Source organism: Pseudomonas sp. P5_109, from assembly GCF_034009455.1.
GTDB lineage: Bacteria > Pseudomonadota > Gammaproteobacteria > Pseudomonadales > Pseudomonadaceae > Aquipseudomonas.
Genome location: NZ_CP125380.1, coordinates 348,187 through 405,857, shown reverse-complemented (window position 1 = coordinate 405,857; position 57,671 = coordinate 348,187). Strand labels below are relative to the sequence as shown.

Genomic DNA, 57,671 nt, shown 5'->3' with positions numbered 1-57,671 from the left:
TGGAGCGAACGCTGGATCATCTGGATGAGCCCGAGATGGCGGCGATTTTCGCCAAGCAACAAAATCGAGTCAGCTGATTCGTCAGGCATAAAAAAATGGGCACCCAACCTCGTTGGCGTGCCCATTTTTATTCCGCCCACCCGCTACGCGGGAAGTCGGTGCGTGTTACGGACAGCTCATGCGCGGCGTTTGTCCGTCGGATTCAAGCGCTGCACTTCGGCAAAGATCTCGGTAATCGGTCGGCGAGGTTGGCGTTGATGCAGGGCGCGGACCTGTGCGCTCAGGCGCAGCAGTTCTTCACTCGGTTTCGCCCATTGTTCCTTTGGCAACGGCTCAGACCATTGGCGCATCGTTTCGGGCAAGGCCTGCGGGGCCATTTTCTGGAGGCGGCGGACTTCCCATTCGGTCAGGTGATTGGGAATCGTCCACAGCGTCATCACGTGGTACAGGTACCAGAAGAAGCCGGACACTCGACCACGTTGGCCGTCGCGGATTTGCTGGTGCATACGGGCGCGGGCGTTGTGGAAGGTGTGCAGGCCTTCGTGGGGCGGGTCGTCAGGGCCTTGCAAGTCTTGCAGGTACTGAATGGATTTGAGGTCGTTGACTTCGTATTCCATGTAGCCGCGAATCGCTTCCCAATGGCTGATGGCCAGGGAGAGGCCGAAGCAGGGGAATTCGACGCTGGTGAGTGTCTCGCCGTGCTGGAAGCCGATGCCCATGCCGTATTGGCGGTGGATGCCGTATTGGGTGGCGCCTTGGGCTTCGATGACCCAGGCGGAGAGGGATTCCCAAGGGACGAAGACGGGTTCGGTGGCGTCTTCGGGCATGAAGCAGACTTCGCGGCGTTGGCGGTTGAAGCGGGTGGGGATGATGTGGAGGCGTTTTTTGTGGTTGTGGTGCCAGACGCCGAGGCCGATTGCCAGCATGGAAAATCCAGTAACTAAGGCATATCCATAGATGGCGAAGAATAAATCAATGACAAATTCCCATGTGTATGCGAAGTCATATCCGAACATAAGGCCCATGCAACCAATTGCTGGCGGTATTAGGAACGTGATCATGAAGGCAACACCGAATGGTCCCCCTAATGTCATCTGCCACATAAAGACTTGCGGTGACCCCAACCCGAAATCCATGTACACCTCATTTAGCTCCCCGATATGCGGACCGTGCGGCGGCAGCGCTGTCGGTAATGGCAACGGCGCGAGATAGGTGATTCTCCCACTGGGAAACGGTTCTATATCTCCGGCTTCTCGAGGTTGCTCTAGGTGCGGAGCATTCATGGGGATATCAATCTTGGTGGGCATGGTCGGCCAGCTCCAGCAGATGGGTTTCAACCAGCAGCATGGGCGGATGCTCGGTAACGGAGTTAGAAGGTAGTGCAGGGAAATGGCCTTCGGCCCGAGGGTTCAGGCGAATAATCCGAATGCGCGAATCCCACACCCCCTTGGCGTTCAAGGTCTGTATGCAGACCGCCAGCTCCAACGTTTCTGACACCGGGGTAAATTCAGCATCAAGGTCCAGCGGGTATTGCAGGCATAACACCAGCCGGTCGGGTCCTGTTTGCACGATGCGCAGGCTGTTCACCACTTCTTCGCTGATGACGTCCTTACGCTCTCGGGGTACACCACGATTGTGGAGGGGAACGGAAAGACGGTGGGCGCCGATCCCAAGACGATGAGCCGGCTGACCGCTAAGGGGCGGCTGAAAATCATTGAGCCTGAGCCCTGGCAGCACCAGATGGATGTCTTTGGGCTTGGCCTTTAACAGTAGGTCTTTCAGCCAGGTGTCATGCTTGTTCGGCCCCAGTTGGACATATGGAGTATGAAGCAAATAGGCCAGATAGCTTTGGTACTCATCCAGGGTATGGTCACCGCGTTCATCCGCATCCAGGCTCCAGGGCGTGGTTTTCAGCCATTTATCATGGGCACTGATGTTGTAGCGGTTGTACAGCCAGGTTCCGCCCAATTCCAAAATGGTGAACAGGGCGCCGGCTAGATTGAACCGGAAGAATACGGTGGATAGCCTTGTCCCCGCAGCAGCCCAAGCAGTCGTTCTTGCTGCAGCGTTTTTGGCAATCGCTACGGTATAGCCCGCGTGTAAGGTATGACCTAAGCCATAGGCATTGACGGTCGTCATGCCGGCCGCGCCCGATGTCGCGAGCGCTGCACTACTCTGCGCTGCAGCATTCCCGCTACGCGTCGCCTGTTGCCAATTCTGGTGGTGGTTGATGAGGCTGACCATTGAAGACGCAAAACCAAAACCGTAGGTGAAGATGCCCAGTCCAACATGCATCTTGCCCATCTGCACATGCACATTCTGCAAGGCTTGGTGTTGAAGACCCGCGACGAGTGCAGCGCTGCGTGCCTTCAACGCCGTATCAGCCAGACTTTGCGCCGCAGTGAATCCCGCCGCCCCAGTCGCAAAACTCGCACCAATCAGCGGCCCCAACTCACGCTGATCCCGCGATTGGCCAAACGTCTCCCCTATAACCGAAACCAAATTCACCCCCTGCACAAAAAACACCAACAACCCCATCCCTTCGCTCCGAATCAACTTCGCATTCGGCACGCCTTGAACCCCAAACCGAATGTCCTTCAACAAACTGCGCACCTCCAACTGCTGCGCCGGCGGAAACACCACTGTCACGCCTGCCCGAGCCGGCGTCGCGCCATACAGCCGAACCGACTGATCCGGCAGCTCCGCAATCGGACTCAACGCCCCCGCCAGTCGGCCTTCAAGTTGCGTCAACTGCCCGCGCACCCGCACGATCTCGCCCTGCAAATCCACCGCCCGCTGGGTCCTGTGTCCCGCCCGGTTTTTGTTGTGGGTGAGCTGGTTGCGTTCACGGGTCAGGGTTTTCAGGTAGTCGCGCTCCCTGAGCAATTCCTTGAGGTTGGTTTGCAGCGCCGCGTGTTCCGCCGGGCTGGCGACGGTGAAGGTCACGCCGGTGGTTTTCGCCGCATCGAGTAGCCGTGCGTGCAGCGCTTTGGGCAGGCGCCGGAACAGTTCGTCGAGGTCGGGCATTTTCCCTCCCGCCAGATCGAACCCTTCCAGCGCCCGGCTCAAGCCCAGGTTCAGCGCGGGGCTGAGACTGTGCTGAGCCGCATCCGCGACGGCGCGGGTGTGTTCGGGTAAATCATCGAGGGCCGGCAGGTGCGGCTGTTCGATTTTCTTTAACTCGCCCAACCAGTGCGGCAGGTTGTTGAACACGCCCATGCCGGCGTTGAACAACGTGGCGTATTGCGCGGCCCGTTCTGGCTGAAGACGCAGGGGCAAGGTGTAGAACAGCGGCCGGGTCAGTTCCGGGTGCTTCTCCAGATAACCGAGGAGAATTTCGCTGGCGTGGTCACTGCGACAGATGTCCTTGAGGCAGGCGTATTCGGCGGTGAAGGCCTGGTGGAGTTGCTGTTGCTCCTGCGCGTCGTAATACCAGGCCGAACGATGGAAGCGCCCGGCGCCCACCAGCATGGTGCGGTCAGCGGTGATGCGCTCGAGCAAGCGGTTCCAACGGCCAAGGTCGTCGCGATGCTGAAACAACGCAGCGTCCATGGCCGGTCGGTCGATGAAGTCGTTGACCCCGCGTTTGCCACTGAAGCTGGAGCCTTCGAGCACATCGACGATGCGTTTGTTTTGCTCTTGGCCGAGTTTTATCAAGGTATCGAGGTGACGCTCGACGAATTCGCCGGGCGCGACCTTGAAATGTTGGCGCGTGTAGTAACGGCGGTCGGCATCGTCACTGGCGCGGCTATGGGCGGTGAAGTCGGGTGTGGCGCCCTGGTACTTGGCGAATTTGAACGCTTCGGCGTGGGCTTCCTTGCGCAGCTGCACCAGCTCCGGGGGGGCTGGTACGTCGACAGCCTCGACCTTGCCGCCCTTGTTCAGGTAATCCAGCAAGGCTTTGCGGGTGTGTTCACGATCCGGTTCGGGCAACTGTTCCAGATCGACAAGTTGGCTCGGGGACGCGATGTGGCCGCGGACATTGGAAAAACAACTCATGCGCGACGTTTGTCGGTCGGATTTAAACGCTGTACCTCGGCAAAAATCTCGGTGATCGGGCGTCGCGGCTGGCGTTTGTGCAGGGCGCGGACCTGTGCGCTCAGGCGCAGCAGTTCTTCACTCGGTTTCGCCCATTGTTCCTTTGGCAACGGCTCAGACCATTGGCGCATCGTTTCGGGCAAGGCCTGCGGGGCCATTTTCTGGAGGCGGCGGACTTCCCATTCGGTCAGGTGATTGGGAATCGTCCACAGCGTCATCACGTGGTACAGGTACCAGAAGAAACCGGACACTCGACCACGTTGGCCGTCACGGATTTGTTGGTGCATGCGGGCGCGGGCGTTGTGGAAGGTGTGCAGGCCTTCGTGGGGCGGGTCGTTCGGGCCTTGCAGGTCTAGCGGGTCCTGGATGGATTTGAGGTCGTTGACTTCGAACTCCATGTAGCCACGGATGGCTTCCCAATGGCTGATGGCGATGGGCAGGCCGGTGCAGGGAAATTCGACGCTAGTGAGTGTCTCGCCGTGCTGGAAACCGATGCCCATGCCGTATTGGCGGTGGATGCCGTATTGGGTGGCGCCTTGGGCTTCGATAACCCAGGCGGATAAGGATTCCCAGGGGACGAAGACGGGGTCGGTGGCGTCTTCGGGTATGAAGCAGACTTCGCGGCGTTGGCGGTTGAAGCGGGTGGGGATGATGTGGAGGCGTTTTTTGTGGTTGTGGTGCCAGACGCCTAGGCCAATGAGTAGGGTCCAAAAGCCAGTTTGCATGGCTAACGGGTACGATGCATGGAAGATCCCTTGTATGGAGTCGGAGATATCTTCCCAGTCATATCCAAGTACGAGTCCAAGGAAGCCACCAATTAGTGGGAACAGAAATGCAATCATAAACGCGCCACTGAATGGCCCGCCCAATGTTATCTGCCACATAAACACTTGAGGCGATCCCAGCCCAAAGTCCATGTACACCTCATTTAGCTCCCCGATATGCGGACCATGCGGCGGTAGCGCTGTCGGCAGGGGCAACGGCGCGAGATAAGTGATTCTCCCTCTGGGAAACGGTTCCACATCGCCGGCTTTGCGAGATTGCTCAAGGTGCGGGGAAGGCAGCGGCATATCAATCTTGGTGGGCATGGTCGGCCAGTTCCAACAGATGGGTTTCAACCAGCAACAACGGTGGATGCTCGGTAACGGATTGACGGGGTAACGCAGGAAAATGATCCTTGCCGCGCGGGTTGAGGTGAATAACGTCAGTCAGCGATTCCCACACCCCCTTGGTGTTCAAGGTCTGGATGCAGACGGCCAGCTCCAAAGTTTCGGACGCAGGGGTAAATTCAGAGTCAGGATCCAGCGGGTATTGCAGGCACAGCACCAGCCGGTCGGGTCCTGTTTGTACGATGCGCAGGCTGTTGGCGACTTCCTCACTGATGACGTCCTTGCGTTCTCGCGGCGTGCCACGGCTGTGGAGAGGAATGGCAATGCGGTGGGCGCCGATCCCCAGGCGATGAGCCGGTTGTCCACTCAACGGTGGCTGGAAATCACTGAGCTTGAGCCTTGGCAGCACCAAGTGAATGTCGCTGGGCTTGGCTTTTAGCAGCAGGTTTTTCAGCCACGAGTCATGCTCATTCGGACCCAGTTGCGCATACGGGGCGTTCAGCAAATAAGCCAGATAGCGCTGATATTCATCCAGGGTATGGTTGCCGCGTGTCTCGGATTCCAGGCTCCAGGGTGTGGTTTTCAGCCATTTATCATGGGCACTGAGGTTGTAACGGTTGTACAGCCAGGTTCCGCCCAATTCCAAAATGGTGAACAGGGCACCGGCCAGATTGAAGCGGAAAAACACGGTGGATAGACGTGTACCTGCAGCGGCCCAAGCAGCTGTTCTTGCAGCAGCGTTTCTGGCAATCGCTACGGTATAGCCCGCGTGCAAAGTGTGACCCAAGCCATAGGCATTAGCAGCCGTCATGCCGCCTGCACCCAGTGTGGCAAGCGCCGCACTAGCTTGTGCCGAGCGATCTCCAGTACGCGTCGCCTGCTGCCATTTCTGTTGTTGGGAGTTGAAGCTGGAAAGTGATGATGCAAAACCAAAAAGGTAGGTAAAGAAACCCAAGCCAACATGCAGCTTACCCATCTGCACATGCACATGCTGCAAGGCTTGGTGTTGAAGACCCGCGACGAGTGCAGTGCTACGTGCCTTCAAGGCGGTATCAGCCAGACTCTGTGCCGCAATGAATCCCGCAGCTCCGGTAGCCGCCAGCGCATTGGCCAAGGGAGCCCATGTTCGCTTGTTACCGGTTTGGTTCTGCATCTCTCGATACACCGAAACCAAATTCACCCCCTGCACCAAAAACACCAACAACCCCATCCCTTCGCTTCTAATCAACTTCGCATTCGGCACGCCTTGAACCCCCAACCGAATGTCCTTCAACAAACTCCTCACCTCCAACTGCTGCGCCGGTGGAAACACCACCGTCACCCCCGCCCGAGCCGGCGTCGCGCCATACAGCCGAACCGACTGATCCGGCAACTCCGCAATCGGACTCAACGCCCCCGCCAGTCGGCCTTCAAGTTGCGTCAACTGCCCGCGCACCCGCACGATCTCGCCCTGCAAATCCACCGCCCGCTGGGTCCTGTGTCCCGCCCGGTTTTTGTTGTGGGTGAGCTGGTTGCGTTCACGGGTCAGGGTTTTCAGGTAGTCGCGCTCCCTGAGCAATTCCTTGAGGTTGGTTTGCAGCGCCGCGTGTTCCGCCGGGCTGGCGACGGTGAAGGTCACGCCGGTGGTTTTCGCCGCATCGAGTAGCCGTGCGTGCAGCGCTTTGGGCAGGCGCCGGAACAGTTCGTCGAGGTCGGGCATTTTCCCTCCCGCCAGATCGAACCCTTCCAGCGCCCGGCTCAAGCCCAGGTTCAGCGCGGGGCTGAGACTGTGCTGAGCCGCATCCGCGACGGCGCGGGTGTGTTCGGGTAAATCATCGAGGGCCGGCAGGTGCGGCTGTTCGATTTTCTTTAACTCGCCCAACCAGTGCGGCAGGTTGTTGAACACGCCCATGCCGGCGTTGAACAACGTGGCGTATTGCGCGGCCCGTTCTGGCTGAAGACGCAGGGGCAAGGTGTAGAACAGCGGCCGGGTCAGTTCCGGGTGCTTCTCCAGATAACCGAGGAGAATTTCGCTGGCGTGGTCACTGCGACAGATGTCCTTGAGGCAGGCGTATTCGGCGGTGAAGGCCTGGTGGAGTTGCTGTTGCTCCTGCGCGTCGTAATACCAGGCCGAACGATGGAAGCGCCCGGCGCCCACCAGCATGGTGCGGTCAGCGGTGATGCGCTCGAGCAAGCGGTTCCAACGGCCAAGGTCGTCGCGATGCTGAAACAACGCAGCGTCCATGGCCGGTCGGTCGATGAAGTCGTTGACCCCGCGTTTGCCACTGAAGCTGGAGCCTTCGAGCACATCGACGATGCGTTTGTTTTGCTCTTGGCCGAGTTTTATCAAGGTATCGAGGTGACGCTCGACGAATTCGCCGGGCGCGACCTTGAAATGTTGGCGCGTGTAGTAACGGCGGTCGGCATCGTCACTGGCGCGGCTATGGGCGGTGAAGTCGGGTGTGGCGCCCTGGTACTTGGCGAATTTGAACGCTTCGGCGTGGGCTTCCTTGCGCAGCTGCACCAGCTCCGGGGGGGCTGGTACGTCGACAGCCTCGACCTTGCCGCCCTTGTTCAGGTAATCCAGCAAGGCTTTGCGGGTGTGTTCCCGATCCGGTTCGGGCAACTCTTCCATATCGCCAAAAAGCGTCTGGACTCGCGGTTCGTTGCTGGCGTCGGCCAGGTTGCCGACATCCGCAGGGCTGAGCTGGCTCAAGGATTCGATGTAACAGGCCAGCAGGTAATCGCGTTCGTTGTGGTCGGCATTGCTCCAGTCGTCGACCCAGCCGACCACGGTGTCCTGATATTCGGCCAGATCACGCAATACGCCGAGGTCGTCCTGCACCACAAGGAACAGCGTGTCGTCCTGATAAGCCGGGCGCACCCGCCCGAGAAACTCGCCGATATGCGCCTCGCGAAAGCACCGCGGCTGCTCCCACAAATAGGGTTCACGTTCGTGCTCGGGGGCATCGCTGACGTGCACCGTCGGCAATAGAACGGCGTCCGACGGTGACTCGGCTTCCTGTTCCGCACGGTCCTGTGCGGCTTGCGCCTGCCGGGCCGGATCGGTCGCAATCTCCGCCAGCCACTGTTTGCCTTGCGCGACCGTCAGCAGGTGTTCACCACCAGTTTGGCAATGCACCGGACCAAGATCGACGGCCTGCATGAAGTGTTCGCGTTCCTCGCGGCTGTCGAGCACTTGCGTGCATTTGGCCGCCGTCCACTGCATTTCGGCGAAGGTCACATGCAGGGTGCTGCGCCTTGAAAACACCAGTGCAGGACGCTCTTCGATGGGCGTGCGCTGATCGTCGGCAACCTTGGCGCCCTTGTGCAGCAAGGCGCTGACCAGTCCGTTGAGGACCTGATATTCGTGCAGGTGGCCGGTCACGCTGTCGATGACGTACAACCAGCCATCGCGTAGTAAACGGATGCCCAGCGGGCGGGTCGTCAGGGCATAGGGCAGCTTCAGTTCGGCACTTGGGTCGAGGGGCTTTTCCACCAGTCCATAACGCAAGGGCAGCAGCTGCACGTGGGATTGGCGCAAGGGGCAGGCACCGGGGGAGCCGATGGCGGTTTTCGAAGCGGCGGCCGCAGCAAGGTTCGCAGGGTGAGTCATGGGCGTCCTCCTTGGCTGGACCAGCGCTGAGCCAGACCAGCGGCCAGCGCCACGCGCTCGCCAGGGGGTTGCAGTGAGGGTGCGTGGAGCAAATGGGCGATAGATGGATGTTGTTCGAGCGCTGTGCCGTCCAGCCAGGCCATGACGTTGGCGTAGTGGAAAAGTTCGGATTGGCTACTCAAGCCCAAGGCGCCAGCCTCGGACTCCAGCTGTTCGAGCATGGGCCAACGCTGGGCCACGGTTTCGCCGCCATGGCGATCGGGAAAGTATTTGAGCAAATGGGCGTCGAGCTCGAGCAACGCGCGGCGCCGATCAACCCGGTCCAACGCTGCATCCAGTTCAGGGCTCAGGCGATAGGGCGTGGTCAGTTCCGGGCAGTCGGGCAGTCGCGGTTGATGACGCTGCCAATCGGCGCTAACACTGTCGGCCATCACCACGCAGACAATGGGACCGAACAAACGTTGATCGCCACTGCCGAACAATGCCTGCGCCACTGCCGCATCGGCCAAACGCAGGATCACCGGCAGACCTTCGGGCAATTCAACGGTCAACAGTTTGCGCAAGTGTTGCGCAACGTCATGCGCAGGCGCGGTGCTGAACAACAGCACGCTCGATTCCTCGTGTGCGTGCTCCAGATAAAACTGAACGAGTGGCTCGTCAGGTTGTTGAACGGCCACCAACAGCGGTGAGATATCCCGCAGCGCAGTAAACGACGGGCAGTCATACAGCGCGACGGTGGTGGTGCCGGGACTGAGTTTTTTCAAGCGTTCCGGCAAATCGCTCAAGGTCGTACCGTCCAGCAACAGGAAAGCTTGTTGCTCGCTCCAGGGCAGGTCTTCAGGCAGTGAGGTGAAAAGCTTCATGCTTGAGCGGCCTCGCAAATCACGCAGCGTGAGGCGCGGCTTGAAATCAACGCATGTCGTTGCTGGACCGCATCGAACGTCACTTTCAGCAGGGGCAAGGCGCCCGGCATCAGGGGCTCGGCGGGTCGACCCACGGCCGGGGCGCCGCCCTGTAGAATCGGCACGCTGCTGAAAATGCCTTCCGGCCCCAGCGTCAGCCAGTGACCGCCAGCCTGGAGCGACAGGCGCACAACGCCATCGATGACGACTTGCTGCCCGGCGCTCAGGTGAATGTGCTGGGTGGCATTGAGCAGGTGATTGGTGGTTCGGACGTGGCGGTCGCCGTGAACCAACAGATGATCGTCCTGCTTGAGTTCCGTCAGGCGGTTGCCGTGGGTGAGGTGATGTTCTTCACCGCGCAGGTCGTGGCTGGCGGTGCCACCGATGATCACGGTGCGCTGGTTGTCGACTTGAATGCGTTCGTCGTTGAGCACGTGCTGGACGAAATCGCGCTGGGCACGCAGGGCAATTTCCTCGCCGCCTTTCCGGTCCTCGATGCGCAACTCGTTGTAACCGCCACCGCCGGGGCTGCTTTGGCTACGGAAAATGCTGCGGGTGTGCTCTGCCGGCAGATCCAGTGGCACGGGGGTTGAGGCGTTGGGCATACAGCCAAGGACGAAGGGTTTGTCGGGGTCGCCATCGGTGAATCCCACCAGCACTTCCATGCCAACCCGCGGGATCAGCACGCTGCCATAGCGGTCATGGGCCCAACCGGTAGCGACCCGCAGCCAGCAGCTCGATTGTTCGTTGTGCTGACCCTCTCGGTCCCACGGCAGTTGAACCTTTACCCGGCCGTATTTGTCGCAGTAGATCTCTTCGCCGGGCGGGCCTGTGACGATGGCATGCTGGTTACCCGTTATTCGCGGTTTGGCGTGTTCAAGAGCCGGTCTGAACGGGATGTCCCAAGGTGTCGCAACGAAGTGGTTACGGTAGCCCTGGCTGAAACCGTCCTGCGGACTGGTATCGGTGATCGACTCCTCAAGCACTTGGGGTTGCAGGCCAACATGCTCGACTTCAGTCAGAAGCCACAGGCCATTCCAGTCAGCGCGGGGGTGTTCGGATATGTCGACGAAATGGCCACAGCGCATGGCGCTCTGATCACCGCGCCCGTTGGCTTGCCGGTAATCGGCGCGGTGGCGTTCCAGTGCCCGATTGGACAGATGTTTACCGCGCTCACGATGGGTGAACTGCCCTGGGAAACCATAATCCTCAAGGTGCGGCAGCAGCGGGGCTTTGGCCTCGCTGTCGAGCTCCAGACGCGGTTTCTCGAAGTCGTAATCACGCCGGCTGACGTGGGTCGGGCGGGTTTCCAGTCGCAGCTTGAAACGATCGATCACCGGCGCTTCGGCGACCATGCCACTGCCTGGCCTGTACGCGGTTGACTGGGAGGGTTTCGAGAAGCTGGTTTGATCGTCACCGAACACCAGCACATGTCCGTCGGGACTATGCTCGAAATGAAAGTGCAGACCTTCTTCCTCGCACAACCGTAGAAGGAAATGCAGGTCGGTTTCGTATTGCACGCAATACAGCCGGGGTCGGTACTCGGCGCTCAACTGGAAGCGCCAGGTATCGGGCTGCATTCCTTGGTCTTTAAGCACGCTGGCGATGATCTGCGGCACACTCAGGTTTTGAAAAATACGCTGGTTATGACAGTGGGTGAGGTAGGTGAGCCGGGGCACCAGAGTCATCTGATAACGGGTCAGGCGCTTGCCTGAATCGCCTTGAGCCACGCCATGGATCTGCCCATGAAGGCCGGAGTTGTCAGGACCTAAGCGCAGATAAGCCAAACGATGTAGCAGAGAGTCGAGGTCCAGGTCGGGGCGTTCGCTGACCAGTTCGAGCTTGACTTCGTAGGGCCGGTTCAGCGCTTCCTTGGCGCGGAATTCGAGTACCTGAAGGTCGTGGGGAAAACCTTCAATGTCGAGTTTGAAAACGACCTGCTTGGCATCGCTTAGCATCCACATGTCCCTGTGTCTATTTGTAAGCACGGGACTGTGCATGGATCTACCCAATGGCGCAGCCAGACGAATCGATATTTAGCGTAGGACGCTTCCGTTAAGCCGAATGGTTGTCGAATATCGTTTCAAATAGCCGAGCAACGTTTCATAGAGTGCATCGACCTCGGGCACCTGCCCCCGAGCCCGCAAACAGCCGTGAACCAGGCCCTCGCCAACATATAGCGTGGCAGCCACGCCCGCAGCCCTCAGTCGCTCGGCGTACAGCACGCCGTCATCGCGCAACGGATCGAATTGCGCCACGGCGATCAATGCCGGTGGCAGTCCGCTGAAATCCGTGGCCAGCAATGGCATGGCGTAGGCGTTCGGATGGCGGGTACCGCGCAGGTAGAGCGCGTGATAGCACTCGACGTCACTGCTGCTGAGTAACGGGGCGTCGATGCACTCACTGCGCGATGGCAAGCGCTGATCGCCGCCCAACCCCGGATAGATCAGCACCTGCGCGCACGGTACCGGCTCGCCGGCATCGCGCAGCGCCAGGCATAACGCCGCCGCGAGGTTGCCGCCGGCACTGTCGCCAGCCACCAGCGTGCGCGCCGGGTCGAGTTGAAACGGCCCGGTGCGCAATGCTCGCCAGACCTTGAGACAATCATCGAACGCAGCGGGAAACGGATGCTCCGGTGCCCGGCGATAATCCACGGCGATCACCAGCACACCCAGCGTCGATGCCAACTCGGCGCAGATGAAATCGTGGGAATCCAGGTCCCCCACCACCCAGCCACCGCCATGCAGGTAAACGATGCAGGACGCACCGCTGGCCGGTGGTTGATAGGAACGAACCGCCACGCCGGCCAGTTCGAAATCGACGACATACAACCCGACGGGGCGTGCCGGGGTAAACGCCCGGCACATCTCGCTGTAGGCCTGGCGCAACCCGGTGATACTGCTGTCGGTGCTGTTGAAGCTCAGGGTTTTGTCGACGAACGCCGTCATTTGTTCAGAAAGCGGGTAAGGAGCCATGAGCCTGGTGCCCGTAAAGGTAAATGTATGGCCCCTGTAGGAGCGAGCTTGCTCGCGATGGTCGTCAACGATGACGCGGGAAGCCTGATACCCCCACGACGTTCTCGGGTTTATCGCGAGCAAGCTCGCTCCTACAGGGTTTTGGTGTCAGTTTTTCAGACTGGCCTGAACCGTGGCCACGCCGTCCTTACCATCAAAGCTGCTGACACCGGCCAGCCAGCGCTGAAGATCTTCCGGATGCTCGCGCAGCCATTTTTTGGCGACATCCTGAGCCGTCTGGCGCTCCATGATCGGCACCATCAACTGGCTTTCCTGGGCAGCGGTGAACGTCAGGTTTTCCAGCAGGCGATTGACGTTCGGGCAGCGCTCGGCGTAATCCGGGGCAGTCACGGTGGAGACGGTCGCGGCGCCTTCATTCGGACCGTAGACATCTTCACTGCCGGTCAGGTAGGTGATCTTCATGTTGATGTTCATCGGGTGCGGGGTCCAGCCGACGAACACCACGAACTCCTTGCGATTCACCGCTCGCTGCACGGCCGCCAGCATGCCGGCCTCGCCTGATTCGATCAGTTTGAAGTCCTTCAGACCGAAGTGATTGGTCTCGATCATGGTCTTGATCGTGGTGTTGGCGCCGCTGCCTGGCTCGATGCCGTAGATCTTGCCGCCGAGCTGGTCTTTGAATCTGGCGATGTCGGCGAAGGTTTTCAGACCGGCCGCTGCCACATAGTCCGGGACCGCGAGTGTGGCCTGGGCATCGGCCAGGCTCGGTTTGTCCATGACCTTGACCTGATTGGCCGCCACGAACGGTGCGATGTTTTTATCCATCGCCGGTTTCCAGTAACCAAGGAAGATGTCCAGGCGCTTGTCGCGGATGCCGGCGAAGATGATTTGCTGCACGGCGCTGGTTTGCTTGCTTTCGTAGCCGAGACCGTTGAGAAGCACATCGGCCATGCCGCTGGTGGCGATCACGTCAGTCCAGTTGACCACGCCCATGCGCACGGTTTTGCAGGACGCGTCCTCCGCGGCCATGGCGCCGGCGCTCAACAGTACAGTGCCGCAGAGAATAGAGAGACAGCGGGGAAACAGTCTTTTCATCGGAATGAGTCTCGTGCGGCAGCGGATTATTGTCGGGTCGGTGTCTATGTGCACCGTGGCCAGAACATTACGCAGCAGACGAGCGGTAGAAGCGAACTGTGGCGACCGTGTTTTGCACGGTGGCGACTCATGATCCGTATCAGGTCGAACACATACCCTGTGGGAGCGGGCTTGCTCGCGAAGAGGGTGTGTCAGACGCCATCAATGCTGGCTGATCCACCGCTTTCGCGAGCAAGCCCGCTCCCACAGGGTTATGCGTCAGGATTTAGCGCTTGTAGTGTTTTTGACCCCAGGCCAACAAGCCTTGCAGCAATTCCTTCAACACCACCCGCGTCGGCTCCGCCAGATCCGGGCGATAACGGAACGGCTCGAACTCTTCCATGTACGTGCACTGCCCCAGCTCCAGTTGCACGGCGTGGATGTTCTCGCCCGGGTTGCCGTAATGGCGAGTGATGTGGCCGCCCTTGAAGCGTCCGTTCAGCACGTGGGTGTAGTTGTCGTGACGCGCGCAGATCGCTTCGAGTTGCGTCGCCAAGTGAGGATCGCAACTGGCGCCATTGAAGGTGCCGAGGTTGAAGTCCGGCAGCTTGCCGTCGAACAGGTGCGGGATCAGCGAGCGGATCGAGTGCGCATCGAACAGCAGCGCGTAGCCGAACTCGGCCTTCAGTCGCGCCAGTTCCTGCTGCAAGGTGCTGTGGTATGGCGTCCAGATCTGCTCCAGATAGCTCGCGCGCTCATCGGCAGAAGGCTCCAGCCCTTCGCGGAACAACGGCACGCCGTCGAACAACGTGGCCGGGTACAAGCCAGTGGTCGCGCCGACGTACAACGGCTTGTCGTCGGATGGGCGGTTAAGGTCGATGACGAACCGCGAGTACTCGGCGGCCAGGGTGCTGGCGCCCAGTTCAGCGGCGAAGTCATAAAGTTGCGGGATGTGCCAGTCGGTGTCCGGCAGGCTTTTGGCCTGTGGGATCAACCCGGCTTCGACCGCAGGCGTCAGGCGCACACCGGCATGGGGCATGCTGATCAGCAGCGGTACACGGCCTTGTTTGAAATTCAGAACCTTATCCACAACAGATCTCCTACAGACTTGATTCGACGCCGTGGCGCACGACGCGTTTTTCCAGGTCACCGCCCAGCCAGTAACAGAGGTCGGCGGGACGATCGATTTGCCAGGCGACGAAATCCGCGACCTTGCCCGCCTCCAGCGAACCATGGGTTTGAGCCATGCCCAAGGCGGTGGCGGCATGAATCGTCGCGCCCGCCAGGGCTTCTTCCGGGGTCATGCGGAAACAGGTGCAAGCCATGTTCAGCATCAGGCGCAACGACAGTGCCGGCGAGGTGCCCGGATTGAGGTCGCTGGCGATGGCGATTTTCACGCCGTGCTTGCGCAGGGCTTCCATCGGCGGCAATTGGGTTTCGCGCAGGAAGTAAAAGGCGCCGGGCAACAGCACGGCGACCGTACCGGACTTGGCCATGGCGATGGCGTCGTCTTCGGTCATGAACTCCAAGTGATCGGCGGACAACGCGTGGTAACGCGCCGCCAGGCTCGAGCCGTGCAGCGACGATAACTGCTCGGCGTGCAGCTTCACTGGCAAGCCCAGTTCCTGGGCGGCAATGAACACCCGCTCGACCTGCGCCGGGGAGAACGCCAGGTACTCGCAGAACGCGTCCACGGCGTCGACCAGCCCTTCGGCGGCCAGGGCCGGGAGCATGTCGGTGCAGATGTGATCGATGTAGTCATCAGCGCGATCGGCGTATTCCGGCGGCAAGGCGTGAGCCGCCAGGCAGGTGCTGCGCACGCTGACCGGAAGTTCGGCGCCGAGGCGACGGGCCACGCGCAGCATCTTGCGCTCGTTGGCCAGGTCCAGGCCGTAGCCGGACTTGATTTCGATGCTGGTGACGCCATCGCGCATCAGGCTTTTCAGGCGCCTGGCGGCACTGGCGAACAGTTCGTCTTCGCTGGCTGCGCGGGTGGCGCGCACGGTGCTGGCGATGCCGCCACCGCTGGCGGCGATTTCCGCGTAGCTGACGCCTTGCAGGCGCTTTTCGAACTCACCGCTGCGGTTACCGCCGAACACCGTGTGAGTGTGGCAGTCAATGAGGCCCGGTGTGACCCAGGCCCCGTTCAAATCATTGATGGCCTGGTACTCGCCCGCCGGCAACTCACCGCGCGGGCCGATCCACTCAATGTGCGCTCCTGACGTCACGATGGCCGCGTCTTCGATGATCGAGTAGACGCCTTGTGCCATGGTTGCGACGTGACAGTGTTGCCAGAGAGTTTTCATCCTTGGCCTCCATTAGGTTATCGATGAGAAAAAGTAGGGTCCTGCGTCACCAGGGCTGCCTGGCCCGCCGCCGGTTTCACCCACGTCAGGTAAGCCAGCACCAGCAACACGATCCAGACCACGCCGACAATCAGCGCTGCCTGGGTGTCCGGGAAATAGCCCAGCACGCCGAAAATGAACAGCATGAAGGCAATTGCCGCCGCCGGCGCGTAGGGCCAGAGCGGTACCGGGAATTTCAGTTGTGCAACCTGCTCGGCGCTCATGGACCGGCGCATGGCCACTTGGGTCACCAGAATCATCAGCCAGACCCACACCGTGGCAAAGGTCGCGATGGAAGCGATCAACAGGAACACGTTTTCCGGGATCAGGTAGTTCAGCAGCACGCCCAGCAACAGCGCGGCACTCATCACCACGACCGTCATCCATGGCACGCCATTGCGCGACAGGCGGGCGAAGCCCTTGGGTGCATGGCCTTGCTGGGCCAGGCCGAACATCATGCGGCCAGCGCCGAAGATGTCACTGTTGATCGCCGAAATCGCCGCCGTGATCACCACGATATTGAGGATGGTGGCCGCCGAGCTGATCCCCAGCTTGTCGAAAATCTGCACGAACGGGCTGCCCTGGCTGCCGATCTGCTGCCATGGAAAGATCGACATCAGCACCAGCATCGTCAGCACGTAGAACAGCAGGATCCGCAACGGTACGGCATTGATCGCCCGAGGCAGCACGTGCTGTGGGTCCTTGGCTTCACCTGCCGTTACGCCGATGATTTCAATACCGCCAAACGCAAACATCACCACCGCGAACGAAGCGATCAGACCGCCCATGCCATTGGGCATGAAGCCGCCCTGGGTCCAGAGGTTGCTGATGTCGGTCGCTTGCCCTGGGGCCGAGCTGATGCCGAACCACATGATGCCGAAACCACCCAGGATCATCGCGACGATGGCCGCGACCTTGAGCAGCGACAGCCAGAACTCCATTTCACCGAAGACTTTGACGTTGCACAGGTTCAAGCCGCCGACGATGGAAACGACACCCAGCACCCAGATCCAGCGGGAAACCTCCGGGAACCAGAAGCCCATGTAGATACCGAACGCGGTAACGTCGGCCATGCCGACGATGACCATTTCGAATGCGTAGGTCCAACCGAGGATGAAGCCCGCCATCGGACCCAGGTAGGTGCTGGCGTACTGGCCAAAAGAACCGGCAACAGGGTTGTGCACCGCCATCTCACCGAGGGCGCGCATGACCATGAACACTGCCGCGCCACCGATCAGGTACGCGAGCAGCACCGCAGGCCCGGCCATTTGAATGGCCGAGGCAGAACCGTAAAACAGCCCGGTGCCGATTGCCGACCCCAGCGCCATGAAGCGAATATGTCGGGCAGAGAGCCCGCGTTTCAAACCTTTTTCTGGCTGTTGCATTTCTCGTCCCTAATTATTGTTATTCGACGTTAAATCGAATCGCCGGCAAGCCGGCTCCTACAGGTTTATGCGACCCCCTGTAGGAGCTGGCTTGCCAGCGAGGGGGCCTTACAGGCTAGGCAGCAACTTCGCCGTCACCAGCTCGTTCAGGCAACGCGAAGCCAACAACTCAGTCGCCGCATTGATGTCCGGCGCAAAGAAGCGGTCCTTCTCATAGAACGGCACGTCGTTACGCAGGATGGCACGAGCCTTTTCCAGCTTCGGCGAGGTTTTCAGGCCGTTGCGCAGGTCCAGGCCCTGTACCGCCGCCAGCCATTCCACAGCGAGAATCCCACGGGTGTTCTCGGCCATTTCCCACAGACGCTTGCCAGCCGCTGGAGCCATCGACACGTGGTCTTCCTGGTTGGCGGAGGTCGGCAGGCTATCCACCGAATGGGGATGGGACAAGGCCTTGTTTTCGCTGGCCAGTGCCGCAGCGGTCACCTGGGCGATCATGAAGCCGGAGTTCACGCCACCGTTGGCCACCAGGAACGGCGGCAGTTGCGACATGTGCTTGTCCATCATCAACGAGATGCGGCGTTCGCTCAGGGAACCGATTTCAGCGATGGCCAGGGCCATGTTGTCGGCGGCCATGGCCACTGGCTCGGCGTGGAAGTTACCACCGGAAATCACGTCGCCTTCAGCGGCGAACACCAGCGGGTTGTCCGAGACGGCGTTGGCTTCGATGGCCAGCACTTCGGCGGCCTGGCGGAACTGGGTCAGGCAGGCGCCCATGACTTGCGGCTGGCAGCGCAGGGAGTACGGGTCCTGGACCTTCTCGCAGTTTTCGTGGGAGTCGGAGACTTCGCTGCGCTCGCCGAGCAGATCGCGATACGCGGCGGCGGCATCGATCTGGCCTTTCTGGCCACGGGCAGCGTGGATGCGTGCGTCGAACGGCGAACGCGAACCCAGTACCGCTTCAACGGTCAGGCCGCCGAGGGCCAGGGCACCGGCGAACAGGTCTTCACCTTCGAACAGGCCACGCAGGGCGAACGCGGTGGACACCTGGGTGCCGTTGAGCAGCGCCAGGCCTTCTTTTGCAGCCAGGGTCAGTGGGGTCAGACCGGCAACTTTCAGCGCTTCGGTGGCTTCCATCCACTCGCCTTTGTAGCGCGCCTTGCCCTCGCCCAGCAGCACCAGCGACATGTGCGCCAAAGGCGCCAAGTCACCGGAAGCACCGACCGAACCTTTCAACGGAATGTGCGGGTACACCTCGGCGTTGATCAGGGCGATCAGCGCATCGATTACCACACGGCGGATACCGGAGAAACCACGGCTCAGGCTGTTGACCTTGAGCACCATGATCAAACGCACCAACTCATCGCTGATCGGCTGGCCGACACCGGCGGCGTGGGACAGCACCAGCGAGCGCTGCAGGTTTTCCAGGTCTTCGCTGGCGATACGGGTCGACGCCAGCAGGCCGAAACCGGTGTTGATGCCGTAGGCGGTACGGTTCTCGGCGAGGATCTGTTCCACGCAGGCGACGCTGGCTTCGATCTGGGCCGAGGCGCTGTGGTCGAGGGTCAGTTTCACCGGTTGCTGATAGACGTCGCGCAGTTGGGCGAGGGTCAGTTGGCCGGGAATCAGGTTTAGCGAAGTCATTTTGTGCTCCTTTTGAGAGTTAGCTATTAACTAACCAGACGCTCCGGAGATATCCGTTGTCCGTCGCATCCCCCTTTTTGAGGGGGTGGCGCCTTGGCACGCTGGTTTTGTAGGGAAATCAGTGCAAATTCGGTAAAGCTTTCTGCAGCAAAACAGGGTCTTTCAGAACGCTGGCAGCGGCGGCAATGTCGGGTGCCAGCCAACGGTCCTGGTCGTAGGCAGGCACTCGCTCACGCAGCAGACGCCAAGCGGTGTCGGTGCCCGCACCGAAGCGTTGTTCTTTCAGGAACTCAAACGCCTGGGCCGCGAGCAAATACTCGATGGCGAGGATCTGCGTGCAGTTTTCCAAGGCACGATGCAGCTTCAGCGCAGCGTTGGTGCCCAGGCTCAGGTGATCTTCCTGAAGGCCGGAAGTGACGTAGTTGTCGAGCACCGCCGGTTGCGCCAGTTGACGGTTCTCCGCGCACAGCGACGCGGCCACGTATTGCACGATCATCATCCCGGAGTTCACGCCCGGGTTGGCCACCAGGAACGCCGGCAGGCCGCTGACGTGCGGATTGATCAAACGGTCCAGGCGACGCTCGGCGATGGAGCCGATTTCCGCCATGGCGATCGCCAGCAGGTCCGCCGCCATTGCCACGGACTGGCCATGAGGGTTGGCCTGGGACACCACGCGGTAATTGTCCGCGGTGCCCAGCACCAGCGGGTTGTCGGTGGCGCCGTTGAGTTCGGTTTCGATCTGCTTGATTGCGTGTGCCAATTGGTCGCGAGCGGCGCCGTGCACCTGCGGGATCGAGCGAATGCTCAGGGCATCCTGAGTGCGAATGCCCTTGCTCTGGGCGATCACTTCGCTGCCGTCGAGCAAGGCCCGCAGGTTGATCCCGACCTGTTGCATGCCCGGGTGTGGCTTGAGCGCGATGATCTCGGCGTCGAATGCATCGATCTGCCCACGCTGGGCTTCGAAGCTCATGGCGCCGATCACGTCGGCCCATTCCAGCAGGCGCGTGGCATCGGCAATCGCCAGGCAGCTCAGGCCGCTCATGCACGGCGTGCCGTTGACCAGGCACAAACCGTCCTTGGCACCCAGCTTGACGGGTTGCAGGCCTTCTTCGGCCAGCGCTTGCTGTGCGGAAACGATCTGCCCGCGATAGCTGACATTGCCCACGCCCAACAGCGCGATGCCGATGTGGGCCATGTGGGTCAGGTAACCCACGGAGCCCTGGGACGGCACTTGCGGGGTGATGCCGCGGTTGAGCAACGCCAGCAGCGCTTCGACGACCTGACGGTGCAGGCCGGATTTGCCGTGACTGTAGTTGACGACGGCGGCGCACATGATCGAGCGGGTCTGCTCATTGGTCAGTGGCGCGCCAACGCCACAGGCGTGGCTGAGCAGGGTGTTGCGCGACAACTGGCTGAGTTGTTCGTCCTGCAGCGAGACGTTGCACAGCGCGCCCAGGCCGGTGTTGATGCCGTAGGCACGTTCGCCGCTGGTGACGATGCGCTGGACGATGGCCTGCGCGTTTTCGATGCGCGCCCAGATCGGCGCCGACAGCTCAAGCTGCGCGCCATCACGGGCGACAGCGACCACGTCCTGCCAAGTTACCTGCGCTTCGGTAATAACGATTTTTTCAGCCTGGGACATCTGGAGCCTCATACCAATTCTGTTGACCAATGACACCCTGTGGCGAGGGGGCTTGCCCCCGTTGGGCTGCGAAGCAGCCCTGTTCTGGCTTTCTGGTGTGTCAGATTTATCCGGTTAACTGATTGTGCGAGCGCTGCGCACTCGAACGGGGGCAAGCCCCCTCGCCACAAAAAGCGGTACGCCTTAAACCACCGCCGCCCGACGCTGCACAAAGCGGTCGACATACTCATCCGCCGGCGAGTGCAGGATCTCTCGCGGCGTGCCGACCTGGATCAGGCGGCCGTCCTTGAGTATCGCGATGCGGTTGCCGATGCGCACGGCCTCGTCGAGGTCGTGGGTGATGAAGACGATGGTCTTGTGCAGGGTCTTTTGCAGCTCCAGCAACTGGTCCTGCATCTCCGCGCGGATCAGCGGGTCGAGGGCACTGAACGCTTCGTCCATCAGGATGATGTCGGTGTCCGCCGCCAAGGCACGGGCCAGGCCCACACGCTGACGCATGCCGCCGGAAAGCTGATGCGGGTATTTGTTTTCGTAGCCCTTGAGGCCCACGGTGTTGATCCAGTGCAGCGCACGCTCGGCGCACATGGCTTTGCTTTCGCCACGGATTTTCAGGCCGTAGGCGACGTTGTCCAGCACGCTCTTGTGCGGCAGCAGGCCGAAGCTCTGGAACACCATGCTGATCTTGCGCCGGCGAAATTCGCGCAGGGCTTCCATGTCGTATTGCAGGATGTCCACGCCGTCCACCAGGATCGCGCCGCTGGTCGGGTCGATCAGGCGGTTGAAGTGGCGGACCAGGGTCGACTTGCCGGAACCCGACAGGCCCATGATCACGAAGATCTCGCCGCTGCCGATGCTCAGCGACAGGTCGTTCACGCCGACCACGCAGCCGGTTTCGGCCAGCACCTGATCCTTGGTCTTGCCCTGGCCAACCATGGCCAGCGCTTCCTTGGCACGGTTGCCGAAAATCTTGAAGACGTTCTTGACTTCGATCTTGCTCACGGTTGCGTTGTTCATTTGCTCACCTCATGCCGTGCGCGACCGTACGCCTGTGTAATGCGGTCGATCACCACAGCCAGAATCACGATCGCCAGACCGGCTTCAAGGCCGCGTCCAACGTTGAGGGTCTGAATCCCCACCAGCACGTCTTCACCCAGGCCACGGGCACCGATCATCGAGGCGATTACCACCATCGACAGGGCCATCATGGTGGTCTGGTTGATCCCGGCCATGATGCTCGGCAGGGCCAGCGGCAGTTGCACGCCGAACAGTTGCTGCCAGCGATTGGCACCGAAGGCGTTGATCGCTTCCATCACTTCACCGTCGACCTGGCGAATGCCCAGGTCGGTCAGGCGGATCAGCGGCGGCGCGGCGTAGATCACCGTGGCGAAAATCGCCGGGACCTTGCCCAGGCCAAACAGCATCAGCACCGGGATCAGGTACACGAAGCTCGGCATGGTCTGCATGATGTCCAGCAACGGCATCAGTATCGAACGCAGGCGGTTGCTGCGGGCCGAGAGAATGCCCAGCGGAATGCCGATCAACACCGAGATGATCGTCGCCACCATCATCAGCGCCAGGGTCTGCATCAGCTTGTCCCAGAGGCCGACCGCTCCCACCAGGAACAGCAGGCCGACGATCACTGCCGTGGTCACGACTTTACGAGTCGCGTGCCAGGCCACGCCCGCCACGATCGCCAGCATCAGCCACCAGGGTGCCGCACGCAGCAGGCTTTCAAGATTGACGATGGCCCACAACAGGGTGTCGGAGATGTGCCGGAACACGTCGCCGTAGTTGGTGACCAGCGAATCGACCCAACCGTTGACCCAGTCGGCGATGGAAAAAGTAAAGCTTTCGGGAAACATAAGAGACTCTCAATCAAGGGGTTGCGATCAAGCATCCGACTGCCGTTGCCGACAGCCGGAGAAGCCCAACCTACAAGGCCGCGTCGATTTTCTTGGCTGCGTCTTCGCTCACCCACGCGTGCCAGACTTCAGGATGTTCCTTCAAGAAGATCTTGGCCAGTTTTGGCGACTCGATCCGCTCTTTGGTCATGCGCCCCAGGTTCTGGTTCAGCAAGTCGATTGGCACGTTGACCTTTTCCAGAACGGCTACCAGTTCTGGCGCTTCGTCGTGGAAAGTCTTGGACAGGCCGACCTTGATATTCACGGTCTTGTTCACGCCTGGCTTCTCTTCGAGTTTCACTACATCGACCTGACCCATCAGCGGCGTTGGCGACCAGTAGTAGAACAGGATCGGCTCGCCACGCTTGTAGCTCGACAGCACGGCGGCATCCAGCGCCGGGCCGGTGCCTGGGCGGAAGTTGGTGTAGGTGCTTTCCAGACCGTAGCTTTTCAGCATTTCGCTGTTGTCCAGCTCACAGGTCCAGCCGGCCGGGCAGTTGTAGAAACGGCCCTTGGAGGGTTCTTCAGCGTCCTTGAAGATCGCCGAGTATTTGCCCAGGTCAGCAATGTTCTTCAGGTCCGGAGCCTTGGCTTCCAGCTTGCGCTTGGCGTCGCCTTCGATCACGTAGCGCGGGACGTACCAGCCTTCGATTGCGCCAACAACCGGCGCGCCGACACCGATGACCTTGCCGGCCTTCTCGGCCTTGTTCCAGACTTCGCTACGGCCGACCCATTCTTCGGCAAACACTTGAATATCGTTGCTGCCCAAGGCGTTTTCCATGGTGATGGAGTTGCCCGGCAGGCTGTCAGTCTTGCAGTCGTAGCCTTTCTCCAGCACGACTTGCATCACGTCGGTCAGGAGCATCGCGCTTTCCCAGTTCAGGCCGGCGAATTTCACCGGTTTACCCGATTCGCACCAGCCCGCCGCCTGAGTGGCGCCGGCGCTGGCCAGCAGGCCCATGGAAAGCAATGTGGTCAGCAGGGTCTTGTTCGATTTCATTGTTGTGACGCTCCTAATCATGAATTGGCTTACGGCAGTCAAGAGGCATCCAGCCCTGTCCACGTCCAATCAGGCCTGCGCCGCAGCGCGACCCACATTCTGCTTTTGTTCGGTGACCGCGCCCTGCTCGACCGGCAGGATCAAACGATCAGGCACTGTGCCGTGCCATTTTTTTGCGCATACGTAATACAGGGCGGCGGGTAGCACCAGGCCGATGACCCAGGAAATATCCACATCACCCAGGGCCGCCACCAACGGACCGGTATAGAACTTGGTGGAGATGAACGGCAGTTGTACCAGCACACCGAACACATAGACGCTGATACCGAGAAGGTTCCAACGACCGTAGCGACCATTCGGATCGGCCAGAGCCGGTACGTCATAGCGCTCGCGAGTGATGCAGTAGTAGTCCACCAGGTTGATCGCGCTCCAGGGAGTAAAGAACGCCAGCAGGAACAGGATGAAAGATTTGAACGCACCGAGGAACGAGTGCTGACCGAGCAACGCCATCAGGGTCGCAGCACCGACGATGACCAGCACGAAGACCAGGCGCTGCAAGCGCGTTACCTTCAGGTCACCACGGAAACCGCTGATGATGGTCGCAATGCACATGAAGCTGCCGTAGGAGTTCAGCGTGGAGATGGTGACCTTGCCGAACGCGATGCTGAAGTACAGCAGCGCAGCGGTGGCACCGGTACCACCCAGACCCACGATGTAGGCCACTTCGTGGCCGGCGTATTGCCCGTTGGCCGAAGCGGCCGCGAACACGCCGAGGACCATCGCCACCTGCGCACCAATGACCGAACCTGCGCCTGCGGCAAAAAACGTTTTCACCGCGGACGTCTTGCTCGGCAGGTAGCGAGAATAGTCAGCCACATAAGGGCCGAAGGCGATCTGCCAGGATGCCGCGAGCGACACCGCGAGCAGGAAACTGCTCCAGCTGAAGTGGCGGATTTGCAACAGTGCGCCAACGTCGACCTGGTTCATCAGACGGCTGAACAGATAAACAAAGGCAATCACGCCAATGACACTGGCAACACGGCCGATCCAATGGATCACCCGATAGCCGAGCACCGTGACCAGCACGATGACACTGGCGAAAAGGAGGATACCGACGGTGTCGCTGACGCCAAACAACTGCCCCAGCGCCTGGCCGGACAACACGGTTCCCGTTGCGGTGAAGCCCAGGTACATCAAGCAGACCAGCACGATCGGGATGGCCGCGCCGTATACGCCGAACTGTACCCGGCTGGAAATCATCTGCGGCAGGCCAAGCTTGGGACCTTGCGCCGCATGCAGCGCCATTACGCCGCCGCCCAGCAATTGACCGATCAACAGACCGATCAATGACCAGAACACATCACCGCCAAGCACCACCGCCAAGGCACCGGTGACAATCGCGGTGATTTGCAGGTTGGCACCCATCCACAGGGTGAACTGGCTTAACAGACGACCGTGTCTTTCCGCTTCCGGGATGTAGTCGATCGAACGCTTCTCGATCAACGGCTTGTTGCTTGCACGATCGCTGTTAACAGCCATGGTTCAACCTCTATGGATTGTTATTCTGGGTTGGACAAACTCTTTGTAGGAGCCGGCTTGCTGGCGATTCAGACACCATGGTGTGTCAGGCGAACCGCCATCGCCAGCAAGCCGGCTCCTACAGGGTTCTGCGTTATTTGCCGGTAATCATCGGCAGGTTCAGCCCTTGTTCCTTGGCGCAGTCGATGGCGATCTGGTAACCGGCATCGGCGTGACGCATGACGCCGGTCGCCGGGTCGTTGTGCAGCACGCGAGCGATACGCTCGGCCGCTTCGTCAGTACCGTCGCAGACAATCACCATGCCCGAGTGCTGGGAGAAGCCCATGCCGACGCCGCCGCCGTGGTGCAGGGAAACCCAGGTCGCGCCGCTCGCGGTGTTGAGCAGAGCGTTGAGCAGTGGCCAGTCGGAAACAGCGTCGGAACCGTCCTGCATCGATTCGGTTTCGCGGTTCGGGCTCGATACCGAACCGGAGTCCAGGTGGTCGCGACCGATCACGATTGGCGCGGACAGTTCGCCGCTGCGCACCATTTCGTTGAACGCCAGGCCCAGCTTGGCGCGCAGGCCCAGGCCGACCCAGCAGATACGTGCCGGCAGACCCTGGAAGCTGATGCGCTCGCGAGCCATGTCCAGCCAGTTGTGCAGGTGAGCGTCGTCCGGGATCAGCTCTTTTACCTTGGCGTCGGTCTTGTAGATGTCTTCAGCGTTGCCCGACAGTGCAGCCCAACGGAACGGACCGATACCGCGGCAGAACAGCGGACGGATGTAGGCCGGTACGAAGCCAGGGAAGTCGAATGCGTTTTCCACGCCTTCTTCTTGTGCCATCTGACGGATGTTGTTGCCGTAGTCGAAGGTCGGTACGCCCATTTTCTGGAAGTCGAGCATTGCTTTGACGTGCACGGCCATCGATTGCTTGGCGGCTTTGATCACAGCGGCCGGTTCAGTCTTGGCGCGTTCGCGGTACTGGTCCCAGGTCCAGCCGGCCGGCAGGTAGCCGTTGAGCGGATCGTGGGCGCTGGTCTGGTCGGTGACCATGTCCGGGCGTACGCCGCGCTTGACCAGTTCCGGCAGGATTTCTGCCGCGTTGCCCAGCAGGGCGATGGAGATCGCCTTGCCTTCGGCGGTGTATTTGGCGATGCGGGCCAGCGCGTCGTCGAGGTCAGTAGCCTGTTCGTCGACATAGCGGCTTTTCAGACGGAAATCGATGCTGACTTGTTGGCATTCGATGTTCAGCGAGCAAGCACCGGCCAGGGTTGCAGCCAGAGGCTGTGCGCCGCCCATGCCGCCCAGGCCAGCGGTCAGTACCCACTTGCCTGTCAGGTTGTCGTTGTAGTGCTGGCGACCGGCTTCAACGAAGGTTTCGTAGGTGCCCTGGACGATGCCCTGGCTGCCGATGTAGATCCAGCTGCCGGCGGTCATCTGGCCGTACATGGCCAGGCCTTTGGCGTCGAGCTCGTTGAAGTGCTCCCAGCTCGCCCAGTGCGGAACCAGGTTGGAGTTGGCGATCAGTACGCGCGGGGCGTTGCTGTGGGTCTTGAACACGCCGACCGGCTTGCCGGATTGCACCAGCAGGGTCTCGTCGTCGTTCAGGTTGGTCAGGCTTTCGACGATCTTGTCGTAGCATTCCCAGTTACGTGCAGCGCGACCGATACCACCGTAGACCACCAGTTCTTTAGGGTTCTCGGCGACTTCAGGGTCGAGGTTGTTCATCAGCATGCGCAGCGGCGCTTCGGTCAGCCAGCTCTTGGCGGTCAGCTTGTTACCGCGGGCAGCGCGGATTTCAACGTCACGAAATTTAGTCACGAAAAGAACTCCTCAGCAATCAATCCAAAACCAACCCAGGCAGTGGGCGAGCAAGCCAATGGGCATCAGTGCACACCGGCGAATCAGTGGACGATGGTTGAGTCCTCGCGACTCATACGCATACGTCTTTACTTGTACATACAAGCATATGCAATCAAGCGGCCAACTTGTTGGATGAGCATTCAAGAAAAATCCTGAAACGGCTGGAGAGCGCCTGGAATAAGGGTTCTGGCGAAGATGAAATTTTTCAGGAGGATTTTTTGTAGCGATGGGTTTTGTTACTTGAGCGCGGTTTTGCGCCACGCTGGGGCGTTCGGTAACACCTGGTGCCCAATTGAGCGCATTCCAGAAACACCCTACAACATCATCAGAAACATCCGACTCCACCTCTATCAATCCTCGCCGACTTCACGAGCAAGCCCCCTGAAGTCACTCCTGTGAGGAAACGCGCAATGAAACAGTGGAAAGTCAAAACCCACCTCCTGCTGCTGGCCGGCATCCTGCTGGGCAGCCTGACCGGCATCGGCGCACTCGGCCTGTACGGTATGCGCACTACGGTGCAGGGACTGGAGACGGTTTACCTGGACCGGGTCATCCCGCAACAGGACCTGAAGAAAATCTCCGAGCTGTATTCAGTCCAGATCGTCGACGCTATCCACAAGGCCCGCGACGGCATCCTCAGTAGCGTCGACGCGGCGCAACAGATACGGCAAGCGATGCTTGAAATCCAACCGCTTTGGCGCACCTACCTGTCGACCCGCCTGGTTGATGAAGAGGTGCGACTGATCAACGAAATCACACCACTGATGCAGGCGACCGAAGTACCGCTTCAGCGTTTGCAGGCGGTCTTGAACCGCAACAAAGCCGCCAGTCAGAGCCTGGAGCATTTCGCCGTCCACCAGCTGTACCCCTTGATTGACCCGCTGACTTCACTGTTTTCGCAACTGACCGATGTCCAACTTAAAGAGGCACGCCGACAGTTCGAGCATAGCCAGGCACTCTATGTGGTCAATTTGAGGCAGATGGCCGTGGTCCTGGCCCTGGCACTGTTGTTTGGCAGTCTTTATGCCCTGCTGTTCAGCGCCAGGCTGGCGCGATACCTGGGCGCCGAGCCTCACGAGCTGGCCAGTATCAGCACCAGGATTGCCCAAGGCAGGCTCGGCGATCCAGTGATAGTTAACACGACGTCAACGGGTGTCATGCAATCGGTCGAGGCCATGCGACGCAGCCTGGCCAGCATGATCGGCAAGGTGCGCGAGGCCTCGCAGCATATCGAGTCCTCGACCCTGAACCTGAGCATCTCGTCTGAACAAGGCCTGAAACAGGCTGCCGAGCAAAATGGCGCGGCCTCTTCCATTGCCGCCGCTGCGGAACAGATGTCAGCCAACATCACGCACATTGCCGAGAACGCCGCGCAGGCACACGACACCACACAAAAGGCCGAACAGATCACCGCTTGCGGAATTGCCACCATGGCGCGCTCTATCATCGAGATGCAGCAGATCGCCCAGCTGGTGACCCAGACGTCAGATGAAATCGACCAATTGACCCTGCACTCCAACGCCATCGGGAAAATTGTCGGCATGATCCACAGCATTGCCGAACAGACCAATCTGCTCGCACTCAATGCCACCATCGAGGCGGCGCGGGCCGGCGATCAAGGGCGCGGGTTTGCCGTGGTGGCTGACGAAGTGCGGGAGCTGGCAACCCGCACGACCCGCTCTACCGCTGAGATTGTGGTGCTGGTGAGCACCATTCAAAGCGGCATGCGAAAAGCCAACAGCAGCATGAGCACTGGCCGCGAGCGCGTGCTTCAGGGCCAGCAGTTGATCGACAGCGCCGGTGCGTCGATGAATGACGTCAAGACCGCGCTCAACGCGTCACTCAATGCAGTCAGCCAGATCTCCAATGCCTTGCAGGAACAGCGTGAAGCCAGCGAAGACGTGGCGCGCAATGTGGAGAACGTGGCGCAGCGGGTCGAGGAAAATGTCGCGGCGCAGCAGGAGGCGGTGAAAACCATCCAGGCACTGAAACAGATGTCGAGTGAGCTGGAGGCGACCGTTCGAGGTTTTACCCTCGAACGGGAATGACCGGGATCAGTCGCGCGACGTCAGTTCGATCACGCAGCACAGCCCTTTGATGGCGACGTCCAGCAATCCGGCATCAGCCTCCAATTGCAGGCAATCATGACGGCCCAATTGCTGGGCGTTGTTATCGACCGACACCTCAGCCTGCTCACTCATGCTGAACACCAACACCGTGCCCGCCGAACTGAAGAACCGCTGCTCGCCCGACAACCACTGCAACCGCGCGCTATAACGCTGCGGCGCGTAGATCAGGTTGAAATCGCGAATCGGACCACCGAGCAATGTACAGGAGACCTTGCTTTCACCGCTGAAGGCAAACGGGTCCAGCGGTAACAGTGGCCGTGTGTCCTGGCCATCCACCGTCAGGGTCATGCCCTCGCCCTGCAAAACGGTGATCACTCGCTCGTAACCGGCGAAGGTAGAAAACCCGCCCGACTCACCGATATCGGCAATCGACAGGCGCCAGCCAAAGCCATCCAGGCCGGTGCCGGCATCACGAGTGATTTCTTCGGTGCTGCCGCCGCCGTTTTTCCACGGCATGCGTGGGTAATCTTTGGCGCGTAAAACCTTTGCGTTACTCATTTATGGCTCTCTACTTATGAAACCGACCTTCCAGACGATGACGGGAACCGGGGTGAATCAAACGAGCAGCAGTCACCGGCTGACGACCGGACCAGGTGCGGCGACGGATCAGCAGGCACGGCTCGCCTTTTTCAATCTGTAGCAATTTGCATTCGGACGACTCCGCCAGGATCGCCTCGACCACGTGCTCGCCCTCGGTCAACGGCGCGACCTGGTTCAGGTAGGCGTAGGGCGTTTGCAGGGTGAAGTCCTGCTTGAGGTAGTCCGGCGCCACCAGCGCATTGACGAAACGGTCTTCGATTTGCACCGGAATATCGTTTTCGAAATGCACGATCAGCGAGTGAAACACCCTCTGCCCTTCGCGCATGTCCAGGGCCAGGGCACGCTCGGAGCCGGCGGCCTCTTCTTCAAGGGTGATGACCTTGCAGGTGTGGCGATGACCGCGAGAGGCGATTTCGTCGGCGATGTTGTGCACTTCGAACAGGGCGGACTGGCTTTTCGGCTCGGCGACGAACGTACCGACGCCTTGCATGCGCACCAACAGACCGTCGGCAGTCATCTCGCGCAGGGCGCGGTTGATGGTCATGCGACTGAAGCCCAGCTGGCTGACCAGCTCGCTTTCCGACGGAACGCGGTAGTGCGGCGGCCAGTTTCCGCTGTCGATTTGCTGGGTGATCATTTGTTTGACGCGGGCGTACAAGGGCGCCGGACTGTCGCCCATGTTCGCGGCCAACGGAGAAACTGGAGGCGGAGTCGGCACGGTTAATCCTTGGTCATTTGATTGATGTCGCTAGCTTGCCGGAGTTTACCGGGCAGGCAAACGTCTGTATATGTATATACAAATAACACACGATGGGGTGCTTAACCATGTCCGCCTTCTTTGCCGAACGCGCGCTGCTGCCTAGTGGATGGGCCAACAATGTACGTCTTGAGGTCAGCGCCGACGGCGTATTGACCCATATCCAGGCCGATTCCCATGCAGATGGCGCCGAGCGGTTAAGCGGTCCGCTGCTGCCTGGCATGCCGAACCTGCACTCACACGCCTTCCAGCGGGCCATGGCCGGGCTGGCGGAAGTGGCGGGCAATCCGAACGACAGTTTCTGGACCTGGCGCGACCTGATGTATCGCCTTGTCGGAAAAATCAGCCCGGAGCAACTCGGCGTCATCGCTCGTCAGCTGTACATCGAAATGCTCAAGGCCGGTTACACCTCGGTGGCGGAATTTCACTACGTGCACCATGACACTGGCGGCCAACCTTATGCCGACCCGGCCGAACTGGCCCTGCGTATCAGCCAGGCTGCTACCTCCGCCGGTATCGGTCTGACCCTGTTGCCGGTGCTGTACAGCCACTCCGGTTTCGGTGGCCAGGCGCCGAACGACGGTCAGCGCCGTTTTATCAACAGCACCGAAAACTACCTCAAGCTGCAATCGCGCTTGCAGCCGATCCTCGCGCAACAGAAGGCACAGTCGCTCGGCTTGTGTTTCCACTCGTTGCGCGCGGTCACCCCGCAGCAGATCAGCGAAGTGTTGGCGGCCAGCGACAAGCAGTGCCCGGTGCACATCCATATCGCCGAACAGCAGAAGGAAGTCGACGACTGCCTGACTTGGAGCGGTCGCCGTCCGCTGCAATGGCTGTACGAAAACATCGACGTCGACCAGCGCTGGTGCCTGGTCCACGCGACCCACGCCAACCCGGAAGAAGTCACGTCGATGGCCAAGAGTCGTGCCATCGCCGGTCTGTGCCTGACCACTGAAGCCAACCTGGGCGACGGGATTTTCCCGGCGGTGGACTTCCTGGCCCAGGGCGGGCGCATGGGTATCGGTTCCGACAGCCATGTGTCGCTAAGCGTGGTGGAAGAATTGCGTTGGCTGGAATACGGCCAGCGTCTACGCGACCAGCGGCGTAATCGTTTGTATGGCGCGGATCAGCCGATGGTCGGCCGTACGCTGTTCGATGCCGCGCTGGATGGCGGCGCCCAGGCGCTGGGCCAGCCGATTGGCGCACTGGAAGTCGGCAAACGTGCCGACTGGCTGGTGCTCGACGGCAACGACCCGTATCTGGCAACGGCCAGTGGCGACGGCATTCTCAACCGCTGGCTGTTTGCCGGTGGCGATCGCCAAGTGCGCGATGTGCTGGTGAACGGGCAGTGGGTTGTGCGCGATGGACGGCATGCCGGCGAAGAAGAAAGCAGCCGCGCCTTCACCCAGGTCCTGCGCGAACTCCTGGGCTGACACCAAACAAAATGTGGGAGCGGGCTTGCTCGCGAAGAGGGCGTGTCAGTCGACGGATTTGTTGACTGACACACCACTTTCGCGAGCAAGCCCGCTCCCACATTTGATCGGTGCTGACTGTTAGTTCGACGTCTTGGCCATCTGCTGTTCCGACGCCCGCCAGATCAGCCGCGTGGTGTCATAACCCTGCTGACGCGCCTTGCTCAGCAGCTCTTCACGCACCACACCATTGACGGTCGGCGTGCGCGACAACAGCCACAAGTACTTGCGGCTTGGATCACCGACAATGGCGGTCTTGTAGTCATCGCTGACGTACAGCACCCAATATTCGCCCTTCGCCGTACCCGGGATCAGCCTGGAGAACCAGGTATCGAACTCGACCCACAGCTTGTCGCTCTTGCCGGGCACCTGTGGATAAGCCGTGCCCTTGACCTCTTCCCATTGCCACTGCGCCGTCAGGCAGCGGTTCAATACCGCGACGTTGCCGTCGGGCTTGAGCGTGTAATGAGCTTCGGATTGCGCGCAGTCACGCTGGAAGTACATCGGCAGGCGAGCCAGCTCGTACCAGGTGCCCTGGTAGCGCTTGAGGTTGACGCTTTTGACAGTCTTGGGTGCCAAGGTGTCCTGGCCAGATGTGGCACAGCCGGCCAACACCAGGCCGGCAAAAAGGATGATCAACAACCGCTTCATTATTTTTCTCCCGTGGGCAATCGCCCCGGTTTACTTCAGGCCTTGGCCGGAAAACATCAGCACTTTGTCACCGGCGAACTGCACGCTGATAAAGCTGTTCTTGTCGCCCCAGGTGCAGCTGGACATGCCCAGCGCGCCTGAACAATCGGCGGGTTTGCCCAACAGGGTCTCCACGTCGGCCTTGGCCATGCCAGCCGAGAGCTTCGAGTAGTTTTCCTGATTGACCTTGCTGCAGGCAGCCAGCAACACGCAGAACGAAAGCAGGGCGATGGAACGCAGCGACATGGTGAAACTCCGGGGGGCGTAGGGGGTTGGCATGGCTGCCAAGCTGAAGCTTAGAAGTGAAAACCCCTGTCAGGTTCCCTGCCCGACAGGCTATTTATCGGGCCACTCGTCTACCTTTTACCGAAAATCCTCCACTTTCCTTGTTTACCGGGTATTTCGTCGAGTTTCGGTAAATCCGCCTAATCTTTGGCGCCGATCAGTCGACATACATGCAACGCAATGCCACATCGGTGGCATTTGCTCCCCCCCTTTTGTTGACCAGACCCTCTGCGTAGCTCATCCATGACCAGAAACATGAAGTTCAGCCACAAGATCTTGCTGGCTGCCGCCCTCGTGGTGGCCGTCGCATTCGCTTGTTTCATCCTGTTCAACGACTATCGCCAGCGCGAAACCTTGCGCAACAGTACCGAAGCCTCGATGCAGGAGCTCGGCAGCCTGACCACCAGCAACATTCAGACCTGGCTGGAAAGCCGCATGCAATTGCTGCAATCGCTGGCCCAACAGGTCAGCGCCGATGGCAATGCGCCCGCCAGCCTGAAACGGATCATCGACCTGCCCGCCTACACCGGCAATTTCCAGCTGAGTTACTTCGGTGGCGCCGACGGCGTGATGTTCTCGGTCCCGGCAGGCAACCGTGCAGCGGACTACGACCCACGCACCCGTGGCTGGTACAAGGCGGCCAATGGCGCACAACAGACCATCGTCACCGAACCGTACATTGCCGCGTCGTCCGGCAAACTGGTGATCACCGTGGCCACCCCGGTGCAGCATCAGGGCCAGATGATTGGCGTGGCCGGCGCCGACATCGACCTGTCCAGCGTCAGCGCGATCATCAATTCGCTGAACTTCGGCGGCCACGGCCATGCGTTCATCGTCAGCGCCGACGGCAAGATCCTGATTCACCCGGACAGCAAGCTGGTGCTCAAGAGCCTGGCCGAGGCCTATCCGAGCGACACGCCGAAAGTCAGCCCGGGCATGAAAGAAGTCGAAATCGACGGCAAGCGCCAGTTCATCTCCTTCACCCATGTCAACGGCGTGCCATCGGCGAACTGGTACGTGGCACTGGTGCTCGACCAGGACACCGCGTTCTCGATGCTCAGCGAATTCCGTACCTCGGCGATCATCGCCATGGTGATTGCCGTGGTGATCATCATCGCCCTGCTGGGCATGCTGATCAGCCTGCTGATGCAGCCGCTGCTGACCATGGGTCGCGCCATGCACGACATCGCCGAAGGCGAAGGTGACCTGACCAAACGCCTGACCATCCACGGCCACGACGAATTCGGCGCGCTGGGGCTGTCGTTCAACCGCTTCGTCGAGCGCATTCACACCTCGATCATCGAAGTGTCCTCGGCCACCGGCCAGGTCAACGAAGTGGCGTTGCGTGTAGTCGCCGCGTCGAACTCGTCGATGTTCAACTCCGACCAGCAAGCCTCGCGAACCAGCAGCGTGGCCGCGGCGATCAACCAGCTCGGTGCCGCCGCCCAGGAAATCGCCCAAAACGCCGCCCTCGCCTCGCAACATTCCAGCGATGCCCGCAGCCTGGCCGAAGATGGCCAACAGGTTGTGGATAAAACCATCGCGGCGATGCAGCAGTTGTCGGCAAAGATCAGCGACTCGTGCGGCAACATCGAGACACTCAACAGCAACACGGTCAACATCGGGCAGATCCTGGAAGTGATTACCAGCATCTCCCAGCAGACCAACTTGCTGGCGCTCAACGCCGCCATTGAAGCCGCCCGCGCCGGTGAAGCCGGACGTGGCTTCGCCGTGGTCGCCGATGAGGTGCGCAACCTCGCTCACCGCACCCAGGATTCGGCGCAGCAAGTGCAGACGATGATCGAAGAGCTGCAAGTCGGCGCCCGGGCAGCGGTGGGCATCATGACCGACAGCCAGCGCCAGAGCGAAACCAGCGTCGGCATCGCCAACCAGGCGGGCGAACGCCTGGGCAGCGTGACCCAGCGCATCGGTGAAATCGACGGCATGAACCAGTCGGTCGCCACCGCCACCGAAGAGCAAACGGCTGTGGTCGAGTCGATCAACGTCGACATCACCGAGATCAACACGCTGAATCAGGAAGGTGTGGAGAACCTGCAGTCGACCTTGCGTGCGTGTGCTGATCTTGAGCAGCAGGCGGCGCGGTTGAAGCAGTTGGTGGGTAGTTTCAGGATCTGAGGCGCGCTTGCGGGCCCCATCGCTGGCAAGCCAGCTCCTACAGTAGATCTCCAGTGCGACAAAGATCCCTGTAGGAGCTGGCTTGCCAGCGATGGCGGCATCAGCAACAACGAAAAATCAGAACCGTGAGCCCGGCTTCGACAGAAACTCGAGTTCCTCAACCGTAGACTCCCGCCCCAACACCGCATTGCGATGGGGAAACCGCCCAAACTGCGCGATTACCTTCTGATGCCTCTCGGCGTAGTCCAGGTAATCAGCAAACAGCGCACGATCAACCTCCAGCTGCTGCGCCACCAGTTCGATGTAACGCGAGACGCCTTCGTTCTGCACCGCGAGGTCCTCGCTGTGCTCGAACACCAGGTAGATGAACACCCGCTGGATCGGCTGCAACTGCCGGTCGAAATCCGCGGCAATGCCTTGGGCTACCAGCTTCTGTGCCCGGAGATCGCCTGCAAAGGCTTTGGGAGTGTCGCGAAAGATCATTCGCGGGATTTGATCGAGCAGCAGCACCAATGCCAGCCAACCTTCGGGACGTTGCATCCACTCGGTCAATCCGCCGGCCAGTGCCTGCTCGGTCCAGTCCCCGAAACGCTCACGCGCTTCGAGGTCCTGGCTGTCGCGCTTGCCGAACCACAACTTGCCCTTCTGCGCCGCCACTTCGCTCGCTGATTCGGAACTCCCGAACCACCAATCAAGCAACGGCTGCCAGGGCGCGTTCATGGTTTATTCCTTGTGGTAAGCCGTGACGCGGGCAACTTCTTCTTTCGAACCGAGGAACACCGCAACACGCTGGTGCAGGCCTTCCGGTTGAATGTCGAGGATGCGCTGGTGACCGTCGGTGGACGCGCCGCCCGCCTGTTCCACCAGGAACGACATCGGGTTGGCTTCGTACATCAGGCGCAGTTTGCCCGGTTTGGACGGCTCGCGGCTGTCGCGTGGGTACATGAACAGACCGCCACGGGTCAGGATGCGGTGCACGTCGGCGACCATCGCGGCAACCCAGCGCATGTTGTAGTTCTTTTTCAGCGGACCTTCATCGCCTGCCAGCAATTCGCTGACGTAGCGCTGTACCGGGGCTTCCCAGTGACGCTGGTTGGAGGCGTTGATGGCGAATTCCTGGGTGGCTTCAGGAATGGTGATGTTTTCGTGGGTCAGGACGAAGCTGCCCATTTCACGGTCCAGGGTGAAGCCCTTCACGCCGTCGCCCAGGGTCAGGATCAGCATGGTCTGTGGACCGTAGATCGCGTAACCGGCGGCCACTTGCTGGGTGCCTGGCTGCAGGAAGGCCTTTTCATTCAAAGGCTCGTTCTGGCTCAGGTACTCGTTCGGGCAACGCAGTACCGAGAAGATGGTGCCGACCGGGGCGTTGATGTCGATGTTCGACGAACCGTCCAGCGGGTCGAATACCAGCAGGTACGCGCCTTTCGGGTATTTGCCCGGGATCTGGTAGGCGTTGTCCATTTCTTCGGACGCCATGCCGGCCAGGTGACCGCCCCATTCGTTGGCTTCAAGCAGGATCTCGTTGGAGATCACGTCGAGCTTCTTCTGCACTTCGCCCTGGACGTTTTCAGTGCCCATGCTGCCCAGAACGCCGCCGAGGGCGCCTTTGGACACGGCGTGGTTGATCTCCTTGCAGGCACGCGCCACCACTTCGATCAGGAAGCGCAGATCGGCAGGAGTGTTGTTGCTGCGGGTCTGCTCAATCAAATAGCGACTCAAGGTAACGCGGGACATGGAAGGCTCCGGTGGAATGGGGGGCTAAAAACCCGCGCAGTTTAACGCGAGTCGGGGCGCATTTCCTCCTATCAGACGTGATCGGCCGAAGAGAGTTCATGCGCGGGGTTGAGCGTAGATGGAAATGGGCCGCGCGTGGAGCTCGGATGGATGGCAAATTTCGATATCTTCGGTGATCGGCAGACCGTATTCGCGAGCAAGCCCGCTCCCACACTGGATCTGCTTCGTGGCACAAATGGTGTGTGCACAGTTGGTCCAATGTGGGAGCCTTCTTCAGGGTTTGGCAGGGGGCTTGCGCAGCAAACTGAACGCCATCGCCGCCAGGAACACCACGCAGAGCAACAACACCGCCCACAAGCCGAATTTCTTCCAGTTGGTGTCGATCGGCGCAGACGTGGCGCCTTTCGACGGTTGAATAGCCACCGCCCCGACATCCACCATGGCTCGCCCCAAAGTCGCGAGTTTCGCCGGGCTGTAATCCGGAATCAGCGTCGACAGCGGCAAGTTCGCCGCCTTCGCCGTCGCATTTCCCACGACCAGCGTGTAGGGCCCCGGCCCGCGCGCCAGGAACACCAGTTGCGTGGCGCGCACGGCAAACTTCAGCGTCGGTACCTGATCACCCAGGCCGCCGCCACGTTCGTCCACGGTCAGTTTCAATTGCTGGACGATTTGCCCTGACAGCGGCAATTCGTTTTGCACCACGTCCTGATCGTTCTGGGACAGGCGATAGAGCAAACCGCTGCCCAACGACTGCCATGGCAGGCTGCTGTCGCGCCGACCGGCCAGGCTCACCGGCGCCAGGCTGTTGGGCTGGCTCAACTCGACCCGCACCCGCTCGACATTCAGCCCCATCGGTAACTGCCAGGTGTATTCACCCGCCTTCACGCTGCCGCCGGCCAACGCCTGGGACCAGACCAACGGTAGCGGCAGGCTGCGGCTGCTGGCGCTCTGCAGTTGCGCCGAAGTCAGTGTCGGTGCCGAATGTGGTGTGATCCACAGCAACCGCAAGTAGCGCGCCGACTGGCCTGGCAGGTCGACTTCATGCTGCTCGACCCGCTCGTCGGAAAAAGTCAGGCGCGCCACCTGTCCTTCACCCCAGGACTGCCAATGCTGCAAATCGTCGCTGGCTTCGACGGTGAAGCGCTGGAAGCCGTCGCGCTCGCTGGTCCAGTCGAGAATCAACTGCTGCAACGGCGCCTTGATCGCAGAAGCATCGAGCAGCCAACCGCGCAGCTCCTCCTCCCCCGCCTCCAGCTGACTGGAGGGCTGCACCTCGACCAAGGTGCCGTTGGCGCTCGATTGCACCCGCACGCTCGGCACGGTTTCAGTGGCGTCCACCGAGTTGTACAACGGAAACCATTTCACCTCGGTCAGGGTGCGCGTTTCACTGTTCTGCGCCGACTCCCGGGCCAAGGCATAAGCCTGGACATCGCCCACGGCATTGAACACACGCACATCGCTCAGATCGGCCTGCCGCGCATTCAGTTGCACACTCAGTGGCAACTCAAGGCGATACCAAGGGCCTTCGCCCGTTACCGACAAGGGCACCCGGGTGGTGAAGTCCGCCGGTTTTTCCAGGGCAACCGCCGACAGCACCACACCCATGGCAACGGCGCCCAACCAACCCAGGTTCAGCTTCTGACTCAAGACGACACTCCTTCGGATTCCGCGACCGGTTTGCCGGCATCCGGCACAGCTTCGACGCGCTTGGGCGGCAGCGGGGCGAAATAGCCCACCACCAGCAGCAGCACGCCAACGCCAATAAACGACACAATCCGCGCCAGCCCGCCGCGATTACTCAATTCGACAAAGAACAGCTTGGCCACGACCACGCCAATCAAGGCGGCGCCGATCAGCCAGACTTCGCGGCGTCGACGCAAATGGCCGCCGATCATCAGGCCCAGGGCCATCAAGGTCCAGACGATGGAAAGGCCCGCTTGCACCCGCATCGATTCCAGCAACGGATCCAGCTCGAACGGCACCCCGCTCCAATGGTGCGCCGTGCGCATCACCAGCGCGGTAAAGAACACGAACAGCGAGGCACCTGCGACCCCTTGCGTGGCGAAGGCGGCGTAATCCTTGCGGACTGCCAGTTGTGGCATGGCGCTGCGCGACCAGACATAGACGCCGAACAACGCGAACAACAGCCCCAGCTCCAGCGGGTTGATCAATGGCACATAGGGCAGTGGCTCGGCGTTGCCGTCACTGGCGACATTCGCCAGCCAGAACCAGCCGAGCATCAACAACGCCAGCGGCGCAGCGGCGTATACACGGTATTCGCGTGGATAGGCCGAGACGGGCCAAGGCCATGTGCGAGGTGCCGCCATCAGCACCAGATACAGACTTGGCAGGATCGCCCAACCCAACCAGCGCCAGGCGTTGTATTGCTCGGACAAAACCAGCAAGGCGTAACGCAGCTCCAGAGCCAGTACCCCCATCAATAGCCAGCAGCCGAGCACATGGGCGACGCTCGTCACAGGTGCCGGCAACAGGGGGGCCAAGCGCCGCAGGGCGATGAAATGCACGACGAACACCGCAATCCAAGCCAGCCAGCCGAAGCTGGCCGCCGGGTGATAACGCGAGTGCCAGGCGGCGAGCAGCACCAGCGCTGCAGCGGGAATCAACGCCATGCAGAGTACGCCCAGTGACGGCCATTGCAGGCGCAGCGCCAACACCGCCCACAGCGCCGCACTCACGGCGGCGATGCCCAACAACAAGGTCGCCTGCATCGGCAGCGACGCAAAATGCACCACTTCGATGACCCAGGCCAACGCCCACCAGCCTGCGCCCCACACCAGCAACGCCTGGGACAATCGCAACAGGCTCAGTCCTTCGAGTGCTGCGAGCGAATGACCAATCTGCAAACGCCAGGCGCCGACCATCGCCGCCAGCCCCAGCACCAGCGGCGCCCAGAACCCGGCATGGGCCAAGGGATTAAGGCTTTCACTGAACAGCGGCCCCGTCGCCAGGAACAACGCGCCAGCCAACAGTTGCACAGCAAGCGCGCTGAACACGAACGTTCGCGATCGCAGGTGCAAGCCAATCAACAACGTCAGCACCCCGGCCAGGGCCCAACTGATCACCGTGCCGTGGCTGAAGAAGAACAGCGGCGCCAGCAAATAGAGAAACGCCAGCCCGAGGCAAGCCAGTACCGGCAAGCCATGCAGTTCCCAAGGCCGGATCTGTTCCGGCAAGGCTTTACGCAACTGGTAGAAACTGAACAGCAACGCGACGCCCAACAACAGCGCACCTAACGGGACACCGCCGAGCAGGCTGCTTTCGCTGTTGTGCAACTCGCTGAGAAACGTCAGTGCCGAACCCAGTTGCAGGAGCAAGGCAAAGGCCCGCGCCAAGGGTCTTTGCTGACGCAGACCGAGCCAGAAGATCCCCGCGCCCTCCACCGCCCACGCCGCCGTTGTCCAGCGTGCATCGAGCCCCAGCGGAATCGCCAGGCTGGCGAAGATCACCCCCAAGGCCAGGCAGGTTTCCCCCAGCAACAGGGTGCGTCCGACCATCAGCCAACGGGCGAGCCCCATGTAAATCATGCCCAGCGCCAAGGCACTGAACGCCGCGGCGAACTCCAGGTGCTGCACCAGCGTGAACTGCAAGCCGAAACCCACCAACGGCGGGCCGAACAGCAGTGTGCCGTCGACGTAGTCACCCTTGCGCGCCGACCACTGCAGCAGCGCTTCGCGACTGCTCTGTTGCGGTGCATCGCTCATTTGCATCAACTTGCGTCGGGCGTACAGCAGACCAATGACCAGGTACATCAGGAAGAACACAATCAGAAACGGCTCGGTGCTCCACAGCAACTCCGGTGAGTAAGAGCGCAAACCCCAGGCGAAACCGATGCCGAAGGTGCCAGTGAAGCCGATGACATTCAACAGCCGCCAGGCCTTGAACCAGGCAGTGGCGAGGATGCCGGCGTTGAGCAAGATGAAATAGCTGAACAGCGCGACGTGGCTGCCGGCGCCGGTGGAGGCCAGGATGGGCGCGGCGAATCCGCCCAGTGCGGCAGCGGCGGCCAACCCCAGGGAGTCCTGGGTAATGGCGAGAATCGCCGAACAGATCGTCACCGCCACCAGCAGGCCAAACGCCGCCGAGGGATCAAGCAGCGGATGCAGGCGCATCGCGGCAAACACCGTCAGGTACAACACGGCGATCCCGGTGCCCTGCAGGATCAGCGCGTAACTGCTGTTGCGCGCTCGCAACCACCAACCCAATCCGAGCAACCCCAAGGCTGCCACCGCAACGCCTGCGTAGCGCAACTCAAGCGGCACCACCACACCCTCGGTGGCGTAGCGCAGCAAAAAGGCCAGGCCGAGGAACAGCAACACCACGCCGACCCGCAACACGGTATTGCCGCCAAACAACCAGGCACGGGCGCGGCTGATCGCGCGGTCGATGAGGTTCGGGCCACGCGGTTGCGCGTCGCGAACGCTCGGCTCGTGCCTCCAGGCATCGGCGGGCTGCGGACTGTTGGTTTCGGTGGCTGCTGCAGCAATCGGTTCGAGTTCCGGCGGCAGTTCCCAGACCAACTCTCGGGCTGCGGCAGGTGTTTCATCAAGGTAGGTTTCAGGCGATGCCAGCGGTTCGGTGGTTTCCGGCGCCTTGACGCCTGACGCTTCGAGCGCCGCCAGCCGTTGCTCGACCGCTTGCAGCAGGCGTTGCTGCTCCACCGCTCGGGCGTCCATGCGCGTTATGCGAATCGCCTGGCCGATACCCAATCCGAGTAACGCGCCCAGCAGCGCATCGCTGAAAGACTCGTCGAGAATCCAGCCGAGCACCAGCCCGATCAGCATGAAAATCCATTGCATGGTTGATATCCCTAAGCGGCCCCATCATGAGGCAAGTCCGGGTGTAAAGCCTCAGTCTAGTGGCCAGACACCCGGAATCCAGTGCACCTCCACCCCCATGTGGGAGCGGGCTTGCTCGCGAAAGCGGAGTGTCAGGCAACAAAGATGTTGGCTGACACGCCCTCTTCGCGAGCAAGCCCGCTCCCACAGGGGGTGGAGGTGGCGCTTAGTATATCGACCAAGGCGTAAAACTACTCCAGCGCCTTCCAGATCTCCGTGGCGTACTCGCGAATGGTCCGGTCCGACGAGAACCAACCCATCCGCGCCGTGTTCAACACCGCTGAACGCCACCACTCCTTCGAGTCGTGCCAATGGGCCTCGACGCGCATCTGCGCATTCCAGTAGGAATCGAAATCGGCGCAGACCAGGAAACGGTCGTAATCCACCAGCGAATCGATCAGACCGGTGTAACGGGACGGATCATCCGGCGAGAACACCCCGCCACGAATCGCTTGCAGCACATCGTTCAGACGATGGGACGCGGCAATATCCGGTACCGCGCTGAACTCATGGTTCTGCTTGCGCGCTTCCACCTGCTGCGCGCTGAGGCCGAAGATGAACATGTGCTCGGCGCCGATGCGATCGCACATTTCCACGTTGGCCCCGTCCAGGGTGCCGATGGTCAGCGCGCCGTTCAGGCCGAACTTCATGTTGCTGGTGCCTGACGCTTCGAAACCGGCGGTGGAGATCTGCTCGGACAAGTCCGCCGCCGGAATGATGCTCTCCGCCAGGCTGACGTTGTAGTTGGGCAGGAACACCACTTTGAGCAAGCCGCGCACGGTCGGGTCGTTGTTCACCACACGGGCAATGTCGTTGGTCAGCTTGATGATCAGTTTGGCCTGGTGATAACTCGCGGCAGCCTTGCCGGCGAAAATTTTCACCCGTGGCACCCAGTCGATTTCAGGTTCCGCGCGGATCGCCTGGTACAACGCCACGGTGTGCATCAGGTTGAGCAACTGGCGTTTGTATTCGTGGATGCGCTTGACCTGCACATCGAACATCGCCGCCGGGTTGACCGCCACGCCCAGCCGCTCATGGATCAGGTACGCCAGGGCTTTCTTGCTGTGCAGGCGCTGCTCGGCAAATGCCTTGCGGAATGCACTTTTCTCGGCGAACGGTTCGAGGGCGAGCAAACGCTCTTCCGGGTTATCCAGTACTTCGGGCCCGAGGGTGTCGACCAGCATCGAGGTCAGCTCCGTGTTGGCCTGATACAGCCAGCGACGGAAGGTGATGCCGTTGGTTTTGTTGTTGATGCGATCCGGGTAGAGCTTGTGCAGTTCGGAGAACACCGTCTGGCGCATCAGTTGCGTGTGCAGCCCGGATACACCGTTGATGCTGTGGGAGCCGAGAAACGCCAGGTTGCCCATGCGCACTCGGCGACCGTTGTCTTCCTCGATCAGCGACACCGCGCGCAGTACGTCGAAGTCGTGAATGCCTTTGGCCCGGAGCGAGTCGATGTGATGGGCGTTGATCAGGTAAATGATCTGCATGTGCCGCGGCAACATGCGCTCCATCAAGCCGACCGGCCAGGTTTCCAGCGCTTCGGGGAGCAATGTGTGGTTGGTGTAGGACAGCGTATCGACGGTGACCTGCCACGCTGCATCCCACGCCACGTCATACACGTCGACCAGTTGCCGCATCAGTTCAGCCACGGCAATCGAGGGGTGAGTGTCGTTGAGCTGGATCGAAGCGTGATCGCCCAGGGTCAGCACCGAGGTGTGCATGTTGCGATGACGGCGCAGCAGGTCCTGCAACGAGGCGGCGACGAAGAAGTACTCCTGGCGCAGGCGCAACTCCTGGCCGGCCTCGGTGCTGTCCGCCGGGTACAGCACCCGGGAGATACTTTCGGCCCGGGCCACTTCGGCCACGGCGCCCAAGTGGTCGCCGGCGTTGAAACGCTCCAGGTGCAGATCTTCCATGGCCCGGGCGCGCCACAGGCGCAGCGTGTTGACGCTCGCCCCGCGCCAGCCGACCACTGGCGTGTCGTAGGCAATGGCCCGCACGGTTTCCGCCGGGTGCCAGACCTGCCTGGACTTGCCGTTTTCATCGGTCACGGTTTCGACGCCGCCGCCAAAACCGATCGGGTACACCACCTCCGGCCGCTCAAACTCCCAGGGATTGCCGAAATCCAGCCAGTGCTCGGTCTGCTCCTGCTGCCAGCCGTCGACGATCGCCTGGCGGAACAACCCGTGTTCGTAACGAATACCGTAGCCATGACCGGCGATGCCGAGGGTCGACATGCTTTCCAGGAAACACGCCGCCAGGCGCCCGAGACCGCCGTTGCCCAGAGCTGCATCGGGCTCCAGCAAGCGGATGCGCTCAAGGTCGACGCCGAGTTCGGTCAGGGCTTCGCGCGCCACGTCGAGCAGGCCGAGGTTGCTCAGGCTGTCGAACAGCAGGCGACCGATGAGAAACTCCAGGGAGAGGTAATAAACGCGCTTCTGGCCTTTACGGTAGATCTGCCGCGTATGGTCCATCCAGTGCTCGACCATATGGTCCCGCGCGGCCAGGGCAATGGCTTCGAACCAGTCATGGTCGAAGGCGTGATCCGGGTCTTTACCCACTGCATAAGTGAGTTTGGTCAAGACGGCGTCGCGGAATGCGGCCACCTCTGCTTCGCGAACAAGTGGTTCTTGAGTCATCGATAGGACCTCGAGCGAGCTTGGAGTTGTCTGAGCCTAGACGGTCTGACAGGCGGTAGAGGCTCTGGTTCGGCAGTTTTTCCCTTGAAGACGAGCTGGATCGACTTTGCGTTGTCATGTGCCTGAATGAATGCAGGGCCCGTGCCGATTTTCCGGCTGTTTGCACCGTCTGCGAAAAAAACTGGCGAAAGGTTGTTCAAAAATCCACCAGTCCCGGTATGATCGCGCGCCCTGATGCACACGCTGGTAACAAACGATGATGAAGCCGAACCTGATCGCTGCCGCAGAGATCGACCGCCTCGATACCTGGGCCAAGTACTCTGCCCCGATGTGCGGCTCGTGCATGTCCAGCTGCTGCACCCTGCCGGTCGAGGTCAAGATCAAGGATCTGGTCCGTATCGGCGTGGTCGATGAATTCGAGCTGGGTGACCCGCCAAAGAACATCGCCAAGCGCCTGCAAAAGGAAGGTTTGGTCGAGCGCTTCAACCAGAAGTCAGGAATCTTCACCCTCCAGCGCATGAGCAACAACGATTGCTACTACCTGGATCGTAAGAGCCGTCTGTGCACTATTTATGAAAAGCGCCCGGATACTTGCCGCAACCACCCGAAAATCGGCCCGCGGCCGGGGTATTGCGCGTACAAGCCGAAGGAAGTGGAGCGCGAGCGGAGTTCGCGGGCGATTGAGCGGTTCTGATATTTCCTGATTTCTGCGGCGACTGATCAGCCCTCTTCGCGAGCAAGCCCGCTCCCACATTGGAATGCGTTTCCCCTGTGGGAGCGGGCTTGCTCGCGAAGGGGCCAGCACAAACACCGCACAAACCCCAGACAAACAAAAACGCCCCCGGCCTTTCGACCGGGGGCGTTTTCGTTAAGCCAGGCTAAATCTTATGCCTTGGCTTTCTTGGCAGCGCGGGTACGCTCGCTTTCGTCAAGAATTTTCTTACGCAGGCGAATCGACTTTGGAGTCACTTCGCACAATTCATCGTCCTGGATGAATTCCAGAGCCTGTTCCAGGGTGAAGCGAACAGGTGGAACCAGGGCGATGGTTTCGTCTTTACCCGAAGCACGCATGTTGTCGAGCTTCTTGCCCTTGGTAGGGTTAACGCCCAGGTCGTTGTCACGGCTGTTCAGACCAACGATCTGACCGTTGTAGATTTCCTGACCGTGTTCTACGAACAGCTTGCCACGCGCCTGCAGGGTTTCCAGGGAGTAGGTCAGTGCCTTGCCGGTTTCAACCGAAACCAGAACGCCGTTCTGACGGCCGGACATGTCGCCGGACTTCATCACGTCGTAACGGTCGAAGATCGAGGTCAGGATGCCAGCACCGTTGGTCAGGGTCAGGAACTGGTTACGGAAACCGATCAGACCACGAGCAGGGATGTTGTATTCCAGACGTACACGGCCTTTGCCATCCGGCACCATGTTGGTCAGGTCGCCCTTACGCAGGCCCATCTCTTCCATCACCTTGCCCTGGGATTCTTCCGGCAGGTCGATGGTGACGTTTTCGAACGGTTCGTGCTTCACGCCGTCAACCAGACGGATGATCACTTCCGGACGGCCTACAGCCATTTCGAAGCCTTCGCGACGCATGGTTTCGATCAGAACCGAGAGGTGCAGCTCACCACGGCCGGAAACCTTGAACTTGTCAGCCGAGTCGCCTTCTTCAACGCGCAGTGCAACGTTGTACAGCAGCTCTTTGTCCAGACGTTCCTTGATGTTACGGGACGTCACGAACTTGCCTTCTTTACCGCAGAATGGCGAGTCGTTTACCTGGAAGGTCATGGAAACGGTTGGCTCGTCGACGGTCAACGGCTTCATCGCTTCAACGGTGTCCGGGTGGCACAGGGTGTCGGAGATGAACAGCGAGTCCATACCGCTGATGCACACGATGTCGCCTGCTGCAGCTTCTTCAACGTCTACACGGTGCAGACCGTGGTGACCCATCAGCTTCAGGATACGACCGTTGCGCTTCTTGCCGTCGGCGCCGATAGCGACAACCGGGGTGTTCGGCTTGACGCGACCACGAGCGATACGGCCAACACCGATAACACCCAGGAAGCTGTTGTAGTCCAGTGCGGAGATCTGCATCTGGAACGGACCTTCACGGTCAACAGCCGGCGCGGGTACGTTGTCGACGATCGACTGGTACAGCGGGGTCATGTCTTCAGCCATTTCGGTGTGGTCCAGACCGGCAATACCGTTCAGGGCCGAGGCGTAGACGACTTTGAAGTCCAGCTGTTCTTCGGTAGCACCCAGGTTGTCGAACAGGTCGAAGATCTGGTCCAGAACCCAGTCCGGACGCGCGCCTGGACGGTCAACCTTGTTGATGCACACGATCGGACGCAGGCCGGCTTCGAAAGCCTTCTTGGTCACGAAACGGGTTTGCGGCATAGGGCCGTCTTGAGCGTCAACCAGCAGCAGAACGGAGTCGACCATCGACATTACGCGTTCAACTTCGCCGCCGAAGTCGGCGTGGCCCGGGGTGTCCACGATGTTGATGTGGTAGCCGTTCCAGTTGATGGCGGTGTTTTTCGCCAGAATGGTAATACCGCGCTCTTTTTCCTGGTCGTTGGAGTCCATCACGCGCTCGTCGTTGAGCTCGTTGCGCTCCAGGGTGCCGGATTGACGCAGGAGTTTGTCTACCAGGGTGGTCTTACCATGGTCAACGTGGGCAATGATGGCGATGTTGCGTAGATTTTCGATCACTTGTGTATCTCGATCAGAGGATTCGGTGTGCTGACAAGTCTTGGCAGCGATTAACAGTAGCGTCCGTGAAAGCCGTTACAGCTTGACGGTGGCATCGGGGGGCCGGTGACGCAGGCCACAGGCAAACAGCCCCGGGCACTTAGCTCGGTCGATAAACGCGCACATTGGCATGCCCCTCACTGAGCAAATGGTGGGCATGCAGGCGACTCATCACGCCTTTGTCGCAATACAGCAGGTACTGGCGAGTAGGGTCCAGTTCCTTGAAACGAGCGTTCACTGCATAAAACGGCATCGTTTGTACCTCGATGCCAGCAAGGTCCAGCGGGTCGTCTTCAGCGGCATCCGGGTGACGGATGTCGATGACGATCTGACCGGCCAGCGCTTCGCTGACTTCTTCAATCTGCAAGTCCTGGCCCAATTCGTCGATCACGCGATCGATCGGCACCAGCTTGGCGTTTTCGAGCGCACGCTCGAGTACCGCCATATCGAATTCTTTCTCTTCGTGCTCGACGCGGTGGCGCTTGGCCGCGGTCTTCGGATTGACCGAGATGACCCCGCAGTACTCCGGCATGTGCCGGGCGAAATCGGCGGTGCCGATCTCGTTGGCCGTGTCGATGATGTCCTGCTTGTGCGCGACGATCAGTGGACGCAGGACCAGCTTGTCGGTCACGCAATCGATCACCGACAGGTTCGGCAACGTCTGGCTCGACACCTGGGAGATCGCCTCACCGGTGACCAGCGCATCGATGTGCAGTCGATCGGCAATCTGGGAGGAAGCGCGCAACATCATACGCTTCAATACTACGCCCATATGACTGTTATCGACTTTGCCGAGAATTTCGCCCAGTACTTCCTCGAACGGCACACTGACAAATAGCACGCGTTGGGAGCTGCCGTACTTCTTCCAGATGAAATGCGCGACTTCCATGACGCCCAATTCGTGGGCACGTCCGCCCAGATTGAAGAAGCAGAAATGCGCCATCAGGCCGCGGCGCATGATCTGGTAGGCCGCCACGGTGGAGTCGAAACCACCGGACATCAGCACCAGCGTCTGCTCCAGGGCGCCCAGCGGGTAGCCGCCGATGCCATTGTGCTGGCTGTGGATCACGAACAACCGTTGGTCGCGAACTTCGATCCGGACTTCAATTTCAGGCTTTTTCAGGTCGATCCCGGCGGCACCACACTGACGGCGCAACTGGCTGCCGACATATTTTTCGATATCGATCGAGCTGAATGGGTGCTTGCCGGCGCGCTTGCAACGCACTGAAAAGATCTTGCCGGCCAGTGCATCACCGTAGTGCTGCTTGCACTTTTCAACGATGTCGTCGAAATCGCCCAGCGGGTATTCGTCGATTTGCAGGAAGTGCGCGATGCCCGGCATGCAGCTCAGGCGCTCGCCCATCTCCTTCAGGGCCTTGGGGTCGCTGACGCGGGTTTCCAGCTCGAGGTTGTCCCACACGCCGTTCACCACCACAGCCGGGTCCAGATCGCGGAGCACGGCACGGATGTTCTTGGCCAACTGACGGATGAAACGCATCCGTACCGGGCGGCTCTTGATGGTGATCTCGGGGAAGACTTTTACGATTAATTTCATGGAAACAGCGCGCGCGAGGCCTGCCGAAAAAGGGGGGCGCGGATTATAGCGGAAATTGCTCAAGGTTTAACCAGTTAATGTGCAGAAGGTTTTTCGCGCACCAAAACAGGTCACTTACTGAAATAAACGCCACATTGTAGGGCGCGTTTTTCCGCTTTAAGGTGCTTTTCCGCCTGACAGGCGTGAAATTGGGGCAAAAAACCCATGGTGGGGCACTGGCATGCAATTTGCTCCCTTGTGAGGCAGGTTGCCTTGGCAGAGTATTCGCGCCGGCATCACCCACATTTAAGGGCATCCACTACTAGCCCGAAGCCACCCGGAGGACACTATGTCGAAGTCGGTTCAACTCATCAAAGATCATGACGTCAAATGGATTGATCTGCGCTTCACGGACACCAAAGGCACTCAGCACCACGTGACCATGCCGGCTCGCGATGCGCTGGATGACGACTTCTTCGAAGTCGGCAAAATGTTCGACGGTTCCTCCATCGCTGGCTGGAAAGGCATCGAAGCCTCCGACATGATCCTGATGCCGGACGACTCCACCGCTGTTCTGGACCCGTTCACCGAAGAGCCGACCCTGATCCTGGTCTGCGACATCATCGAACCTTCGAGCATGCAAGGCTACGACCGCGACCCACGTGCGATCGCCAAGCGCGCTGAAGAGCACCTGAAGGCCACCGCTATCGGTGACACCGTATACGCCGGTCCAGAGCCAGAGTTCTTCATCTTTGACCAAGTGAAGTTCAAGTCCGACATTTCCGGTTCCATGTTCAAGATCTACTCCGAACAAGGTTCGTGGATGTCCGACCAGGACATCGAAGGCGGCAACAAGGGCCACCGCCCAGGCGTCAAAGGCGGCTACTTCCCGGTTCCACCGTTCGACCACGACCACGAAATCCGTACCTCCATGTGCAACGCACTGGAAGAAATGGGCCTGACCGTCGAAGTTCACCACCACGAAGTGGCAACTGCCGGCCAGAACGAAATCGGCGTCAAGTTCAACACTCTGGTGAAGAAAGCCGACGAAACCCAAACCCTGAAGTACGTCGTGCACAACGTTGCTGACGCTTACGGCCGCACCGCGACCTTCATGCCTAAGCCTCTGTACGGCGACAACGGCTCGGGTATGCACGTGCACATGTCCATCTGGAAAGATGGCAAGAACACCTTCGCTGGCGAAGGCTATGCCGGCCTGTCCGACACCGCGCTGTACTTCATCGGCGGCATCATCAAGCACGGTAAGGCCCTGAACGGCTTCACCAACCCGGCCACCAACTCCTACAAGCGTCTGGTTCCAGGCTTCGAAGCTCCAGTGATGCTGGCCTACTCGGCTCGCAACCGTTCCGCTTCGATCCGTATTCCTTACGTGTCGAGCCCGAAAGCCCGCCGTATCGAAGCACGTTTCCCGGATCCGGCTGCCAACCCGTACCTGTGCTTCGCCGCACTGTTGATGGCTGGCCTGGACGGCATCCAGAACAAGATCCACCCTGGCGACGCAGCTGACAAAAACCTGTACGACCTGCCGCCTGAAGAGGCGAAAGAGATCCCACAAGTTTGCGGCAGCCTGAAAGAAGCCCTGGAAGAGCTGGACAAAGGTCGTGCGTTCCTGACCAAAGGCGGCGTTTTCAGCGACGACTTCATCGACGCTTACATCGCCCTGAAAAGCGAAGAAGAAATCAAGGTACGTACCTTCGTACACCCACTGGAATACGAGCTGTACTACAGCTGCTGATCCGGTAGCGCCGCGACACGCGGCGTGACAAAAAGAGGCCTCCTTCGGGAGGCCTTTTTTATGCCCATACAAAGATCAAATGTGGGAGCGGGCTTGCTCGCGAAAGCAATCTGCCTGACACATTGATCTTGAATGTGCCGGCGCCTTCGCGAGCAAGCCCGCTCCCACAGGGGATCTCAAATGTTTCGCGGCTTGGGGAAACCACCAAGCCTGGCCTATGCTGCAACCCAACATTTTCGCTTGCGGTCGATTCCATGGGTCGTGTTTTTTTCTTCATCCTGCTGCTGATCGCCCTGCCCGCCGCGGCGCAGATCTACAAGTACACGGACGCCAACGGCGCTACCGCCTACAGCAATCAACCGCCTGACGGCGTCAGCGCCCAAGCGATCGACTTGCCGCCCCTCAACAGTGTCGAACGCCAGCCTCAAGGCGAAAACGCACCCACTGCTCAAGCCACTGGTAATGAACAGCCCCACAAGACCTATGAAGTGCTGGAGCTGACCGGCCTGCCCACCCGCGAAGCCCTGCGCGCCAACAACGGCACGTTCACCGTGACGGTACTGATCAAGCCGCGCCTGCAAGCCCCCCACCTGTTGCGCCTGCTGCTGGACGACCAGCCCTACGGCCAGCCAGGCAATGTGCCGATTCTGCAACTGGTGAACATTGATCGCGGCGAACACCGCCTCGCCGTACAAGTGATAGATGGCGAAAACGTTGTGCAGCAAAGCCCCACCACAAGCGTCACCGTGCAACGAGTGCACACGCCATGAAGACCTGGCTGCTGATCGCCTTCTTCATCGCGCTGCCCGCATCGGCGGAGGTCTTTACTTACGTTGACCCCCAAGGCAATCGGGTTTTCACCGATCGACCCAAGCCCGGTAACGTCAAGCGGGTGCCGCTGAGCAAAAGTAATCAATTGGCTGCCCACCCCATCACGGCCGCGCCCTTGATCGCAGCAACAACGCCCGAAGAGCAACCGGCATTCCACTACGACCTGCTGCGCATCCTGGTACCGGAGCCAGACGCGACCATCCGCGACAACGCTGGCGAAGTCATCGTCAGCGCCACCAACGAGCCCGGCCTGCAACCCGGTCACCGCTACCGGCTGCTGCTCGATGGCCAACCCACCGCCGAGCCCGGCCTGAGCCCGGTGTTCCCGTTGAGCAACATCGATCGCGGCAGCCATACCCTGTCCGTGGAAATCCTCGACGAACAGGGGCGCATCGTCGAACGCACCGCCAACCAACCCTTCCATATGCAGCGCACATCCCTCGCCCAGAAGCGCAAGATCAAACCCTGCACCCTCGATGACTACGGCCAGAGGCCGGAATGCCCCCTCAGCGACAAGCCCGCCGAAGAAAAAAATCCTTTCCAGCGACTTTTTTAACCTCGTTCAGGTTTGCGCACTATATTGGTGCAATTGCTTGCACCGTACTCACATTGCAACCCATTTTGGTTCGAAACTACCCGCGAAAGCTGGCAAAGCGCCACGCAAACGAGCGTCAAACGCCCGTTTCAGGCCTTTAGCGCTTCTTTTCGGAGCCTTGGTTTGGTTTTTGCATTTTCCCCGCATCAACGCTTGTTTCTTGCGCATGCTCCGCCCCAAAAGAGGTCCCGATGACCATTAGCGACGCACTCCACCGTTTGCTACTCGACAACCTCACCACCGCCACCATCCTGCTCGACGCCGAACTGCGCCTCGAGTACATGAACCCGGCGGCGGAGATGCTGCTGGCCATCAGCGGTCAGCGTAGCCATGGGCAGTTCATCAGTGAACTGTTTACCGAATCGACCGAGGCGCTGAACTCGTTGCGCCAGGCAGTCGAACAAGCGCACCCGTTCACCAAGCGCGAAGCCTTGCTCACCGCCCTCACTGGCCAGACCCTGACCGTCGACTACGCGGTTACGCCGATTCTGAGCGATGGCCACACGATGCTGCTGCTCGAAGTCCACCCTCGTGACCGCCTGCTGCGGATCACCAAGGAAGAAGCACAGCTGTCCAAACAGGAAACCAGCAAGATGCTGGTGCGCGGCCTGGCCCATGAAATCAAGAACCCCTTGGGCGGGATTCGCGGCGCGGCTCAATTGCTGGCCCGGGAGCTGCCGGAAGAAAGCCTGCGCGATTACACCAACGTCATCATCGAAGAAGCCGACCGCCTGCGTAACCTGGTGGACCGCATGCTCGGTTCCAACAAGCTGCCTTCACTGGCCATGTGCAATGTCCACGAAGTGCTTGAACGGGTCTGCCATCTGGTGGAAGCCGAAAGCCAGGGCTGCATCACCTTGGTGCGCGACTACGACCCAAGCATTCCTGACGTCCTGATCGATCGCGAGCAAATGATCCAGGCGGTGCTGAACATCGTGCGCAATGCGATGCAGGCCATCAGCAGCCAGAACGAGCTGCGCCTGGGCCGCATCAGCCTGCGCACCCGCACCATGCGCCAGTTCACCATTGGCCACGTACGCCATCGCCTGGTGACCAAGATCGAGATCATCGACAACGGCCCGGGCATTCCCGCGGAACTTCAGGAAACCATCTTCTTTCCCATGGTCAGCGGTCGTCCGGACGGTACCGGGCTGGGCTTGGCCATTACCCAGAACATCATCAGCCAGCACCAGGGCCTGATCGAATGTGACAGCCACCCCGGCCACACCACTTTCTCGATCTTTCTGCCACTGGAACAAGGAGCCACATCGACATGAGCCGTAGTGAAACCGTGTGGATCGTCGATGACGACCGTTCTATCCGTTGGGTCCTGGAAAAAGCCTTGCAACAGGAAGGCATGACCACGCAAAGCTTCGACAGCGCCGATGGCGTGATGAGCCGCCTGGCGCGCCAGCAGCCAGACGTGATCATCTCCGACATCCGCATGCCCGGCGCCAGCGGCCTGGACCTTCTGGCGCGGATTCGCGAGCAGCACCCCCGGCTGCCGGTGATCATCATGACCGCTCACTCCGATCTGGACAGCGCTGTCGCGTCCTATCAGGGCGGCGCCTTCGAGTACTTGCCCAAACCGTTCGATGTGGACGAAGCGGTGTCGCTGGTCAAACGCGCGAACCAGCACGCTCAGGAACAGCAAGGCCTGGAAGTCCCGGTCGCCTTGACCCGCACCCCGGAAATCATCGGTGAAGCGCCGGCAATGCAGGAGGTGTTTCGCGCCATCGGCCGCCTGAGCCATTCCAACATCACCGTGCTGATCAACGGCGAGTCCGGTACCGGTAAGGAACTGGTGGCCCACGCCCTGCACCGTCACAGCCCGCGAGCCGCTTCGCCGTTCATCGCGCTGAACATGGCGGCGATCCCCAAGGACCTGATGGAATCCGAACTGTTCGGCCATGAAAAAGGCGCCTTTACCGGCGCGGCCAACCTGCGTCGCGGGCGCTTCGAGCAGGCGGACGGCGGCACGCTGTTCCTCGACGAAATCGGCGACATGCCGGCAGACACCCAGACCCGCTTGCTGCGCGTACTGGCTGATGGCGAGTTCTACCGCGTCGGCGGCCATGTGCCGGTGAAGGTCGATGTGCGCATCATCGCCGCGACTCACCAGAACCTGGAAACCCTGGTGCATGCCGGGAAATTCCGCGAGGACCTGTTCCATCGCCTCAACGTGATCCGCATCCATATCCCGCGCCTGTCGGACCGTCGCGAAGACATCCCGACCCTGGCCAAGCACTTCCTCAGCCGCGCCGCCCAGGAGCTGGCCGTCGAGCCGAAGCTGCTGAAAAGCGAAACCGAGGAATACCTGAAGAACTTGCCGTGGCCAGGCAACGTGCGGCAGCTGGAGAACACCTGCCGCTGGATCACGGTGATGGCTTCGGGTCGCGAAGTGCACATCGGCGACCTGCCGCCGGAACTGCTGAGCCTGCCACAGGATTCGGTACCCGTGACCAACTGGGAACAGGCCCTGCGCCAGTGGGCTGACCAGGCACTGGCCCGCGGCCAATCGAGCCTGCTCGACAGCGCCGTGCCGGCCTTCGAGCGGATCATGATCGAGACCGCCCTCAAACACACCGCCGGTCGCCGCCGCGATGCCGCCGTTTTGCTGGGTTGGGGACGTAATACCCTGACACGCAAGATCAAGGAATTGGGGATGAAGGTGGATGGCGGGGATGATGATGAGGGGGATGAGGGCTAAACAGCCTTTGGTTCTTCGCTGATCATTAGATCCAATCGCGGGCAAGCACACCCCCCTGTGGGAGCGGGCTTGCTCGCGAAGGCGTCGTGTCAGTCGACATTCATGCTGTGTGATCAACCGCATTCGCGAGCAAGCCCGCTCCCACACTTGGCGCTTTGTGCACCGACTGAATGCACCGTGAACCGCAATCGCGCACAAAAACTGCTTCCAAACCCCGCCTGCATTCGCTATCGAACCCCTATCGAAAAAACATGAAAGCCCCGGATTACGGGGCTTTCGGCGTTTTTTGTTTCGCAATGTTAAAACCTGGCACGCCCCCTGCAATAACCTTTTCAAGTGAATCAGTTCACCTACCCAGTTTCGGGGACCTTGGTACAGGCAGGCCGGGGATTCCCCTCTTTACACCGGGCTCACACCGCAACCGCGACGAGCCCAGCCGTTTTGGGGCCCTTGATACAGGCAGGTCAGGGGTTCCTTCTTTACACCCGGCTCACACCGCACTCGCGACGAGCCTGCCGTTTTGGGGACCTTGGTACAGGCAGGCCGGGGATTCCCTCTTTTATTGCTCCCGGAGAAGGATCTCCAACCGCCAGCGGTCATCGACCTCGCTACCGGCCCACTCGCCCTGCAGGGACCGGGCCGCCACCAGCGTCAGCAACAACCCCCCATCGCTCAAACGTACCCGCCAGTTCACGTCCTTGCCGTCGAGCTTGAGCTGGCCTTTCTGCGCCTTGCCCTCGGCGCCAAACAGCAGCGCGACACTGCCGTCGACGATTTCGCCGTGGGTCTTGGGTTCGTTGTTGAACCACACCACCAGTCCGTCGCCGGTCACTTCAACCTGCTGCAACTGACTGGGGTCTGGCGTGGTCAGGCGACCGATCATCATACCGACCATCACCCCGACAATCGCCAGCGAGCCCATCACCCGCAGGAATAGTTTCGAACGCACGCCTGCTTGCGGCGTAGAATGCCCGTCATCTTTACCTTCGGAGCCGTGCATGTTTCACGTCATCCTTTTCCAACCAGAAATTCCGCCGAATACCGGCAACGTTATCAGGCTGTGCGCCAACAGTGGCTGCCACCTGCATTTGATCGAACCGCTGGGCTTCGAGATGGACGACAAGCGCCTGCGCCGGGCCGGCCTCGACTACCACGAGTATGCCACCCTGCAACGCCACGCGGACCTTGCCAGCTGCCTGGATAGCCTCGGCCATCCTCGGCTGTTCGCGTTCACCACCAAGGGTTCGCGGCCGTTCCACGATGCCAGCTTTGCCCCGGGTGATGCGTTTCTCTTTGGTCCGGAAAGCCGGGGCTTGCCCGCCGAGGTACTCGATGCCCTGCCCAGCGAGCAACGCCTGCGCCTGCCGATGCGCGAAGGCTGCCGTAGCCTGAACCTGTCGAATACCGTGGCCGTCGCCGTTTACGAAGCCTGGCGTCAGAACGACTTCAAATAACACCGCATAACAAATGTGGGAGCGGGCTTGCTCGCGAAGGGGTCATCAGCTTCAACATGAATGTTGACTGAAAAACCGCTTTCGCGAGCAAGCCCGCTCCCACATTGGACTTGCTTCGACGCTCAAAAATGCTTACTGAACGGTCGGAGTCTCGCCAGCCGCCTGCATGCGTTGCAGCTCTTGCGCGTACAGCGCATCGAAGTTCACCGGAGCCAGCATCAGTGCCGGGAACGAACCGCGGGTCACCAGGCTGTCCAGGGTTTCGCGAGCATACGGGAACAGGATGTTCGGGCAGAACGCACCCAGGGTGTGGCTCATCGAAGCGTCGTCCAGGTTCTTGATCAGGAAGATCCCGGCCTGTTGCACTTCAGCGATGAACGCCACTTCGTCACCGTTTTTCACGGTAACCGACAGGGTCAGCACGACTTCGTGGAAGTCGGATTCCAGCGACTTTTGACGGGTGTTCAGATCCAGCGCGACGCTCGGCTCCCACTGCTGGCGGAAGATCGCCGGGCTTTTCGGAGCTTCGAAGGACAGGTCACGCACATAAATGCGCTGCAAGGAGAATTGCGGTGCAGTTTCTTCTTCGTTCGCAGCAGTGTTCTGTTGGTCAGTCATCGCAGATCCTTCTTGATCCAGGGTTCTTTTAGGTTTGCTGGTTTGGGGTATTGCCGTCAGGCCTTGAGCAGCGCGTCGAGCTTGCCGGCGCGCTCCAGGGCGAACAAATCATCACAACCGCCCACGTGGGTGCTGCCGATCCAGATTTGCGGCACGGACGTACGTCCGGCCTTCTGGGCCATCGCAGCGCGCACCTGCGGCTTGCCATCGACCTTGATCTCTTCGAAGGCCACGCCTTTGCTCACGAGCAGATGTTTGGCCCGGGAACAATAACCGCAGTAATCGCTGGAATAGACGACGACGCTACTCATATCACTTCACCAACGGCAGATTGTCGGCTTTCCAGCTGGAGATACCGCCGGACAGCTTGGCGGCGGTGAAGCCGGATTTCATCAATTCGCGGGCGTGGGTGCCGGCGGTCTGGCCCATGGCGTCGACCAGGATGATGGTCTTGGCCTTGTGTTTTTCCAGCTCGCCAACGCGGGCGGCCAGTTTGTCCTGGGGAATGTTCACCGCACCGACAATGTGACCGGCGGCGAAATCCTTGGTTGGACGAATGTCGATCACCACGCCTGCGTCCTTGTTGACCAGCCCGGTCAGTTCGCCGGTGCTCAGGCTACGGCCGCCGCCCTGCATTTGGTAGGCAATCAGCAACGCCAGCAGTACGACGAAGATACCGACGAGAATGTAGTGGTTAGTGGCGAATTCAATCAGGTGAGCAACCATCGAAGGAGGTTCCAGGGCGTTAAAATGTCGGCCAGTATACACAGCCACTATGGTGGGCCAAACCCCGTCCGGCGGTGACGTGGCCGGAACTTCGCTTTAAACTGCGACTCCCTTTTCCATTGCCCCTTTTTACTTAAGCCAGAGCGGATTCCATGACTACCACGCCTAAACCTTTGGTCCTGATGATTCTCGACGGCTTCGGTCACAGCGACAATCCCGAATCCAACGCCATTTTTGCGGCGAAGAAGCCTGTACTGGACCGTCTGTGGGCCACCGTGCCGAACGGCCTGATCTCGGGCAGCGGCATGGACGTCGGCTTGCCGGACGGCCAGATGGGCAACTCCGAAGTCGGCCACATGAACCTCGGTGCCGGTCGCGTGGTGTATCAGGACTTCACTCGTGTCACCAAATCGATCCGTGACGGCGAGTTCTTCGAGAACCCGACCATCTGCGCTGCCGTGGACAAAGCCGT

General features: G+C 60.4%; 45 protein-coding genes and 1 pseudogene (2 of these 46 only partly in view). 13 read left to right on the top strand and 33 right to left on the bottom strand.

Going from position 1 to position 57,671, the window contains the following annotated elements; all coding sequences use genetic code 11:
• Positions 1 to 77, top strand: partial view of a DUF6124 family protein gene (locus tag QMK54_RS01755; RefSeq protein WP_320401950.1) — the final stretch only. The gene continues 319 nt to the left of window position 1, outside the view; the window shows 77 of its 396 coding nt (coding positions 320–396); the start codon falls outside the window, past its left edge; it ends in the stop codon at positions 75 to 77.
• Positions 78 to 176: 99 nt separating this feature from the next.
• On the opposite strand, the gene QMK54_RS01750 is transcribed toward QMK54_RS01755, so the two are convergent.
• The 18 genes from QMK54_RS01750 to hutU form a co-directional block, all read right to left on the bottom strand.
• Entirely contained in the window at positions 177 to 926 is a 750-nt protein-coding gene (locus QMK54_RS01750) for a hypothetical protein (RefSeq protein WP_320401949.1), read from the bottom strand.
• A gap of 364 nt (positions 927 to 1,290) precedes the next feature.
• A complete protein-coding gene (locus tag QMK54_RS01745; protein ID WP_320401948.1) occupies positions 1,291 to 3,999 on the bottom strand; it encodes a hypothetical protein in 2,709 nt (902 codons plus the stop codon).
• Entirely contained in the window at positions 3,996 to 4,763 is a 768-nt protein-coding gene (locus QMK54_RS01740; RefSeq protein WP_320401947.1) for a hypothetical protein, read from the bottom strand. The genes QMK54_RS01745 and QMK54_RS01740 overlap by 4 nt, the downstream gene beginning before the upstream one ends.
• Positions 4,764 to 5,109: 346 nt before the next feature.
• Complete coding sequence (locus tag QMK54_RS01735; protein ID WP_320401946.1) at positions 5,110 to 8,742, bottom strand: toxin VasX; 3,633 nt, start codon at positions 8,740 to 8,742, stop codon at positions 5,110 to 5,112.
• Complete coding sequence (locus tag QMK54_RS01730) at positions 8,739 to 9,605, bottom strand: DUF4123 domain-containing protein (protein ID WP_320401945.1); 867 nt, start codon at positions 9,603 to 9,605, stop codon at positions 8,739 to 8,741. Before QMK54_RS01730 ends, QMK54_RS01735 begins: the two co-directional genes overlap by 4 nt.
• Entirely contained in the window at positions 9,602 to 11,602 is a 2,001-nt protein-coding gene (locus QMK54_RS01725) for a type VI secretion system tip protein VgrG (protein ID WP_320402884.1), read from the bottom strand. Before QMK54_RS01725 ends, QMK54_RS01730 begins: the two co-directional genes overlap by 4 nt.
• Before the next feature lie 78 nt (positions 11,603 to 11,680).
• Positions 11,681 to 12,619, bottom strand: coding sequence for an alpha/beta hydrolase (locus QMK54_RS01720; protein WP_320401944.1), 939 nt, complete (start codon positions 12,617 to 12,619; stop codon positions 11,681 to 11,683).
• A gap of 147 nt (positions 12,620 to 12,766) precedes the next feature.
• On the bottom strand, positions 12,767 to 13,714 hold the full coding sequence (locus QMK54_RS01715) for a choline ABC transporter substrate-binding protein (protein ID WP_223590484.1): 948 nt from the start codon (positions 13,712 to 13,714) through the stop codon (positions 12,767 to 12,769).
• 265 nt (positions 13,715 to 13,979) lie between these two features.
• Positions 13,980 to 14,783, bottom strand: a complete 804-nt coding sequence (hutG, locus tag QMK54_RS01710) for an N-formylglutamate deformylase (protein WP_110662169.1) — start codon at positions 14,781 to 14,783, stop codon at positions 13,980 to 13,982.
• 10 nt (positions 14,784 to 14,793) lie between these two features.
• Positions 14,794 to 15,999 (bottom strand): imidazolonepropionase, encoded by a 1,206-nt coding sequence (gene hutI, locus QMK54_RS01705; protein ID WP_320401943.1) that lies wholly within the window; start codon positions 15,997 to 15,999, stop codon positions 14,794 to 14,796.
• 17 nt (positions 16,000 to 16,016) lie between these two features.
• On the bottom strand, positions 16,017 to 17,423 hold the full coding sequence (locus QMK54_RS01700; protein WP_110662171.1) for an amino acid permease: 1,407 nt from the start codon (positions 17,421 to 17,423) through the stop codon (positions 16,017 to 16,019).
• 108 nt (positions 17,424 to 17,531) lie between these two features.
• Positions 17,532 to 19,064 carry a histidine ammonia-lyase gene (gene hutH, locus QMK54_RS01695; RefSeq protein WP_223590489.1) on the bottom strand — a complete coding sequence of 511 codons (1,533 nt, stop codon included), beginning with the start codon at positions 19,062 to 19,064 and terminating at the stop codon, positions 17,532 to 17,534.
• Between the two features lie 118 nt (positions 19,065 to 19,182).
• Positions 19,183 to 20,706 carry a histidine ammonia-lyase gene (gene hutH, locus QMK54_RS01690; RefSeq protein WP_110662708.1) on the bottom strand — a complete coding sequence of 508 codons (1,524 nt, stop codon included), beginning with the start codon at positions 20,704 to 20,706 and terminating at the stop codon, positions 19,183 to 19,185.
• A 183-nt stretch (positions 20,707 to 20,889) separates the two neighbouring features.
• Entirely contained in the window at positions 20,890 to 21,720 is an 831-nt protein-coding gene (locus QMK54_RS01685; protein ID WP_110658356.1) for a quaternary amine ABC transporter ATP-binding protein, read from the bottom strand.
• Positions 21,717 to 22,568: an ABC transporter permease gene (locus QMK54_RS01680; RefSeq protein ID WP_110658357.1), complete on the bottom strand. Its 852-nt coding sequence runs from the start codon at positions 22,566 to 22,568 to the stop codon at positions 21,717 to 21,719. The genes QMK54_RS01685 and QMK54_RS01680 overlap by 4 nt, the downstream gene beginning before the upstream one ends.
• Positions 22,569 to 22,638: 70 nt before the next feature.
• Positions 22,639 to 23,607, bottom strand: a complete 969-nt coding sequence (locus QMK54_RS01675) for an ABC transporter substrate-binding protein (protein ID WP_223590491.1) — start codon at positions 23,605 to 23,607, stop codon at positions 22,639 to 22,641.
• A 69-nt stretch (positions 23,608 to 23,676) separates the two neighbouring features.
• Positions 23,677 to 25,146, bottom strand: coding sequence for a purine-cytosine permease family protein (locus QMK54_RS01670; protein WP_223590493.1), 1,470 nt, complete (start codon positions 25,144 to 25,146; stop codon positions 23,677 to 23,679).
• 133 nt (positions 25,147 to 25,279) lie between these two features.
• The gene (gene hutU / locus QMK54_RS01665) at positions 25,280 to 26,947 is read right to left on the bottom strand and encodes a urocanate hydratase (RefSeq protein ID WP_110658360.1); all 1,668 of its coding nucleotides are present in this window, start codon (positions 26,945 to 26,947) and stop codon (positions 25,280 to 25,282) included.
• A gap of 452 nt (positions 26,948 to 27,399) precedes the next feature.
• Here hutU and QMK54_RS01660 point away from each other — a divergent pair, with 452 nt between their 5' ends.
• Positions 27,400 to 29,037, top strand: coding sequence for a methyl-accepting chemotaxis protein (locus tag QMK54_RS01660; protein WP_110658361.1), 1,638 nt, complete (start codon positions 27,400 to 27,402; stop codon positions 29,035 to 29,037).
• Between the two features lie 6 nt (positions 29,038 to 29,043).
• Here the strand turns inward: QMK54_RS01660 and QMK54_RS01655 are convergent, their stop codons facing one another.
• Both QMK54_RS01655 and hutC read right to left on the bottom strand, forming a co-directional pair.
• Entirely contained in the window at positions 29,044 to 29,616 is a 573-nt protein-coding gene (locus QMK54_RS01655; RefSeq protein ID WP_223590496.1) for a HutD family protein, read from the bottom strand.
• 10 nt (positions 29,617 to 29,626) lie between these two features.
• A complete protein-coding gene (gene hutC / locus QMK54_RS01650) occupies positions 29,627 to 30,337 on the bottom strand; it encodes a histidine utilization repressor (protein WP_181432004.1) in 711 nt (236 codons plus the stop codon).
• 146 nt (positions 30,338 to 30,483) lie between these two features.
• On the opposite strand from hutC, the gene QMK54_RS01645 reads away from it, so the two are divergent.
• Positions 30,484 to 31,848 (top strand): formimidoylglutamate deiminase, encoded by a 1,365-nt coding sequence (locus tag QMK54_RS01645; protein ID WP_320401942.1) that lies wholly within the window; start codon positions 30,484 to 30,486, stop codon positions 31,846 to 31,848.
• A gap of 120 nt (positions 31,849 to 31,968) precedes the next feature.
• Here QMK54_RS01645 and QMK54_RS01640 read toward each other — a convergent pair whose 3' ends face one another.
• Both QMK54_RS01640 and QMK54_RS01635 read right to left on the bottom strand, forming a co-directional pair.
• Positions 31,969 to 32,538 carry a lipocalin family protein gene (locus QMK54_RS01640; protein ID WP_110658365.1) on the bottom strand — a complete coding sequence of 190 codons (570 nt, stop codon included), beginning with the start codon at positions 32,536 to 32,538 and terminating at the stop codon, positions 31,969 to 31,971.
• A 30-nt stretch (positions 32,539 to 32,568) separates the two neighbouring features.
• Positions 32,569 to 32,823: a hypothetical protein gene (locus QMK54_RS01635; protein ID WP_007975531.1), complete on the bottom strand. Its 255-nt coding sequence runs from the start codon at positions 32,821 to 32,823 to the stop codon at positions 32,569 to 32,571.
• A 282-nt stretch (positions 32,824 to 33,105) separates the two neighbouring features.
• Between QMK54_RS01635 and QMK54_RS31120 the strand changes: the two are divergent.
• Together QMK54_RS31120 and QMK54_RS31115 are read left to right on the top strand one after the other, a co-directional pair.
• Positions 33,106 to 34,140: pseudogene (locus QMK54_RS31120) on the top strand (cache domain-containing protein); the annotation flags it as partial.
• 93 nt (positions 34,141 to 34,233) lie between these two features.
• Positions 34,234 to 34,998, top strand: a complete 765-nt coding sequence (locus QMK54_RS31115; protein WP_411740841.1) for a methyl-accepting chemotaxis protein — start codon at positions 34,234 to 34,236, stop codon at positions 34,996 to 34,998.
• A 117-nt stretch (positions 34,999 to 35,115) separates the two neighbouring features.
• On the opposite strand, the gene QMK54_RS01625 is transcribed toward QMK54_RS31115, so the two are convergent.
• The 5 genes from QMK54_RS01625 to QMK54_RS01605 all read right to left on the bottom strand — a co-directional run bounded on the left by QMK54_RS01625 (position 35,116) and on the right by QMK54_RS01605 (position 44,230).
• The gene (locus QMK54_RS01625) at positions 35,116 to 35,718 is read right to left on the bottom strand and encodes a DUF924 family protein (protein WP_320401941.1); all 603 of its coding nucleotides are present in this window, start codon (positions 35,716 to 35,718) and stop codon (positions 35,116 to 35,118) included.
• Positions 35,719 to 35,721: 3 nt separating this feature from the next.
• Positions 35,722 to 36,732 carry a class 1 fructose-bisphosphatase gene (locus QMK54_RS01620; RefSeq protein WP_007975526.1) on the bottom strand — a complete coding sequence of 337 codons (1,011 nt, stop codon included), beginning with the start codon at positions 36,730 to 36,732 and terminating at the stop codon, positions 35,722 to 35,724.
• 273 nt (positions 36,733 to 37,005) lie between these two features.
• Positions 37,006 to 38,379 carry a DUF3999 domain-containing protein gene (locus QMK54_RS01615; RefSeq protein WP_110658368.1) on the bottom strand — a complete coding sequence of 458 codons (1,374 nt, stop codon included), beginning with the start codon at positions 38,377 to 38,379 and terminating at the stop codon, positions 37,006 to 37,008.
• A complete protein-coding gene (locus QMK54_RS01610; protein ID WP_320401940.1) occupies positions 38,376 to 41,549 on the bottom strand; it encodes a DUF2339 domain-containing protein in 3,174 nt (1,057 codons plus the stop codon). The genes QMK54_RS01615 and QMK54_RS01610 overlap by 4 nt, the downstream gene beginning before the upstream one ends.
• 230 nt (positions 41,550 to 41,779) lie before the next feature.
• A complete protein-coding gene (locus tag QMK54_RS01605) occupies positions 41,780 to 44,230 on the bottom strand; it encodes a glycogen/starch/alpha-glucan phosphorylase (RefSeq protein ID WP_110660760.1) in 2,451 nt (816 codons plus the stop codon).
• Between the two features lie 256 nt (positions 44,231 to 44,486).
• Here QMK54_RS01605 and QMK54_RS01600 point away from each other — a divergent pair, with 256 nt between their 5' ends.
• A complete protein-coding gene (locus QMK54_RS01600) occupies positions 44,487 to 44,924 on the top strand; it encodes a YkgJ family cysteine cluster protein (protein ID WP_095942315.1) in 438 nt (145 codons plus the stop codon).
• Between the two features lie 191 nt (positions 44,925 to 45,115).
• Here QMK54_RS01600 and typA read toward each other — a convergent pair whose 3' ends face one another.
• Both typA and thiI read right to left on the bottom strand, forming a co-directional pair.
• The gene (gene typA, locus QMK54_RS01595) at positions 45,116 to 46,936 is read right to left on the bottom strand and encodes a translational GTPase TypA (protein WP_007989225.1); all 1,821 of its coding nucleotides are present in this window, start codon (positions 46,934 to 46,936) and stop codon (positions 45,116 to 45,118) included.
• Positions 46,937 to 47,075: 139 nt separating this feature from the next.
• Positions 47,076 to 48,530, bottom strand: coding sequence for a tRNA uracil 4-sulfurtransferase ThiI (thiI, locus tag QMK54_RS01590; protein WP_056725781.1), 1,455 nt, complete (start codon positions 48,528 to 48,530; stop codon positions 47,076 to 47,078).
• 328 nt (positions 48,531 to 48,858) lie between these two features.
• On the opposite strand from thiI, the gene glnA reads away from it, so the two are divergent.
• The 5 genes from glnA to ntrC all read left to right on the top strand — a co-directional run bounded on the left by glnA (position 48,859) and on the right by ntrC (position 54,401).
• Positions 48,859 to 50,265, top strand: a complete 1,407-nt coding sequence (gene glnA, locus QMK54_RS01585; protein ID WP_008002929.1) for a type I glutamate--ammonia ligase — start codon at positions 48,859 to 48,861, stop codon at positions 50,263 to 50,265.
• Positions 50,266 to 50,519: 254 nt separating this feature from the next.
• On the top strand, positions 50,520 to 51,035 hold the full coding sequence (locus QMK54_RS01580) for a DUF4124 domain-containing protein (protein ID WP_320401939.1): 516 nt from the start codon (positions 50,520 to 50,522) through the stop codon (positions 51,033 to 51,035).
• Positions 51,032 to 51,652, top strand: a complete 621-nt coding sequence (locus QMK54_RS01575) for a DUF4124 domain-containing protein (RefSeq protein ID WP_320401938.1) — start codon at positions 51,032 to 51,034, stop codon at positions 51,650 to 51,652. The genes QMK54_RS01580 and QMK54_RS01575 overlap by 4 nt, the downstream gene beginning before the upstream one ends.
• 230 nt (positions 51,653 to 51,882) lie before the next feature.
• Positions 51,883 to 52,968 carry a nitrogen regulation protein NR(II) gene (glnL, locus tag QMK54_RS01570; protein WP_223590517.1) on the top strand — a complete coding sequence of 362 codons (1,086 nt, stop codon included), beginning with the start codon at positions 51,883 to 51,885 and terminating at the stop codon, positions 52,966 to 52,968.
• Positions 52,965 to 54,401, top strand: a complete 1,437-nt coding sequence (gene ntrC, locus QMK54_RS01565; protein ID WP_320401937.1) for a nitrogen regulation protein NR(I) — start codon at positions 52,965 to 52,967, stop codon at positions 54,399 to 54,401. Before glnL ends, ntrC begins: the two co-directional genes overlap by 4 nt.
• Positions 54,402 to 54,960: 559 nt before the next feature.
• Here ntrC and QMK54_RS01560 read toward each other — a convergent pair.
• Entirely contained in the window at positions 54,961 to 55,401 is a 441-nt protein-coding gene (locus tag QMK54_RS01560) for a hypothetical protein (protein WP_320401936.1), read from the bottom strand.
• On the opposite strand from QMK54_RS01560, the gene trmL reads away from it, so the two are divergent.
• A complete protein-coding gene (trmL, locus tag QMK54_RS01555) occupies positions 55,400 to 55,855 on the top strand; it encodes a tRNA (uridine(34)/cytosine(34)/5-carboxymethylaminomethyluridine(34)-2'-O)-methyltransferase TrmL (RefSeq protein ID WP_320401935.1) in 456 nt (151 codons plus the stop codon). The two genes, QMK54_RS01560 and trmL, sit on opposite strands and share 2 nt — an antisense overlap.
• 132 nt (positions 55,856 to 55,987) lie before the next feature.
• On the opposite strand, the gene secB is transcribed toward trmL, so the two are convergent.
• From secB to QMK54_RS01540, 3 genes are read right to left on the bottom strand one after another with little or no spacing between them, the layout of a single operon-like run.
• Positions 55,988 to 56,473, bottom strand: a complete 486-nt coding sequence (gene secB, locus QMK54_RS01550; protein WP_110659532.1) for a protein-export chaperone SecB — start codon at positions 56,471 to 56,473, stop codon at positions 55,988 to 55,990.
• 56 nt (positions 56,474 to 56,529) lie between these two features.
• Complete coding sequence (gene grxC / locus QMK54_RS01545; protein ID WP_110659531.1) at positions 56,530 to 56,784, bottom strand: glutaredoxin 3; 255 nt, start codon at positions 56,782 to 56,784, stop codon at positions 56,530 to 56,532.
• A gap of 1 nt (position 56,785) precedes the next feature.
• Entirely contained in the window at positions 56,786 to 57,199 is a 414-nt protein-coding gene (locus tag QMK54_RS01540) for a rhodanese-like domain-containing protein (RefSeq protein WP_110659530.1), read from the bottom strand.
• A gap of 152 nt (positions 57,200 to 57,351) precedes the next feature.
• Between QMK54_RS01540 and gpmI the strand changes: the two genes are divergently transcribed.
• A protein-coding gene (gene gpmI / locus QMK54_RS01535; protein ID WP_110659529.1) for a 2,3-bisphosphoglycerate-independent phosphoglycerate mutase crosses the window boundary here: on the top strand, positions 57,352 to 57,671 show its 5' end (the start). It continues 1,210 nt past the right edge of the window; the window shows 320 of its 1,530 coding nt (coding positions 1–320); its start codon is at positions 57,352 to 57,354; its stop codon lies off the right edge, out of view.

Excerpts from the sequence above, each read along its gene's own strand:
- QMK54_RS01750 (WP_320401949.1), bottom strand. The coding sequence starts at position 926 with ATGCTGGCAATCGGCCTCGGCGTCTGGCACCACAACCACAAAAAACGC.
- QMK54_RS01745 (WP_320401948.1), bottom strand. The coding sequence starts at position 3,999 with ATGAGTTGTTTTTCCAATGTCCGCGGCCACATCGCGTCCCCGAGCCAA.
- QMK54_RS01740 (WP_320401947.1), bottom strand. The coding sequence starts at position 4,763 with ATGCAAACTGGCTTTTGGACCCTACTCATTGGCCTAGGCGTCTGGCAC.
- QMK54_RS01735 (WP_320401946.1), bottom strand. The coding sequence starts at position 8,742 with ATGACTCACCCTGCGAACCTTGCTGCGGCCGCCGCTTCGAAAACCGCC.
- QMK54_RS01730 (WP_320401945.1), bottom strand. The coding sequence starts at position 9,605 with ATGAAGCTTTTCACCTCACTGCCTGAAGACCTGCCCTGGAGCGAGCAA.
- QMK54_RS01725 (WP_320402884.1), bottom strand. The coding sequence starts at position 11,602 with ATGCTAAGCGATGCCAAGCAGGTCGTTTTCAAACTCGACATTGAAGGT.
- QMK54_RS01720 (WP_320401944.1), bottom strand. The coding sequence starts at position 12,619 with ATGGCTCCTTACCCGCTTTCTGAACAAATGACGGCGTTCGTCGACAAA.
- QMK54_RS01715 (WP_223590484.1), bottom strand. The coding sequence starts at position 13,714 with ATGAAAAGACTGTTTCCCCGCTGTCTCTCTATTCTCTGCGGCACTGTA.
- hutI (WP_320401943.1), bottom strand. The coding sequence starts at position 15,999 with ATGAAAACTCTCTGGCAACACTGTCACGTCGCAACCATGGCACAAGGC.
- QMK54_RS01700 (WP_110662171.1), bottom strand. The coding sequence starts at position 17,423 with ATGCAACAGCCAGAAAAAGGTTTGAAACGCGGGCTCTCTGCCCGACAT.
- hutH (WP_223590489.1), bottom strand. The coding sequence starts at position 19,064 with ATGACTTCGCTAAACCTGATTCCCGGCCAACTGACCCTCGCCCAACTG.
- hutH (WP_110662708.1), bottom strand. The coding sequence starts at position 20,706 with ATGTCCCAGGCTGAAAAAATCGTTATTACCGAAGCGCAGGTAACTTGG.
- QMK54_RS01685 (WP_110658356.1), bottom strand. The coding sequence starts at position 21,720 with ATGAACAACGCAACCGTGAGCAAGATCGAAGTCAAGAACGTCTTCAAG.
- QMK54_RS01680 (WP_110658357.1), bottom strand. The coding sequence starts at position 22,568 with ATGTTTCCCGAAAGCTTTACTTTTTCCATCGCCGACTGGGTCAACGGT.
- QMK54_RS01675 (WP_223590491.1), bottom strand. The coding sequence starts at position 23,607 with ATGAAATCGAACAAGACCCTGCTGACCACATTGCTTTCCATGGGCCTG.
- QMK54_RS01670 (WP_223590493.1), bottom strand. The coding sequence starts at position 25,146 with ATGGCTGTTAACAGCGATCGTGCAAGCAACAAGCCGTTGATCGAGAAG.
- QMK54_RS01660 (WP_110658361.1), top strand. The coding sequence starts at position 27,400 with ATGAAACAGTGGAAAGTCAAAACCCACCTCCTGCTGCTGGCCGGCATC.
- QMK54_RS01655 (WP_223590496.1), bottom strand. The coding sequence starts at position 29,616 with ATGAGTAACGCAAAGGTTTTACGCGCCAAAGATTACCCACGCATGCCG.
- hutC (WP_181432004.1), bottom strand. The coding sequence starts at position 30,337 with ATGGGCGACAGTCCGGCGCCCTTGTACGCCCGCGTCAAACAAATGATC.
- QMK54_RS01645 (WP_320401942.1), top strand. The coding sequence starts at position 30,484 with ATGTCCGCCTTCTTTGCCGAACGCGCGCTGCTGCCTAGTGGATGGGCC.
- QMK54_RS01640 (WP_110658365.1), bottom strand. The coding sequence starts at position 32,538 with ATGAAGCGGTTGTTGATCATCCTTTTTGCCGGCCTGGTGTTGGCCGGC.
- QMK54_RS01635 (WP_007975531.1), bottom strand. The coding sequence starts at position 32,823 with ATGTCGCTGCGTTCCATCGCCCTGCTTTCGTTCTGCGTGTTGCTGGCT.
- QMK54_RS31115 (WP_411740841.1), top strand. The coding sequence starts at position 34,234 with ATGTTCAACTCCGACCAGCAAGCCTCGCGAACCAGCAGCGTGGCCGCG.
- QMK54_RS01625 (WP_320401941.1), bottom strand. The coding sequence starts at position 35,718 with ATGAACGCGCCCTGGCAGCCGTTGCTTGATTGGTGGTTCGGGAGTTCC.
- QMK54_RS01620 (WP_007975526.1), bottom strand. The coding sequence starts at position 36,732 with ATGTCCCGCGTTACCTTGAGTCGCTATTTGATTGAGCAGACCCGCAGC.
- QMK54_RS01610 (WP_320401940.1), bottom strand. The coding sequence starts at position 41,549 with ATGCAATGGATTTTCATGCTGATCGGGCTGGTGCTCGGCTGGATTCTC.
- QMK54_RS01605 (WP_110660760.1), bottom strand. The coding sequence starts at position 44,230 with ATGACTCAAGAACCACTTGTTCGCGAAGCAGAGGTGGCCGCATTCCGC.
- QMK54_RS01600 (WP_095942315.1), top strand. The coding sequence starts at position 44,487 with ATGATGAAGCCGAACCTGATCGCTGCCGCAGAGATCGACCGCCTCGAT.
- thiI (WP_056725781.1), bottom strand. The coding sequence starts at position 48,530 with ATGAAATTAATCGTAAAAGTCTTCCCCGAGATCACCATCAAGAGCCGC.
- glnA (WP_008002929.1), top strand. The coding sequence starts at position 48,859 with ATGTCGAAGTCGGTTCAACTCATCAAAGATCATGACGTCAAATGGATT.
- QMK54_RS01580 (WP_320401939.1), top strand. The coding sequence starts at position 50,520 with ATGGGTCGTGTTTTTTTCTTCATCCTGCTGCTGATCGCCCTGCCCGCC.
- QMK54_RS01575 (WP_320401938.1), top strand. The coding sequence starts at position 51,032 with ATGAAGACCTGGCTGCTGATCGCCTTCTTCATCGCGCTGCCCGCATCG.
- glnL (WP_223590517.1), top strand. The coding sequence starts at position 51,883 with ATGACCATTAGCGACGCACTCCACCGTTTGCTACTCGACAACCTCACC.
- ntrC (WP_320401937.1), top strand. The coding sequence starts at position 52,965 with ATGAGCCGTAGTGAAACCGTGTGGATCGTCGATGACGACCGTTCTATC.
- trmL (WP_320401935.1), top strand. The coding sequence starts at position 55,400 with ATGTTTCACGTCATCCTTTTCCAACCAGAAATTCCGCCGAATACCGGC.
- QMK54_RS01560 (WP_320401936.1), bottom strand. The coding sequence starts at position 55,401 with ATGCACGGCTCCGAAGGTAAAGATGACGGGCATTCTACGCCGCAAGCA.
- secB (WP_110659532.1), bottom strand. The coding sequence starts at position 56,473 with ATGACTGACCAACAGAACACTGCTGCGAACGAAGAAGAAACTGCACCG.
- grxC (WP_110659531.1), bottom strand. The coding sequence starts at position 56,784 with ATGAGTAGCGTCGTCGTCTATTCCAGCGATTACTGCGGTTATTGTTCC.
- QMK54_RS01540 (WP_110659530.1), bottom strand. The coding sequence starts at position 57,199 with ATGGTTGCTCACCTGATTGAATTCGCCACTAACCACTACATTCTCGTC.